Annotated in this window: 54 protein-coding genes and 1 pseudogene (2 of these 55 running past the window's edge); 21 read left to right on the top strand and 34 right to left on the bottom strand. The window is 64.2% G+C overall.

Annotated features, from left to right (window positions below; genetic code table 11):
• Positions 1-522, bottom strand: the 5' portion of a protein-coding gene (locus ACVCL3_RS06425; RefSeq protein ID WP_447099411.1) for a 3-oxoacid CoA-transferase subunit B. 840 nt of this gene lie to the left of the window's left edge; only the first 522 of its 1,362 coding nucleotides appear in the window; the start codon lies at positions 520-522; the stop codon falls past the left edge of the window.
• A 155-nt stretch (positions 523-677) separates the two neighbouring features.
• Here ACVCL3_RS06425 and ACVCL3_RS06420 point away from each other — a divergent pair, with 155 nt between their 5' ends.
• From ACVCL3_RS06420 to ACVCL3_RS06410, 3 genes are read left to right on the top strand one after another with little or no spacing between them, the layout of a single operon-like run.
• Complete coding sequence (locus ACVCL3_RS06420) at positions 678-1,049, top strand: BlaI/MecI/CopY family transcriptional regulator (protein ID WP_447099410.1); 372 nt, start codon at positions 678-680, stop codon at positions 1,047-1,049.
• Positions 1,036-2,622: a M56 family metallopeptidase gene (locus tag ACVCL3_RS06415; protein WP_447100750.1), complete on the top strand. Its 1,587-nt coding sequence runs from the start codon at positions 1,036-1,038 to the stop codon at positions 2,620-2,622. Before ACVCL3_RS06420 ends, ACVCL3_RS06415 begins: the two co-directional genes overlap by 14 nt.
• Before the next feature lie 47 nt (positions 2,623-2,669).
• The gene (locus tag ACVCL3_RS06410; protein ID WP_447100749.1) at positions 2,670-3,722 is read left to right on the top strand and encodes an isoaspartyl peptidase/L-asparaginase family protein; all 1,053 of its coding nucleotides are present in this window, start codon (positions 2,670-2,672) and stop codon (positions 3,720-3,722) included.
• 90 nt (positions 3,723-3,812) lie between these two features.
• Here ACVCL3_RS06410 and ACVCL3_RS06405 read toward each other — a convergent pair whose 3' ends face one another.
• From ACVCL3_RS06405 to ACVCL3_RS06375, 7 genes are all read right to left on the bottom strand, one after another.
• Entirely contained in the window at positions 3,813-4,214 is a 402-nt protein-coding gene (locus ACVCL3_RS06405) for a hypothetical protein (RefSeq protein WP_447107248.1), read from the bottom strand.
• A gap of 62 nt (positions 4,215-4,276) precedes the next feature.
• Positions 4,277-5,479 (bottom strand): sialidase family protein, encoded by a 1,203-nt coding sequence (locus ACVCL3_RS06400; protein WP_447100747.1) that lies wholly within the window; start codon positions 5,477-5,479, stop codon positions 4,277-4,279.
• Between the two features lie 16 nt (positions 5,480-5,495).
• Entirely contained in the window at positions 5,496-7,673 is a 2,178-nt protein-coding gene (locus tag ACVCL3_RS06395) for a TonB-dependent receptor family protein (protein ID WP_447100746.1), read from the bottom strand.
• 61 nt (positions 7,674-7,734) lie between these two features.
• On the bottom strand, positions 7,735-8,202 hold the full coding sequence (locus tag ACVCL3_RS06390; protein ID WP_447100745.1) for a DUF2946 family protein: 468 nt from the start codon (positions 8,200-8,202) through the stop codon (positions 7,735-7,737).
• A 210-nt stretch (positions 8,203-8,412) separates the two neighbouring features.
• Positions 8,413-8,997: a response regulator transcription factor gene (locus ACVCL3_RS06385; RefSeq protein WP_395117065.1), complete on the bottom strand. Its 585-nt coding sequence runs from the start codon at positions 8,995-8,997 to the stop codon at positions 8,413-8,415.
• A gap of 70 nt (positions 8,998-9,067) precedes the next feature.
• Positions 9,068-10,360 carry an ATP-binding protein gene (locus tag ACVCL3_RS06380; protein ID WP_395117067.1) on the bottom strand — a complete coding sequence of 431 codons (1,293 nt, stop codon included), beginning with the start codon at positions 10,358-10,360 and terminating at the stop codon, positions 9,068-9,070.
• Positions 10,361-10,426: 66 nt separating this feature from the next.
• Positions 10,427-11,962: a peptide MFS transporter gene (locus tag ACVCL3_RS06375; RefSeq protein WP_395117069.1), complete on the bottom strand. Its 1,536-nt coding sequence runs from the start codon at positions 11,960-11,962 to the stop codon at positions 10,427-10,429.
• Positions 11,963-12,294: 332 nt separating this feature from the next.
• Between ACVCL3_RS06375 and ACVCL3_RS06370 the strand changes: the two genes are divergently transcribed.
• The 4 genes from ACVCL3_RS06370 (at position 12,295) to ACVCL3_RS06355 (ending at position 14,727) form a co-directional block, all read left to right on the top strand.
• Entirely contained in the window at positions 12,295-12,666 is a 372-nt protein-coding gene (locus ACVCL3_RS06370; RefSeq protein WP_395117071.1) for a diacylglycerol kinase, read from the top strand.
• 73 nt (positions 12,667-12,739) lie between these two features.
• The gene (locus ACVCL3_RS06365) at positions 12,740-13,360 is read left to right on the top strand and encodes a LemA family protein (protein WP_447099404.1); all 621 of its coding nucleotides are present in this window, start codon (positions 12,740-12,742) and stop codon (positions 13,358-13,360) included.
• Between the two features lies 1 nt (position 13,361).
• Positions 13,362-14,222 (top strand): TPM domain-containing protein, encoded by an 861-nt coding sequence (locus ACVCL3_RS06360; RefSeq protein WP_447099403.1) that lies wholly within the window; start codon positions 13,362-13,364, stop codon positions 14,220-14,222.
• A 1-nt stretch (position 14,223) separates the two neighbouring features.
• A complete protein-coding gene (locus ACVCL3_RS06355; RefSeq protein WP_447100744.1) occupies positions 14,224-14,727 on the top strand; it encodes a TPM domain-containing protein in 504 nt (167 codons plus the stop codon).
• 59 nt (positions 14,728-14,786) lie between these two features.
• On the opposite strand, the gene ACVCL3_RS06350 is transcribed toward ACVCL3_RS06355, so the two are convergent.
• Positions 14,787-15,767, bottom strand: coding sequence for an IS110 family transposase (locus ACVCL3_RS06350; RefSeq protein WP_447100164.1), 981 nt, complete (start codon positions 15,765-15,767; stop codon positions 14,787-14,789).
• Between the two features lie 392 nt (positions 15,768-16,159).
• Between ACVCL3_RS06350 and lgt the strand changes: the two genes are divergently transcribed.
• The gene (gene lgt, locus ACVCL3_RS06345; protein WP_447100743.1) at positions 16,160-17,044 is read left to right on the top strand and encodes a prolipoprotein diacylglyceryl transferase; all 885 of its coding nucleotides are present in this window, start codon (positions 16,160-16,162) and stop codon (positions 17,042-17,044) included.
• A gap of 144 nt (positions 17,045-17,188) precedes the next feature.
• Here lgt and ACVCL3_RS06340 read toward each other — a convergent pair whose 3' ends face one another.
• Positions 17,189-18,199, bottom strand: coding sequence for a TIGR00266 family protein (locus ACVCL3_RS06340; RefSeq protein WP_395117079.1), 1,011 nt, complete (start codon positions 18,197-18,199; stop codon positions 17,189-17,191).
• 129 nt (positions 18,200-18,328) lie between these two features.
• Between ACVCL3_RS06340 and ACVCL3_RS06335 the strand changes: the two genes are divergently transcribed.
• The 3 genes from ACVCL3_RS06335 (at position 18,329) to ACVCL3_RS06325 (ending at position 20,113) form a co-directional block, all read left to right on the top strand.
• A complete protein-coding gene (locus ACVCL3_RS06335; protein WP_447100742.1) occupies positions 18,329-19,144 on the top strand; it encodes a thymidylate synthase in 816 nt (271 codons plus the stop codon).
• A gap of 91 nt (positions 19,145-19,235) precedes the next feature.
• On the top strand, positions 19,236-19,724 hold the full coding sequence (locus tag ACVCL3_RS06330) for a dihydrofolate reductase (protein WP_447099399.1): 489 nt from the start codon (positions 19,236-19,238) through the stop codon (positions 19,722-19,724).
• Positions 19,724-20,113, top strand: a complete 390-nt coding sequence (locus ACVCL3_RS06325) for an NUDIX domain-containing protein (protein ID WP_447099398.1) — start codon at positions 19,724-19,726, stop codon at positions 20,111-20,113. Before ACVCL3_RS06330 ends, ACVCL3_RS06325 begins: the two co-directional genes overlap by 1 nt.
• 53 nt (positions 20,114-20,166) lie before the next feature.
• Here ACVCL3_RS06325 and ACVCL3_RS06320 read toward each other — a convergent pair whose 3' ends face one another.
• The 6 genes from ACVCL3_RS06320 to ACVCL3_RS06295 all read right to left on the bottom strand — a co-directional run bounded on the left by ACVCL3_RS06320 (position 20,167) and on the right by ACVCL3_RS06295 (position 27,222).
• Positions 20,167-20,700, bottom strand: coding sequence for an REP-associated tyrosine transposase (locus tag ACVCL3_RS06320; RefSeq protein WP_447099397.1), 534 nt, complete (start codon positions 20,698-20,700; stop codon positions 20,167-20,169).
• 163 nt (positions 20,701-20,863) lie between these two features.
• Positions 20,864-21,478: a dephospho-CoA kinase gene (gene coaE / locus ACVCL3_RS06315; RefSeq protein WP_447099396.1), complete on the bottom strand. Its 615-nt coding sequence runs from the start codon at positions 21,476-21,478 to the stop codon at positions 20,864-20,866.
• The gene (locus ACVCL3_RS06310; protein ID WP_447100741.1) at positions 21,475-22,332 is read right to left on the bottom strand and encodes a prepilin peptidase; all 858 of its coding nucleotides are present in this window, start codon (positions 22,330-22,332) and stop codon (positions 21,475-21,477) included. The genes coaE and ACVCL3_RS06310 overlap by 4 nt, the downstream gene beginning before the upstream one ends.
• A 156-nt stretch (positions 22,333-22,488) precedes the next feature.
• Positions 22,489-23,769 (bottom strand): type II secretion system F family protein, encoded by a 1,281-nt coding sequence (locus ACVCL3_RS06305; RefSeq protein WP_395117093.1) that lies wholly within the window; start codon positions 23,767-23,769, stop codon positions 22,489-22,491.
• A gap of 140 nt (positions 23,770-23,909) precedes the next feature.
• Entirely contained in the window at positions 23,910-25,631 is a 1,722-nt protein-coding gene (gene pilB, locus ACVCL3_RS06300; protein WP_395117095.1) for a type IV-A pilus assembly ATPase PilB, read from the bottom strand.
• A gap of 202 nt (positions 25,632-25,833) precedes the next feature.
• Positions 25,834-27,222, bottom strand: coding sequence for a Fic family protein (locus tag ACVCL3_RS06295; RefSeq protein ID WP_447100740.1), 1,389 nt, complete (start codon positions 27,220-27,222; stop codon positions 25,834-25,836).
• A gap of 483 nt (positions 27,223-27,705) precedes the next feature.
• Between ACVCL3_RS06295 and ACVCL3_RS06290 the strand changes: the two genes are divergently transcribed.
• From ACVCL3_RS06290 to ACVCL3_RS06280, 3 genes are all read left to right on the top strand, one after another.
• The gene (locus ACVCL3_RS06290) at positions 27,706-28,560 is read left to right on the top strand and encodes a glycosyltransferase family 2 protein (protein ID WP_447100739.1); all 855 of its coding nucleotides are present in this window, start codon (positions 27,706-27,708) and stop codon (positions 28,558-28,560) included.
• Between the two features lie 246 nt (positions 28,561-28,806).
• Positions 28,807-29,811, top strand: coding sequence for a UDP-N-acetylglucosamine 2-epimerase (locus ACVCL3_RS06285; protein ID WP_447100738.1), 1,005 nt, complete (start codon positions 28,807-28,809; stop codon positions 29,809-29,811).
• A 12-nt stretch (positions 29,812-29,823) separates the two neighbouring features.
• On the top strand, positions 29,824-30,906 hold the full coding sequence (locus tag ACVCL3_RS06280) for a glycosyltransferase (RefSeq protein WP_447100737.1): 1,083 nt from the start codon (positions 29,824-29,826) through the stop codon (positions 30,904-30,906).
• Positions 30,907-31,132: 226 nt separating this feature from the next.
• Here ACVCL3_RS06280 and ACVCL3_RS06275 read toward each other — a convergent pair whose 3' ends face one another.
• From ACVCL3_RS06275 to ACVCL3_RS06220, 12 genes and pseudogenes are all read right to left on the bottom strand, one after another.
• A complete protein-coding gene (locus ACVCL3_RS06275) occupies positions 31,133-31,903 on the bottom strand; it encodes a glycosyltransferase family 2 protein (RefSeq protein WP_447100736.1) in 771 nt (256 codons plus the stop codon).
• Positions 31,904-31,925: 22 nt separating this feature from the next.
• Positions 31,926-32,663 (bottom strand): FkbM family methyltransferase, encoded by a 738-nt coding sequence (locus ACVCL3_RS06270; RefSeq protein ID WP_447100735.1) that lies wholly within the window; start codon positions 32,661-32,663, stop codon positions 31,926-31,928.
• 150 nt (positions 32,664-32,813) lie between these two features.
• On the bottom strand, positions 32,814-34,133 hold the full coding sequence (locus ACVCL3_RS06265) for a lipopolysaccharide biosynthesis protein (RefSeq protein WP_447100734.1): 1,320 nt from the start codon (positions 34,131-34,133) through the stop codon (positions 32,814-32,816).
• Positions 34,126-35,067 carry a GDP-L-fucose synthase gene (gene fcl / locus ACVCL3_RS06260; RefSeq protein WP_447100733.1) on the bottom strand — a complete coding sequence of 314 codons (942 nt, stop codon included), beginning with the start codon at positions 35,065-35,067 and terminating at the stop codon, positions 34,126-34,128. Before fcl ends, ACVCL3_RS06265 begins: the two co-directional genes overlap by 8 nt.
• Positions 35,068-35,072: 5 nt before the next feature.
• Complete coding sequence (gene gmd, locus ACVCL3_RS06255) at positions 35,073-36,182, bottom strand: GDP-mannose 4,6-dehydratase (protein ID WP_447100732.1); 1,110 nt, start codon at positions 36,180-36,182, stop codon at positions 35,073-35,075.
• 77 nt (positions 36,183-36,259) lie between these two features.
• The gene (locus ACVCL3_RS06250) at positions 36,260-38,233 is read right to left on the bottom strand and encodes a hypothetical protein (RefSeq protein ID WP_447100731.1); all 1,974 of its coding nucleotides are present in this window, start codon (positions 38,231-38,233) and stop codon (positions 36,260-36,262) included.
• Positions 38,230-40,269, bottom strand: a complete 2,040-nt coding sequence (locus ACVCL3_RS06245; protein ID WP_447100730.1) for a tetratricopeptide repeat protein — start codon at positions 40,267-40,269, stop codon at positions 38,230-38,232. Before ACVCL3_RS06245 ends, ACVCL3_RS06250 begins: the two co-directional genes overlap by 4 nt.
• 94 nt (positions 40,270-40,363) lie before the next feature.
• Positions 40,364-40,807 (bottom strand): pilin, encoded by a 444-nt coding sequence (locus ACVCL3_RS06240; RefSeq protein ID WP_447100729.1) that lies wholly within the window; start codon positions 40,805-40,807, stop codon positions 40,364-40,366.
• A gap of 342 nt (positions 40,808-41,149) precedes the next feature.
• Positions 41,150-41,593, bottom strand: coding sequence for a pilin (locus ACVCL3_RS06235; protein ID WP_447100728.1), 444 nt, complete (start codon positions 41,591-41,593; stop codon positions 41,150-41,152).
• Positions 41,594-41,878: 285 nt separating this feature from the next.
• A pseudogene (locus tag ACVCL3_RS06230) lies at positions 41,879-42,007 on the bottom strand (toxin-antitoxin system HicB family antitoxin); the annotation flags it as partial.
• Between the two features lie 246 nt (positions 42,008-42,253).
• On the bottom strand, positions 42,254-42,550 hold the full coding sequence (locus ACVCL3_RS06225; protein ID WP_447100727.1) for an addiction module antidote protein: 297 nt from the start codon (positions 42,548-42,550) through the stop codon (positions 42,254-42,256).
• On the bottom strand, positions 42,547-42,834 hold the full coding sequence (locus tag ACVCL3_RS06220) for a type II toxin-antitoxin system RelE/ParE family toxin (protein ID WP_447100726.1): 288 nt from the start codon (positions 42,832-42,834) through the stop codon (positions 42,547-42,549). The genes ACVCL3_RS06225 and ACVCL3_RS06220 overlap by 4 nt, the downstream gene beginning before the upstream one ends.
• Positions 42,835-43,218: 384 nt before the next feature.
• Between ACVCL3_RS06220 and ACVCL3_RS06215 the strand changes: the two genes are divergently transcribed.
• Positions 43,219-45,339, top strand: coding sequence for a prolyl oligopeptidase family serine peptidase (locus ACVCL3_RS06215; protein WP_447100725.1), 2,121 nt, complete (start codon positions 43,219-43,221; stop codon positions 45,337-45,339).
• A 311-nt stretch (positions 45,340-45,650) separates the two neighbouring features.
• Here ACVCL3_RS06215 and mutY read toward each other — a convergent pair whose 3' ends face one another.
• The 3 genes from mutY to ftsY are packed head-to-tail and all read right to left on the bottom strand — an operon-like array spanning position 45,651 to position 48,962.
• Entirely contained in the window at positions 45,651-46,730 is a 1,080-nt protein-coding gene (gene mutY, locus ACVCL3_RS06210; protein ID WP_447100724.1) for an A/G-specific adenine glycosylase, read from the bottom strand.
• 10 nt (positions 46,731-46,740) lie between these two features.
• Positions 46,741-47,796, bottom strand: a complete 1,056-nt coding sequence (locus ACVCL3_RS06205; RefSeq protein ID WP_447099367.1) for an AsmA family protein — start codon at positions 47,794-47,796, stop codon at positions 46,741-46,743.
• A 23-nt stretch (positions 47,797-47,819) separates the two neighbouring features.
• Positions 47,820-48,962, bottom strand: coding sequence for a signal recognition particle-docking protein FtsY (gene ftsY / locus ACVCL3_RS06200; protein WP_447100723.1), 1,143 nt, complete (start codon positions 48,960-48,962; stop codon positions 47,820-47,822).
• Positions 48,963-49,036: 74 nt separating this feature from the next.
• Here ftsY and rsmD point away from each other — a divergent pair, with 74 nt between their 5' ends.
• The 6 genes from rsmD (at position 49,037) to ACVCL3_RS06170 (ending at position 54,172) form a co-directional block, all read left to right on the top strand.
• Positions 49,037-49,624 carry a 16S rRNA (guanine(966)-N(2))-methyltransferase RsmD gene (rsmD, locus tag ACVCL3_RS06195; protein WP_447100722.1) on the top strand — a complete coding sequence of 196 codons (588 nt, stop codon included), beginning with the start codon at positions 49,037-49,039 and terminating at the stop codon, positions 49,622-49,624.
• 309 nt (positions 49,625-49,933) lie between these two features.
• The gene (coaD, locus tag ACVCL3_RS06190) at positions 49,934-50,494 is read left to right on the top strand and encodes a pantetheine-phosphate adenylyltransferase (protein ID WP_395117152.1); all 561 of its coding nucleotides are present in this window, start codon (positions 49,934-49,936) and stop codon (positions 50,492-50,494) included.
• Positions 50,487-50,987 (top strand): hypothetical protein, encoded by a 501-nt coding sequence (locus tag ACVCL3_RS06185; protein ID WP_395117154.1) that lies wholly within the window; start codon positions 50,487-50,489, stop codon positions 50,985-50,987. The genes coaD and ACVCL3_RS06185 overlap by 8 nt, the downstream gene beginning before the upstream one ends.
• 104 nt (positions 50,988-51,091) lie before the next feature.
• A complete protein-coding gene (locus ACVCL3_RS06180; protein ID WP_395117156.1) occupies positions 51,092-51,352 on the top strand; it encodes a YfhL family 4Fe-4S dicluster ferredoxin in 261 nt (86 codons plus the stop codon).
• Positions 51,349-53,067 carry a gamma-glutamyltransferase gene (gene ggt / locus ACVCL3_RS06175; protein WP_447100721.1) on the top strand — a complete coding sequence of 573 codons (1,719 nt, stop codon included), beginning with the start codon at positions 51,349-51,351 and terminating at the stop codon, positions 53,065-53,067. The genes ACVCL3_RS06180 and ggt overlap by 4 nt, the downstream gene beginning before the upstream one ends.
• A gap of 64 nt (positions 53,068-53,131) precedes the next feature.
• Entirely contained in the window at positions 53,132-54,172 is a 1,041-nt protein-coding gene (locus tag ACVCL3_RS06170) for a TMEM43 family protein (protein ID WP_447100720.1), read from the top strand.
• Positions 54,173-54,327: 155 nt separating this feature from the next.
• On the opposite strand, the gene ACVCL3_RS06165 is transcribed toward ACVCL3_RS06170, so the two are convergent.
• From ACVCL3_RS06165 to ACVCL3_RS06155, 3 genes are all read right to left on the bottom strand, one after another.
• A complete protein-coding gene (locus ACVCL3_RS06165; protein WP_447100719.1) occupies positions 54,328-54,924 on the bottom strand; it encodes an NUDIX hydrolase in 597 nt (198 codons plus the stop codon).
• A 68-nt stretch (positions 54,925-54,992) separates the two neighbouring features.
• Complete coding sequence (locus tag ACVCL3_RS06160; protein ID WP_447099361.1) at positions 54,993-55,922, bottom strand: 5'-3' exonuclease; 930 nt, start codon at positions 55,920-55,922, stop codon at positions 54,993-54,995.
• On the bottom strand, positions 55,910-56,251 hold the 3' portion of the coding sequence (locus ACVCL3_RS06155) for a nitroreductase family protein (RefSeq protein WP_447099360.1). It continues 228 nt past the right edge of the window; 342 of the gene's 570 nt are visible here — the last part of the coding sequence; its start codon lies beyond the right edge, outside the window; the stop codon is at positions 55,910-55,912. Before ACVCL3_RS06155 ends, ACVCL3_RS06160 begins: the two co-directional genes overlap by 13 nt.

Below are 56,251 nucleotides of genomic sequence, written 5' to 3'. Positions count from 1 at the left end.
GTTGCGCGCCGTCTCGCGGAACACCAGGTTGCCCATCGCGTCGCCCTTCCACGCCTTGACGATGGACAGGTCGGCGGTGATGGATTCCTCCAGCACGTACTCCTTGCCGTTGAATACCTTGGTCTCCTTGCCCTCGGCCAGCTTGGTGCCGAACGCGGTGCGCGTGTAGAAGCCGGGGATGCCGGCGCCGCCGGCGCGCAGCTTCTCGGCCAGCGTGCCCTGCGGCGTCAGGTGCAGCTCCAGTTCGCCGGCCAGCGTCTGCCGCTCGAACTCCTTGTTCTCGCCCACGTACGAGGCGTACACGCGCTTGACCTGGTGGGTCTTGAGCAGCGGGCCCATGCCGAAATCGTCCACGCCGGCGTTGTTGCCCACGATGGTCAGGTCCCTGGTGCCCGCCTGCAGCAGGCCGCCGATCAGGTTCTCGGGGATGCCGCACAGGCCGAAACCGCCGGCGGCGATCGTCATGCCGTCGAACAACACGCCCTCAAGGGCTTTCGTCGCGCTCGGGTAAACCTTGTCCATTGCCGTGCCTTCCTCATGGAGAGTCAGCTGCCAAGGATACGACGGAATCGCGCCGGCCGGCCTTGTACCAAGGTCGCAGACAGGCAGACACATGGCTTGACGCGAACAATTACGCATGTAAACATGGATTCACTTACACGCGTAAACGGTGACTCATGGCGATCAGCGAAGCCGAAGCGGTGGTGATGGACGTGCTCTGGCGCGAGGCCCCGCGCACGGCCGAGGAGATCCTGGCCGAGGTCGGGCCCGCGCAGGGCTGGCAGGAGGGCACGGTGAAGTCCCTGCTCAACCGCCTGCTGAAGAAAAAGGCCGTGCAGGCCGAACGCGACGGCCGCCGCTACCTCTACACGCCGCTGCTGGCGCGCGAGCAATACGTGCAGCAGGAGAGCAAGGGCCTGCTCGATCGCCTGTTCGGCGGCCGCGTGGCACCCTTGGTGGCGCACTTCTCCGAGCAGCGCAAGCTGTCGAAGAAGGACATCGCCGAACTGCGCAAACTGCTGAAGGAGCTCGACGATGAGCAGCATTGATGCGCTGGTGACCGCATGGACCGCCCGCGGCTGGCTGGCACTGCTGGCATTCACCGCTGCCGTGCTGGTCGTCGCCGCCGTGCGCAGGCCCTGCCGCCGTCTGTTCGGCACCGGACTCGCGTTCCAGCTGTGGCTGTTGCCGCCGCTGGCGGTGCTGGCTAGCCAACTGCCGCATGCGGCAGTTGCTCCGGTCGTGGTGTGGTCGCCGGTGATATCCGCAATCACCTCGGCCGCCGCGTTGCCGGTACAAGCCGCCGGGTCGGCTGTCATCGACTGGCGCACATGGGTCGTGCTGGCATGGCTGCTTGGTAGCGTGCTAAGTCTGCTGCTGGCGGCGCTCGCGCAATCGCGTTACCGCGCGCGGTTGCGTGGTGCCACCCGTATCGTTGACGAGCACTCGCACTGGCCGATGCTGCGCGCGCCCGGCTCGGATATCGGCCCCGCCCTGGTCGGTGCCTGGCGCAGTCGCATCGTGCTTCCGGCCGATTTCGAATGCCGTTACGACGCCACCGAACAGATGCTGATCCTTGCCCACGAAATCACCCACGCGCGCCGCCGTGATGGCTGGTGGTGCCTGCTGGCGCAGTTTGTGGTTGCAATGTTCTGGTTCCACCCATTGGCTTGGTGGGCGATCGCGGCATTGCGCCATGACCAGGAACTGGCTTGCGACGCCGCGGTGCTGCGTGAACACGGCACGCGGCGACACAGCTATGCGAATGCGATGTTGAAGACCCAGTCGGCCGTGTTCGCATTGCCAGTGGGTTGCCCTTGGTCACCACGTCATCCCATCACGGAGCGTATCGCCATGTTGAAAATGCAACAGCCTGATCTTTTCCGCCGGCGTGCCGGTGGCGTTCTCCTCGCCGTTCTCGCCATCGGCGTGGCCGGTGCCGTCTACGCCTCGACACCTTCGCCACAGGCAAATGTCGGCGGCGGCATCAGTGATCGCTACACGCTGAAGATCGACGTCGCCATGGCAGGCCATTCCGACTCGATGCATTTCATCCGCTGCCTGAAGCCGGGCGAATACGCCGAGCTGAGCGGAACCGACGCCAGCAAGCTGTCGTGGCAGGGCCGTTTCGCGGTGTCGCCGGAGGCCAGCGGTCAACTGGAAATCAGTGCGGAGGTCGATACCCGTTTTGATCGCGGTGGCGGCAATGTGCGAACGCAGTCGGCCAAGCCGATCGTGCGGACCATGCCTGGCCAGCAGGCGAGCATCGTGTTCGGCCAGGTCGTTGACGGTGGCCCCCAGCAAAGTGGGAAGCTCGAAGACAACACCATCAACATCGCGCTCACGCCAAGCATGGGCTGCGATGGTGAATCGCTGTCTTCTGCCGCGGCCCAGCCAGGCACGATCAGTCTGAAGCTCAAGAATGTTTCCGCGCGGGCTGCCGCTGAATATGTCGCGGCCAAAGTAGGGTTTGTACTGGTCGATCCGGAGGTGCTGGATGAGCGCCAGATGACTTTTGATTACGCCGAGATATCGGCTGAGGCAGCCCTCCATATGATCGGAATGATCGAAGGCAAGCAGGCAGTGATTGAGGGCAAGCAGGTGCGTTTCGTGGATAAGTGACCGAGCAAGCTGGCTATACTCATCCGATCACTATTTCGGAGAGCGTCGTGAAGCCGCGTCATCTGCTTGTTGCCCTTGCCACCCTCGGAATCACCGCCATGAGCCATGCCGCCGTTTCGCCCGTGCTGGTCATCCATGGCGGCGCTGGCGTGGTCGTGCGTGACATGACGCCGGCGAAGGAGCACGCCGTGCGTGCGGCGATGACCCAGGCGCTGCAGCAGGGTCATGCCCGGCTCAAGGCCGGCGACAGCGCGCTGGACGCGGTGACTGCGGCGATCACCGTGCTGGAGGACGATCCGAACTTCAACGCGGGCAAGGGCGCGGTGTTCACCCATGACGGGAGAAACGAGCTCGACGCGGCGATCATGGATGGCGACACCTTGCGTGCCGGCGCGGTGGCCGGAGTCGAGCACGTGAAGAATCCGATCCTGCTGGCGCGCGCGGTGATGGAGCATTCGCCGCACGTGATGCTGTCCGGCGCCGGTGCCGAAGAGTTCGCGAAGGAGCAGGGCATCACCCTGGTCGATGCCGCGTATTTCCGCACCGATGCGCGCTGGCAGCAATTGCAGCGGGCGCTGAAGGAGGATGCAGCAAAGCAGCCGCATGCGGACGTCGAGACGGCCAAACACTTCGGCACGGTGGGTGCGGTGGCGCTGGACGCGCGCGGCCACCTGGCCGCCGGCACCTCCACCGGCGGCATGACCGACAAGCGCTGGGGCCGCATCGGCGATTCGCCGATCATCGGCGCCGGCACCTACGCCAACGAGAGCTGCGCGGTCTCCGGCACGGGCTGGGGCGAGTTCTACATCCGTGCCGTCGCGGCACATTCGATCTGCATGAAAGTGACCCAGATGCGCGTGCCGCTGAAACGCGCCGCCGCCGAGGTGATCAACCAGCAGATCCCGTCGATGGGCGGCAACGGCGGCGCCATCGCGCTGGACGCGGAGGGCCACATCGCGATCCCGTTCAACACCGACGGCATGTATCGTGGCTGGATCGGCGCCGACGGCGTGCCGCACGTGGCGATCTACGGCGACGAAGACGACGGCACCACGGAAATCCCGGAGCCGGCCCCGGCCGACAGCGACGAACAACCCTGACGTCCCGCGAAACCTTCACGCGTAGTAGGGCGGGCACTGCCCGCCGTTCCTGGCCACGGTGCACGGAAGAGCCGGCGGGCAGTGCCCGCCCTACCGGATCCTGCGCAATTGCGCGGGAGTGAGCTCGCCGCTGATGCCGAGGCGGCTGCCATCGGCGCGGATCAGTTCGGTGCGCGGCGTCTCGCCACCCCACTGCGGATTGAGCAGGAAATTGAGATGCTCGGGCGAGGCTTCGGCGTATGCGCGGGCCGGATAGGCGTTCATATGCATCGTCGTCAGCCGCGCGGTGATCTGCGCGTGCAGCGCGTAGCGGTCGGTGGCCACGGTCACGAGCTGGTAGCGATCAGGCTGCGCCTCCACCACTTTGGCCAGGGTCTGCATGTTGGCTTCACAGTAGGCGCAATCGAGCGCCCAGATCGCAATGATGCGGGTGCCGTGCGCCGGCGGCTTGAGCAGCGCCGGGATATCGCTGGCAGCCAGCGGTTGCAGCATGGGCGTTTGCGCCAGTGCGGGTATGGCGAGAGTGAGCAGGGCGAGAAAAATCCAGCGGCGCATCAGTGTGCCTCCGTGTCGATGAGCCTGAAGCCGTCCGCGGTGTTCCACGCCGCATAGGCATGGGCGCCGCGCAACAGGAGTTGCGGCGAGCCGGCGGCACGGGTCGAGGTGGCGATGTTGCGCGGCGCGGCAAAATGCACTCCGCCGTCGTCGGAGCGGCGCAGCATCAGCGCGTAGCCCTGTGCATCCACCTGGTTCCACGCCAGCCACACGGTATTGCCGTGCACGGCAACATCGGCATGGCTCGCGCCAGGCCCGCCGATTCTCAGCAGGTGTTTCGGCGCGTGGCCAGGATCGAGCTGGCCGTACCAGATGGTTGGCCCGCCCTTGGCCTCGTACCACACGGCGTGGCGCACGCCATGCGCGTCGATCGCCAGGCCCGGTCCGTGGTCGGGGCAGGCGGCAACCTGCCATTGGTTGAAGGTGGCGCGCTGCGTGTGTGCCGGGTGGCTTCCGGCCGGAAGCACGGCATACGCGTGGTCACGGATGTTTTCACCGTAGATGCCGCGGAAAAACGTGGCTATGCCGCCATCCGGCAGTTGCGCCAACGTGGTGCGGCAGCACTCGCAACTGTGATCCATCAGTTTGCGTTCGGGTGCAAAGCTGCGGCCGCCGTCGGTCGATCGCGTGTAGTAAAGCGCGAAGCCTGCATACGGCTTGCCGGCAGCTTTTGCCGCGACGCTGTCGCGGCCGTCGATCCACGCCGACACGACATCGCCGTTGCCGGCCACCGCGAGCGAGTCGAAGCCGCGGGTAGCCAGCGCGGTGTCGTGGTTCACCGTGATCGGCGCAGCAAACGTCTTGCCACCATCACTGGAACGTGCGAAGCGCACGTCGCCGACCCAGCCCGCCGCGGGTTTTTCCGTCCACTGCACGTACACCTCGCCGGCCGGCCCAAAGACGATCTTCGGCCGGTTTTCGCCGGTGGCGTAGACCGCTTCCGGCTTGGCATTCACCACCACTGGTGTGCCGAGCGGCGTGCCGGGATCGGCCGCATGCTGCAGCACCACGTGCTCACCGCGGGCGCTGACCAGCCACAGTCTGCCGTGAGCATCGAACGCGGCGCTGGCGCCGAGCGCGGACCCACTGCCCATGTCCATCTTCATGTCATGGGCACTGGCGGCAAGCGGCGGGAGGCCACTGCACCCCAGCAAGAACGCCCAGCTCAGGGCGTGTGCGCGATGTAATCCCGACATGGTCATCTCCGATTGGCCTCGCTCAATAGTGGTAGCGTGCGCCGACATACAGTGAGCGTGGCGCGCCGGGGTTCAACACGGCGTCGTCGGCGGTGACGCGGTTGAACACGCTGAGGCTGGTGGCGTAGCGGCGATTGGCGAGGTTGTCGGCTTCGGCATAAAGCCCCCATGAATCGTGCCGCCAGCCGCCACGCAGCCCGAACAGGGCGTAGCTGCCGACGCGGTAGCTGTTGGCGAAATCGGCGTAACGCGTGCCGATGGCGTCGAACGTGGGGCCGAGGTAATAACCGCCCGGGGTGTGCCAGATCAGCTCCGCATGCAGCGTGTAGCGCGGGGCCGAAGGCAGGCGATGGTTGCCGTAGTGCGGGTCGTGGCGAAACGCGAAGTCGTTCCAGCTTGCGCTGACCAGCGGGTCGAGATGATTGCCGTTGGCGAACGGCAGGCTGGCGCCGGCCTGGGCTTCGATGCCGGCGTGCACGGTGTGCGGAATGTTGGTGGTGAGGTTGATGCCGGGCGCGTTCGGGTTGTCCACCGAGAACACCTCGTTGCGCAGGTGCTCGACGTAGCCGGAGAGGTTCCAGTGCCAGCGCGTGGTGGCGGCCTTGGCGCTAGCGCCGCGTACGCCGAGCTCGTAACTCTCGCCACGGGTTGCCTTGAGGCTCGCGGTCGGGCCGATATCCATGCGCGCGTTGTCGAGATCGAAGGTGTTGGGCGATTGGTACAACTGGCTTACGCTGGCGTAGATCTCGGTCTGCGGCGTGAGCTGGCGGATCAATCCGATGCGCGGATTGAGTGCGCGAAAGCGGTTCGACTGGTCGCGCGGAGTGCGGTTGCCGGCATCGAAGTTGTCGATCTGGCGATCGACCAGGCGCGTGGAGGTACCCTGCACGCCGTACACCAAAGTCCATGCCGGGGCAAACTGCCAGCGGTCGAGGGCAAACAGATTGGCGCCGGTGGTGTGCTTGTTCACCAGTGCCTGCAGCTTGCCGCGGGTACCGACGAGGTTGGCGTAGTTGCCGCCACGGTTCGTGGTTTCCACCAGGTTTGTGCCGAACACGAAATCGTGGTTGCCGGCGTTCAGGTGGTAACGCAGCATGCCGCCGGTGGTGCGCTGGGTGGTGTTGATGAGCAGGCTGAAGACATCGATCAGTGGCGCATCCGGTGCCGGGCCGCTCGGCACGTAGATGTCGACGATGGGGTGATACAGCCGTTGCGCTTCGTTCGATACGCCGAATTCGAGCGAACTGTTGTCAGTGAGGTTCCAGATGCCCTTGAGCGCGAGGCGCGCGGTGGTGACGTTCACCTGGTGGTTGCCCATGGCGTACGCCGGGTTGGCTTGCCACGGGTCGGCATGGAACTGCTCGCGGGTGAGCGCCCCCGCCAGCTGTTGGCGATTGTTGATGTACGTGGCATACGCGCGCAGTTCGAGGTTCTCCGTGGCTTGCCAGCCGCCGTTGGCGTACACGCTGTCGCGGTTCTGCTGGCTCTGGCGGCGATAGCCGTCGTAGTGCTTGGCGTCCACGGTGAACATGCCGTCGTAATCGCCAGCGACGCCGCCCGCGGTCAGCGTGGCTTCGCCATTGCCGTGGCTGCCGCCGGTGAGCGACACCACGCGCGGGTCGCTGTTGAGCGCGGTGCGGGAAATGACGTCGATCGCACCGCCCAGCGTGCTGGCACCATACGTCAGTGCGTTCGCGCCGCTGGCGACCACGATGCTGCTGGCCACGTTCGGGTCGAGCATGCGGTTGTGATTGTTGCCGTCGGCGGCGGAGACCGGCAAGCCGTCCTGAAACAGCGCTACGCCGGCGTTGTCGTAAGCCAGCGAGTTGAGGTTGGAGCCGCGAACAGACAGTGTGAGGTTGTCGCCGCCAGCGTTGCTGTCGGCCATCACGCCCGGCACGTAACGCAACGCATCGCCAAGATTGTTGACCGTGCGACCGTGCAGGCTGGCGCCGCTGGTGGTGTAGATGCTGCCGGGCGTCTTGCGGATGCCGGCGTGCGGGTCGTCGCCGCTGGTGCCGATCACATACACCGCACCCAGGGTCACTGCCGAGTGCGCATGGGCGTGGTCGGTGGCAGCTTGCGGCGCCGGGCTGTCGGCAGGGGTGGTTTCGGCACTGGCAACGGGCAGCAGCGCGGCGAGCGCAATGGCGATGGCAAGTCGCGACGCACGCGGCGTCGCGCGAAAAAACTTCGACATGGGAAACTCCGAAAAAGTTGGCGCGCGCAACCGGAGTTGCACGCAGTCATAGCCGTGCTTTTCAGAGCGGAACGGGCGGCCCGCGTGCACCCAGACCGTGGAGTGGCCCCGCGGTGTACGCGGAGCGCCGTGCTGCGCACATCGGGCGCTGCGCCGGCATGGCCGCCAGCAGCGCCACGTACAGTGCCAGCGCCACAAGCATGCTGCCCAGCAGCGGGCAGTACGAGCAGGTGCCGTTGTCGGGGTGTTGGCCGTTGCCGTCCGGCAGCGCCGGATGACCGGAGTGGTGCGTGGCAGCTTCGTGGGTGATCGCCGCCGGGCGTTCCGGCATGGTTGTCGCCGCGTGGCCGGACATCGCCATGGCGTGCGGCATGCCGTAGCTGCCAGCGGTGAGCACGCCGAGCAGTCGGCCGGTGGTCGGCATCACCAGCAACAACAGCATCGCCACAAAAGCCAGCACTGCCGGCACGCGCTGCGGTTGCGCGTGCCGGCGGCGATCGCCGAGGGGCGTCAGCGCGAACCGATGCATGAGCCACCAGCGCTGCGCGCCAGCCCGACACCGCCGCCGCCCGCACTCATGGCGAACCGCGCCGCGATGGGAAAACGTGCGTGCATGCTTGCTCCGGGAAGGACAGCGGAAAGCTTAACAGCGTCGCCGTGAAGGAACACGTGGTGCGATGTCGCGGCGGAACCCGCCCATGGGATGCCTGAAGGTGGCAAAAGGTGCCTGCGCCGAACCTCACTCCTCGCCGGGGCGCTCGCGCACCGGGTGCTTGCCGAGCTTGCGCTGCAGCGTGCGGCGGTGCATGCCGAGCCGGCGCGCGGTCTCGGAAATGTTGCCGTCGCATTCGGTGAGCACGCGCTGGATGTGCTCCCACTCGAGCCGGCGCAGGGCCAGCGGTTGTTCGGGGGCGTCCGGCGGCTCGTTGTCTTCGGGCGCGGCGGCATCGCCGTCGAGCAGGGCGCGCACCACCGCGTCGGCGTCCACCGGCTTGGCGAGGTAATCGTGCGCACCTCGCTTGATCGCCTCCACCGCGGTGGCGATCGAGGCATAGCCGGTCAGCAGCAGCACGCGCAGGTCCGGCACCAGGGTATGCAGCTCGGGGATCAGTCGCAGGCCGTTCTCCTCGCCGAGTTTCAGGTCCAGCACGCAGTAGCGCGGGCGATGGCGGCGGGTCAGCGCGCGTGCCTCGTCGAAATTGCTGGCGGTGATGACCTCGAAGCCGCGCGAGCCGAGCGCGCGGGCCAGCACGCGCAGGAACGTGGCGTCGTCGTCGACCAGCAGCAAGGGGCGCACCGGATCGGCAAGGGGCGACTCGGTCATGGTTCGGTTTCCTTCACTCGGGCAGGCGTCCATTCTTGCCGGAAGCGGCGCCGGTTGCACGCCTGGCGCGTCAGCGCCCGGTATCGACCGGTTCGGCGATCACCGCCAGCGGCAGCCGCAGGCACATCTCGGCGCCCTGTTCGACGTTGCGCGCCACCAGTTCGCCGCTCAGGCGCTCGGCCGTGGCCTCGGCCAGCGCCAGGCCGATGCCGAGCCCGCTCTGCTTGCGCGAATAGCCGAGCCGGGTCAGTTCGTCGGCGGTGTCGAAACCCGGGCCGCGGTCGGACACGCTCAGCTCCAGCCAGCGGTCGTCGCGGGTGATGCGCAGCGACACGGCATTGGAGCCGTTGGCCGCCGAGGCGTCGGCGGCATTGTTGAGCAGGTTGATCAGCGCATGGCGCAGCCCGGCCGGCGTGCGCAGCACCAGCGCCGCCAGCGTCTCGTCGAGGCTCAGGGCAAGCTCCGCTTCGGGCCGCAACAGCTGGAAGCGCTCCAGGCAACCGTGGATGAACTTGTCCACGCGGATGCGCTCGGGGTCCTGCGACAGCTGCGCCTTGCCGAAGGCGATCATCTCGCGCAGGATCGTGCGGCAGCGATCCACCTGGTCCTCCAGCAGCGCCAGATCCTCGTCCAGCAGCGGGTTGCCGGCGTGTTCGCGGCGCAGCTCCGGCAGCAGCGTGCGCATGGTCGACAGCGGCGTGTTCAGCTCATGCGCGGCCCCGGCCGCCTGGGTGGCGATGGCCAGGATGCCCTCGCCGCGCAACGCGCGTTCGCGCACGCGCTGCACCTCTTTCTGCTGCTCGCGCAGCACCCGCGCCAGGCGGCTGATGAAGAAGCTGAGCAGCAGCGCCATGATGACGAAGTTCACGCCCATCCCCGCCACGTGCAGCGAGAACCGCCCGGGCGCGCTGCCATGCGGGGGCAACGGCAACGGAACATGCGCGTAGAGCAGGATCACGTAGGCCACGCCGGCCAGCGCCGACACCGCCAGCACCGAGCGCCCGGGCAACGCCGCCGCGGTGAGCGCGATCGGCACCAGCAGCAGGGTGATGAACGGGTTGCTGGCGCCGCCGGTGAAATACAGCAGGTAACCCAGCACCAGCGTGTCGAACGCGATGTGACAGACCGCTTCCCACTCGCGCAGCGGCCACGGTTGCGCCAGCCGCCAGGCGGCAAACACGGCGAACACCGCCAGCACGCCGATGCCCAGCAGCAGCGGCAGCAGCGGGATCTGCAGATCCATCCACCATGCGCACACCAGCACCGCGGTGCTCTGGCCGGCGATCGCGCACAGCCGCAGCCACGCCAGCGCGCGGGTCAGTGCGTGGGGTCCTACCTGTCGGATGACGATCTGCTGTGGCATGGCAGGCAATGTGTTGCGCGGTGTCGCGACCCGCCGGGTCGGCGGGTCGCCTGATCGCCGCCGGGCTTACTGCTCCGAACCGATCGTCGGCAGCGGCGCCGGGTTGTTGTGCGCGTGATGCTGTGCCGACAGCTTGCGCATCAGCGGCAGCACGGCCAGCGCGATCACGGTGCAGGCGATGCCGGCCCAGCCCAGCTTGCTGAACAGGCTGGTGTAGATCGGCATGGTCTGCAGCGGGTCGGTGATGTTCTCCGGAATGCTGGCGAAGTTGGCCACGATGCCGCCCAGGTACTGCGACACGCCCGAGGCGACGAAGTACGCGCCCATCATGAAGCCGCCCATGCGCTCGGGCACGTAGCGCGCGATCATCGCCAGGCCCAGGCCGCTGACCAGCAACTCGCCCAGCGACGAGGCGCCGTAGCCCCACACCATCACCCACGAGCTGGTCTTGCCATCCACCGCGAAGTGCGCGGCCCAACTGTAGATGAAGAAGCCCAGCGCCACCGCGGCGAAGCCGAGCGCGAACTTGGTGGCGATGGAGATGTCCTTGCCGCTGCGCCCGGCCGCGTTGTAGAGCAGCGCCAGGATCGGGCTCAGGATGAAGATCCAGATCGGGTTGAACGACTGGAACTGCGCCGGCGCCCAGTTCCACAGGTGGACGCCGAACACGTCGAAGCTCGGGTTCACGTTGCGCAGCGCGAACAGGTTCAGCGAGGTCGACATCTGCTGGTAGAAGATGAAGAAGAACACCGTCTGCACGGTGAGCACCAGCGCGGCGATCAGGCCGGCGCGCTCGGAGCGCTCGCTGGTGCCGATCAGCCAGGCGAAGATGCCCAGCACCACCGCGGCGGCCACATAGACGAAGATGCGCGCCACTTCTTCATGGGCCAGCACGTAGGCCGAGGCGAACACGGTCAGCACGCCGACGCCCAGCACGGCCAGCAGCTTGCCCACGTGCATCGGCTGTTCGTCCGGCGCCGAACCGACGTGGTTCAGCGTGTGGCGCATCACCAGGTAGTTGGCCAGGCCCACCAGCAGGCCGAACGAGCACACCGCGAACGCGGCATGCCAGCCCAGCTCGTTGCCGTAGTGCAGGTTCACGTAATCCTTGATCCACGGCGTGAGCAGCATCGAGAACGTCGAGCCGATGTTCACCGCCATGTAGTAGATGGTGAACGCGCTGTCGATCTTGGAGTCGTCGCCCTCGTAGATCTTGCGCACCAGGTTGCCGGCGTTCGGCTTGAACAGGCCGTTGCCGACCACGATCACGCCCAGCGAGCAATACAGGAACCAGACGCTTTCGGTCGGTACGGCCATCAGCCCGTAGCCGACCGCCAGGATGGTGGCGCCCAGCAGCATGGTGCGCCGCGTGCCGAGGATCTTGTCGCCCACCCAGCCGCCGATCGCCGGTGCCACGTAGATCAGCGCCGCCGCGGCGCTCCACACCAGGTTGGCCTGCTCATCGGGGAAGCCCAGGCGCTGGACCATGTAGTAGACGATGAGCGCCTGCATACCGTAGTAGCCGAAGCGCTCCCACATTTCGATCAGGAAGACGGTGCTGAAGGACTTCGTCTGCGAGACGGCTGGGTTCTGGGTGGCCATGTTTTCCCCGGGCATTGGTTCAAATCCTGGTGGCGTGCGCGCACGCACCGGTGCCGCTGGACCCTGAACGGATCACAACCGGGCAAGGGTAGCGCATCCCCCCAAAGGTCATAGCTGCACCGCCGCATGACAATTCGTGCGCTGCGTGCTTGCGCTGTGTGCGCCCGCTGGGGCGGAGGAACGGCTGTGGCATCATGGCGTGCCCGCGTTCCGCGGCGCGACAGGAGCCCGTTCGCCATGCCCCAGGCAAGCTTTCCCCGGACCGCGCGCGTCCGCGTTTCCTCCCGCACCGGCGCCGCGTCGCCGGTGTCGGCCTGAAGCGGAGGCGCAGCATGCCGGCCGAGGGTTTTCGGGGTCCGCGCCAGGTCTGGAACGCGTTTCGCTGGTCGATGAAGGGGCTGCGCGCCGCCTGGCGCCACGAGGCCTCGTTTCGGCTGGAGGCGATGCTGGCGGTGGTGCTGATTCCGCTCGGCCTGTGGCTGGGCGAGGGTGGCGTGGAAAAGCTCCTGCTTGTCCTCGCGCCGCTGCTGGTGCTGTCGGCGGAGCTGCTCAATTCGGCGATCGAGGCAGTGGTGGACAAGGTCAGCCCCGATTTCAACGAGCTGGCCGGCCGCGCCAAGGACATGGGTTCGGCGGCCGTGTTCGTGCTGCTGGTGCTGGTGGCGTTGAGCTGGGGCCTGATCCTGCTGCCGCGCTGGTTTTAGCTCCCGGTCGTGCTCATTGCGCCGGGACAGGCCGGATGCTGCAATGCAGATCCGTCCGCTCAGGAGCGATGCCATGAAAATCTTGCGTACCTTGATGATTCTGCTGCTGGTCGGCTTGATGTCCGGTTGCGGCTACAACGCCATGCAGCGTCAGGACGAGGCGGTCAAGGCAGCCTGGTCCGAAGTGCTGAACCAGTACCAGCGCCGCGCCGACCTGGTGCCGAACCTGGTCAACACGGTCAAGGGCTATGCCCAGCACGAGGAGAAGGTCTTCGTGGAGGTGACCAACGCGCGCGCCAAGGTGGGCAGCCTGCAGGTCAACGCCGACACCATCAACGATCCGCAGAAGCTGCAGCAGTTCCAGGCCGCACAAGGCGAGCTGGGCAGCGCGTTGTCGCGGCTGATGGTGGTCAGCGAAAACTATCCGCAGCTGAAGGCCGACGGCCTGTTCCAGAACCTGCAGGCGCAGCTGGAAGGCACCGAGAACCGCGTCACCGTGGCGCGCAACCGCTACGTGCAGGCGGTGCAGCAGTACAACGCGATGATCCGCACCTTCCCCAACAACATGACCGCCAAGATGTTCGGCTACAAGGTCAAGCCGAACTTCAGCGTGGACAACGAGAAGGCCATCTCCACCGCGCCCAGGGTGGATTTCGGCACCAGTGCGCCAGCGCCCGCGACTTCGGCGCACTGAAGTGATCCGCCGCCTGCTGCCGCTGCTGGCGTTGCTGCTGTGCCTGCCGGCGGCGCTGCAGGCGGCGGTGCCGCAACTGGCGCGGCACGTCACCGATCTCACCGGCACGCTCAACGCGGCCCAGGTCGACCAGCTCGACGCGCAACTGGTGGCGCTGGAAAAGGCCAAGGGTGCGCAACTGGTGGTGCTGATGGTGGGCAGCACCGGCGAGCAGCCGATCGAGGAGTACTCGCTGGCGGTCGCCGAAGCCAACAAGATCGGCCGCAAGGGCACCGATGACGGCGTCCTGCTGCTCGTCGCCAAGAACGACCGGCGCGTGCGCATCGAGGTCGGTTATGGCCTGGAGGGCGCGATCCCCGACGCCGCCAACGCGCGCATCATCCGCGAGTACATCGCGCCGAAGTTCCGCACGGGCGACTATTTCGGCGGCATCCACGACGCCGTCGGCGCGCTGACCCAGCTGATCGACGGCGAGCCATTGCCGCCACCGGTGGAAGGGGCGCCGCGCGAGGATCGCGGCCTCGGGCTGCAAGGCATGTTGATGATCGCGTTGTTCGCCGCGATCTTCCTGCGCGGCGTGCTGGGCCGGGCGCATGCGCTGGTACGGGTGCCGCTGGGCGGCGCGCTGATTGGCGGCCTGTTGTGGCTGCTGGTTTCCGTCGGCGCCGGTGTGCTCGGCGCGGTGGTGGGCGGCATCGTGATGCTGCTGCCTTCCGGCGGCGGGCGCTCGATCGGCGGTGGCGGCTGGGGCGGTTTCGGTGGTTTCGGCGGCGGCGGATTTGGCGGCGGGGGTTTCGGCGGCGGCGGTTTCAGCGGAGGCGGCGGCAGCTTCGGCGGCGGCGGTGCCTCGGGGAGCTGGTGACATGACGCGCATGCAACGAGTGCTGGCAAACACGTTCGAGGGCTGGTTCCAGCTGCGGCGGCGTTTTCCCGCCAGCTTGCTGGACGAGATCACGGCTGCCATCGCCGCCGGCGAACGCGGTCACCACGGCGAAGTGCGCGTGGCCATCGAATCGCGACTCCACCCGCTGGCCGTACTGGGCGGACTTGACGCAGCCATCCGCGCGCGCCAGCTGTTCAGCCAGCTGCGCGTGTGGGACACCGAGCACAACAGCGGCGTGCTGCTGTACGTGCTGCTGGCCGAGCATCGCATCGAGATCGTTGTCGACCGCGGCATTGCCGCACGCGTGTCGCCGGCGGCATGGGCCGGCATCTGCACCACCATGCGCAGCCACTACGCAAACGGCGAATGGCGCGAAGGCAGCCTGGGCGGCATTGCCGCCACCCACGCCCTGCTGCTGCAGCACTTTCCCGCCCACGACAAGGCCAATCCCGACGAGCTGCCGGATCGGCCGGTGTTGCTGTGAACGCGCGCGGGCGTGTCCCGTGGCCAGACCGGCACTCGTAGATACCGTCTTGCCGTCCGTCAGGCAAGCGCGATGCTGGGGTCGAAATTCTTACCTGAGCGGATAACCCCCCAAGCGAGGTGGAGCAGCTTGCGCATGGCGGCACCCAGCGCCAGTTTGCGTGGCTTGCCGCGAGCGACCAGTCGATCGAACAAGGCGCGCACGGCGACGTTGTGGCGGATCGCCGTCATCGCCGGCATGTAGAGCTTGGCGCGCAACAAGGCGTGACCGAGCTTGGACAGGCGGCTTTGACCGATCCACTTGCCCGACTCGCGGATGGCGGGATTCATGCCGGCGAAGGCATCGAGCTTGCGCGGGTCGTCGAACCGGCGCAGGTCGCCCGCACAGCCCAACATGAAGGCCGCCGTCAGCTCGCCAATCCCCGGAATGGAGGTCAGCAGGCCGGCATCGCGGCGTAAGTCCGGATCCGAGTCGATGTGGTTGTCGATTTCCTTCTTCAGCTCTGCGATCTGGGCGTCCAATGTCTCCATCACGTCGGCGATGGAGCCGCGCACCGCCTGATCGCTGACGTCCAGTCGGTTGCGTTCCATCTGGCGCATGCCCTCCAGATCGTTCAGCCGGTGGATCAGGGCGCGCAGTTTGCGCTGGGCGGGCGTGGGCGGCACCCACGGCCGCAAGGTGGTGCCCACCTGCAACTGCGCCATCGCAAAGCGGGCGATCAGCTTGGCATCGGCATGATCGGTCTTGGTCCTCGACAACTCGCTCTTGGCATAGGCGGCGACCTGGGCCGGGTTGGCCACGTAAACGGTCACGCCGCGCTCGACCAGGAAAGTGGCCAATGCTTCGTGATACACGCCCGTCGCTTCCATGCACACCGCCGCTCCCGGCACGTGGCGATCCAGCCAGTCGCTCAGCAAGGTGAAGCCGGCGGGCGTGTTCGGCAACTTCGCTTTGGTGCGGTACTTGCCCTTCGGTTCCAGCGGCGCGGCCACGTCAAAGGTTGCCTTGGCCACGTCGATGCCAACCATGGATTCTGTCATCAGCCAATCCTCGTTCGGTTCAGGTGTCCGACCATCGAAGATCCGCCAAGCCGATCCTTACACGTGCAGGCTCACGCCAGGGGCGGGCCTAAGATACCGTTGCAGCTTGCGGCAGATAAAACGGAACGGGGGCGCGAATCTACGGCGCAGGCGCGAAGCCAGAGGAGCCCGACGGCGTCTCCCCGTTCCCACCGATGATCAGTCGGCGATTCTCCCCCAACCTCCGAGGAGAATCGACACATAAGGAGCCCGCTCGCGGGCGACGTTTTTGCAGATCCCTGGTCCGAGACAAGAGCATCGCCCGCGAGCGGGCTGCGTGCCTGCGCCCGCGGCATCTTTCCGAATCCTTGCGTGACGCTACACTTGGCCTTTGCCCGATCGGCCCCTTCCGCATGTCGCAGCCTTTTGTCGCCCAATTCGATCCGGTCGCCTTCCATGTCGGCCCGGTGCAGGTGCACTGGTACGGCCTGATGTATCTGCTGGGCTTCCTCTTCGTCGCCGTGCTGGGCGAATACCGGCGCCGCCGCGGACGCCTGCCGGTGAGCCGCGACGCGCTGGGCGACTTGCTGTTCTACGGCATGCTGGGCGTCATCGTGGGCGGGCGCATCTGGTACATGCTGTTCTATTACGAGGGCGGTATCGGCTGGATCTGGCGCGAGCCGCTGGTGCTTTTCAAGGTGTGGGATGGCGGCATGAGCTTCCACGGCGGTCTGCTCGGCGTGCTCGCCGCAGGCTGGTGGTGGTCGCGGCGCAACGCGCTGCACTTCTTCGACACGGTCGATTTCGTGGCTCCGCTGGTGCCGCTCGGACTGGGCCTGGGACGGCTCGGCAACTTCATCAACGGCGAACTGTGGGGCAAACCCGCGCACCATGCATGGGCGATGATTTTCCCCGGCGCACAGGCCGAGGACATCGCCTGGGCCACGGCGCACCCGGCCTGGCTGCCGCAGCTGCAGCAGTTCGGCGGGCTGACCCGACATCCCTCGCAGCTCTACGAACTGTGCCTGGAAGGCGTGGTGATGTTCGTGGTGCTGTGGCTGGTGTCGCTGAAACCGCGTCCGCGTTATCTGGTGTCGGGTTTGTTCGCGCTGCTGTATGGCGTGTTCCGCTTCGCGGTGGAGTTCGTGCGCGTGCCCGACGCGCAACTGGGCTATCTGTTCGGCACCGACTGGGTGACGATGGGACAGATGCAGTCGCTGCCGCTGATCGCGGTCGGGCTGATGCTGATCGCCATGTCCCGCCGCGCACCCACCTTGGCACTGGCGAATCCGGCGTAGGGCGGGCACTGCCCGCCAAGTTCCTGACGTACGTGCGGCGGGCATTGCCCGCCCTACAAACTGGCCGGCCCCTCGTAGGGCAGGCACCGCCCGCCGGCCGTTCCCGGCACGGCAATGGTGGCATCGCCCGAACTGCGGGCGACGTCAGAAGTTGCGGTCGCCGCCCAGGATGTCGCCCAGGCCGCCGAGGATCGAGCCCTCGCCGCGACGTTGCCCGCCGCCCTGCGGCGCGGCTGCCAGCATGCGACCGGCCAGTCGCGAGAACGGCAGTGATTGCAGCCACACCGTGCCCGGGCCGGTCAGCGTGGCCAGGAAAACGCCCTCGCCGCCGAACAGCATGCTCTTGATGCCGCCGACCGCTTTCACGTCCATGTCCACGGTGTCGTGGAAAGCCACCACGCAGCCGGTGTCCACGTCCAGCCGTTCGCCGGCGGCCAGCTCGCGTTTGATCATGGTGCCGCCGGCATGCACGAATACCCAGCCGTCGCCTTCGAGCTTCTGCATGATGAAGCCTTCGCCGCCGAACAGGCCGGTGAGGATCTTGCGCTGGAAGAAGATGCCCAGTTGCACGCCGCGCGCGCCGGCCAGGAACGCGTCCTTCTGGCAGATCAGCCGGCCGCCGTGGTCGGAGAGTTTCATCGCCAGCACGGTGCCGGGGTAGGGCGCGGCGAAGGCGACCCTGGCCTTGCCCTGGCCGCGGTGGGTGAACACCGTGGTGAACAGGCTCTCGCCGGTGATCACGCGCTTGCCGGCGGAGAGCAGCTTGTCCATCAGGCCGCCGCCGCTCTGGCCGCCGCTGGAGCCGTCGCCGAACACGGTATCCATCTGCACGCCGGCCTCCTTGTACATCAGCGCGCCGGCCTCGGCGATCGCGCTTTCGCCCGGATCGAGTTCGATCTCGACGAACTGCATGTCCGTGCCCACGATCGTGTAGTCGATCTCGTCGGCGCGTCCGCTGCCCAGCGTCGCCGGCACCGGCGGCGGACCCATCGCCGCGCCCAGTTCGGCCACGCTGCGGATCGCCTTCCACTCGGTGAAACCTTCGCGCCAGCAATAGCCGTCCGGCTGGCGCCGGGCCTGCGCCATCGCGGCGGCGTCATCCAGCGGGCCGACGCGTTCGGTATTCTTGCCGTAGCTGAAAAACCACGCTGCCATGACCGTCTCCGTGCGGAAAAGCCAGAGTCTAGCCGTGGCCCCTGCAGGAGTGCACCTTGTGCGCGATGCTCTTGTGCCGTGCCTCGAAGAGCATCGCGCACAGGGTGCGCTCCTGCCTATACTTGGCCGATGCATCCATACCTCGATCTGCTCCGCCACGTCCTCGACCACGGTACCCCCAAGGCCGACCGCACCGGCACCGGCACGCGCAGCGTGTTCGGCTGGCAGATGCGGTTCGACCTTGCGCAGGGTTTTCCGCTGGTCACCACCAAGAAGCTGCACATCAAGTCGATCGTGCACGAGCTGATCTGGTTCCTGCGCGGCGACACCAACATCGCCTACCTCAAGGAACACGGTGTGCGCATCTGGGACGAGTGGGCCGACGCCAACGGCGATCTCGGCCCGGTCTATGGTCAGCAGTGGCGCGCGTGGCCGACGATCGACGGCGGCACGATCGACCAGATTTCCTGGGTGGTGGACGAAATCAGGCGCAACCCCGATTCGCGGCGGTTGATCGTCAGTGCCTGGAACGTCGGCGAGTTGCCGAAGATGGCGTTGATGCCGTGCCACACGCTGTTCCAGTTCTACGTGGCCCCTTCGCCGGGCCCGGGACAGGCTGCCAGGCTCAGCTGCCAGCTCTACCAGCGTTCGGGCGACATCTTTCTCGGCGTGCCGTTCAACATCGCGAGTTACGCGTTGCTCACGCACATGATTGCGCAGGTCTGCGGCCTGGCCGTGGGCGATTTCGTGCATACCCTGGGTGACGCCCATTTGTACGACAACCATGTCGAGCAGGCACGCTTGCAGCTGAGTCGCGAGCCGCTGCCGCTGCCGCGGCTGGTGCTCAATCCCGAGGTGCGCTCGGTGTTCGATTTCCGTTGCGAGGACATCGCGATCGAAGGCTACCAATCGCACCCGGCGATCAAGGCCGCGGTGGCAGTCTGATTCCGTGCGCGGCGCGGCCTGCTAAGATTCCAGACATCCCGCGGCGCCCGAGTGGCCGCCTTTTCGATGATCACGATTGCAAGGATTTCCCATGGCCATCTCGCTCATTGCCGCACTCGATGAAAACTTCGCGATCGGCCGCAAGGGCCAACTGCCATGGCACCTGCCGGACGATCTGCGCTGGTTCAAGCAGCTGACCGTCGGCAAGAATGTGCTGATGGGCTACAACACCGCCGTCTCGATCGGCCGCGCGCTGCCGGACCGGGTCAACATGGTGCTCACCCGCCGCCATGAGGCGCCGTTTCCCGGCCAGATCACCGTGCGCTCGATCGAGGAGGCGCAGGCGCGTTGCAGCAACACCGGCCTGTTCGTGATCGGTGGCGGCATGGTGTTTGCCGAGGCGCTGCCCAACGCGCGGCGGATGTACCTGACCTGGGTCAGCGCAGCCATCGACGGCGCCGACACGTTCTTCCCCGGCGTGCACTTCAGCGATTGGACTGAAGTCTCGCGCGTGCATCACAAGGCCGATGCCGAGCACGCCTACGACTTCGACATGGTCGAGTACCTGCGCAACGCGTGATGCCCGCAACGGTCATGCACGTGATGGCTGGCGTCCTGCTGGACGACAATGGTTGCGTGCTGCTGGCGCAGCGCCCGGCAGGCAAGCATCTGGCGGGATTCTGGGAGTTCCCCGGCGGCAAGCTCGAAGCCGGCGAGACACCGCTGGCGGCACTGGCGCGTGAACTGCTGGAAGAGCTGGGCATCCACGTGCGCGACGCCGAGCCCTTGGTCTGCTTGCCGTGGCGATACGAGGATCGGGAGCTGCTGCTCGATGCCTGGCGCGTCTCGTCGTGGCGCGGGGAACCCCGTTCGCTCGAAGCACAGCCGTTGCAGTGGATGCTGCCCGCAAGCGTCGACCCGATGATCCTCGCTCCCGCGGACCGGGTGATTCTGGCTGCGCTCGGGTAGGGCGGGCACCGCCCGCCGCTTTTCTGCACAGCAGCCAGCGGGCGGTGTCCGCCCTACTCGCCGAAGTTGCGCCCTCCCGAGTGGCGCGGTTCGACGCAACCCCAGTCTGGGGGATAGATACCTTCTCGAACCGCGCGGTGAAAACTGGAGTATGGCCAATCTTTCACCTGCGCCACGAGCCCATGTTTGGCCGGGTTGTAGTGTGTGTAATCCATATGGGCGTGGTAATCGCGGATATTGCGAATCCTGTGCTCCCAGAACCGGGGTTGCCACAAGCCGCTGTCGCGACGTGGACCGGTTGCGTGCGGCAGATCCGAGTGTCTGGAGAAGCTCGCCTTGATGAGGCCCCAGCGAGTGGAAAAATCCTGGTCGCCAGCCGGTAACGTCCAGATGGCATGCATATGGTCGGGCAGGATCACCCAGGCATCGATGTGGAACGGCATCCGTCGAAGTACCGCGGCTACGCTTTGGCGCAAGATGGACGCCGAGTGTTCATTCGCCAGAAAACGGCGTCGCTGCGCAGTGACCACGGTGAAGAACCAGGTGGCGCCGTTGACCCGGGCTCGTCGATAGTTCGGCATGTACATGAGGCTAACCGGCCGGCGTGTGGGGGCAACGTCGGCGCGCGACCATGGATGTTGTCGGGGGTTGCGGCCAAGGTTGGCGGGCGGTGCCCGCCCTACACGGCGATCCTGTAGGGCGGGCACCGCCCGCCGCTCCTTCGCACGAGGTCGGTGGGCGTTGCCCGCCCTACGCGGTGGCCAGTGCCAGGTACCGCTGGTGCAGTTCGGCCACGGGCTGATCCAGCGCGCTTTCGTCGCCGCTGTTGTCGATCACGTCGTCCGCGAGGGCGAGGCGCTCGGCGCGAGTGGCTTGCTGCTCGATCATGCGCCGGGCCAGGGCCTCGTCGACGCCGTCGCGGGCGATCAGGCGAGCCAGTTGCACCGACTCGGGGACGTCGACCACCAGTACGCGGTCGACCCAGCGGTACTGCGCGATGTTCTCCGCCAGCAGCGGGATCGCCAGCAGGCAATACGGCGCGCTCCCGCTCTGCGCGCGTTCGCGCAACCAGGCACGCACGCGCGGGTGGATGATGGCTTCCAGCCTGCGCCGCGCGGCGGGATCGGCGAAGACGCGCCGGCGCATCGAGGGACGATCCAGCTCGCCGCGGTCGTCCAGCACGTCTGCCCCGAATGTGGCAACCACCTCGGCAAGGCCTTCGCTGCCGGGTGCGATCACCTCGCGGGCAGCCACGTCGGCGTCATGCACCGGCACGCCGAGCGCCTCGAAGCGCCGCGTCACCGCGCTCTTGCCGGCGGCCACGCCGCCGGTCAACGCCACCACGAGGCGCGGCCCGCCGCTCATCGCAGGCCGGTGAAGTGCATGTAGCCCTGCAGCAACTGGGGACCGGCCATGAACCACACCCAGCCGGCGGCGGCCAGGAACGGTCCGAACGGCATCGGGATCTCGCGCCCGTGCCTGCGCAACGCGATCAGGCTGCCGCCCACCAGGGCGCCGATCAGCGACGACAGCAGGATCACCGGCAGCAGGGCCACCGGCCCCATCCACGCGCCCAGCGCCGCCAGCAACTTGAAGTCGCCGTGGCCCATGCCCTCCTTGCTGGTGAGCAGCTTGAACGCCCAGTAGACGCTCCACAGGCTCAGGTAGCCGATCGCCGCACCGATGATCGCCGAAGGCGCGCTGGCGAACAGCGGGATCAGCGACAGCACCATGCCCAGCCACAGCAGCGGCAGGGTCAACTGGTCCGGCAGCAACTGCGTGCGGAAGTCGATGCCGGCCGCGGCGATCAACACCCAGGTGAACACCAATCCTGCCAGCGCGGTCCAGGACGGTCCGAATTTCCAGACCACCAGCGCGCTCAGCACGCCGCTGAACAGTTCCACCAGCGGATACTGGATCGAGATCTTCGCCTTGCAATAGCGGCAGCGTCCGCGCAGCAGCAGCCAGCCGAACAGCGGAATGTTGTCGGCCGCCGACAACGGATGCTTGCAATGCGGGCAGTGCGAAGGCTCGCGCACGATACCCGGCGGCAGCGGCGCGTCATCCGCCGGCAACTCCAGCACCTCGCGCGCCTCCCGGCGCCAGCTTGCGGTCATGCGCTCGGGCAGGCGCAGGATCACCACGTTGAGGAAACTGCCCACCAGCAGGCCGAGCACGGCGGCGAGGGCGATCCAGACGGCGAGGGGTAGTTCGGGCATGCGTCGGCCTTGTGCGTTCATGGTCCCCGGGCGGGGCAGGGTTCAAGGGTACGGTGCCGGGGCGCCGCCCACAAACGAAAGCGGCGGGCAGTGCCCGCCCTACGAGATATCACGCCGTAGGGCGGGCACTGCCCGCCGCTTTTTGTTTCGAGCGCTCTAGAACGTGCCGGCCAGCTTGAAGATCGGCAGGTACAGCGCGATCACGATGCCGCCGACCAGGGTGCCCAGCACCACCATGATGAGGGGTTCGAGCAGGGTGGAGAGGGTGTCCACCGCGTTGCTGACCTCTTCCTCGTAGAACTCGGCGACCTTGAACAGCATGCTGTCCAGCGAGCCGGACTCCTCGCCGATGCCGGTCATCTGTACCACCATGTTGGGGAACAGGCCGGTCTGTTTCATGGCCAGCTGCAACTGGTGGCCGACCGAGATGTCGTCGCGCATCTGTCGCACGGCGTCGCCGTAGACGATGCTGCCGGTGGCACCGGCCACGGCATCCAGGGCTTCCACCAGCGGCACGCCGGCGCGGAAGGTGACGCCCAGCGTGCGGGCGAAGCGGGCGATCGCGGAGTTGCGCACGATGTCGCCCATCACGGGCATTTTCAGCGCAAGGCGATCCAGGAAGTGGGCGAACTTCGGCGAGCGCTTCTTGCCGATGACGATGGCGGCGATGCTGCCGACGATGATGCCCACCACGATGTACCAGTAGCCCTGCATGAACTCCGAGGCGTCGACCAGGAACTGGGTCGGCGCGGGCAACTGCGCACCCGCGTCCTGGAAGGTCTTGGCGAACACCGGCACCACGAACAGCAGCATGATCAGGATGACGATGAACACCACCGCCAGCACCATCATCGGGTAGAACAGCGCCTTCTTGATCTTCTTCTTGATCGCCTCGGTGCGTTCCTTGTAGGTGGCCACCGTGTCCAGCACGGTGTCCAGCACGCCCGAGGTTTCGCCGGCATGCACCAGGTTGCAGTACAGCTCGTCGAACTGCACCGGGTAGCGGCCCAGCGCCTCGTGCAGCGAGGCGCCGCCCTCGATGTTCTGCTTGACGTCGAGCAGCACGTTCTTGAAGCGGACGTTCTTCTGACCGTCGGCGATGATGTCGAAGGACTGCACCATCGGCACGCCGGAAGCCATCATGGTGGCGATCTGACGGCTGAAGATCGCCACGTCGCCCGGCTTGATCGTGCTGCCGGAGGCGCCGAACAGCGGCTTGGCCCGTTCGCGCACGGTTTGCGGGTTCATGCCCTGGCGGCGCAACTCGGCCTTGACCAGCGAGGCGTTCTTGGCGGGCATGTCGCCCTTCATGCGCTTGCCGCGCTTGTCCAGCGCCACCCATTCGTAAGTGGTCAGTTGACTGACCTCGGCCCGCTGGGCGCCGAGCGCACGCGTCTTGTCTGCCCTTGCTTTTGCGGTTGCGGTAGCCGTGGCCATGCGCATCTTCCCCCGATGGTTCGATCTCGAAGCCGGCGCGCGGGCCGGCTGGCAAGTCACTACTACAGCTTAGGTCATTTTCGGCGCTGCAAACCGTGGCGCCTTGCGCAAGTTCCGCAGCGCTGCAGCCCCGCCGGGCGTCATTCCTTGGTCACCCGGTCGATCTCGGTGAGACTGGTCAGCCCCTGCTTCACCTTGAGCAGGGCCGAGGCGCGCAGGTCGTTGACTCCGGCGGCCTTGGCCACTTCGGCGATCTGCATCGCATTGCCGCCCTGCAGGATGATCTTCTGGATATCCTCCAGCATCGGCATCACCTGGTAGATGCCCACGCGGCCCTTGTAGCCCTCGTTGCAGCCCTCGCAACCCACGGCCTGGTAGATGGTCAGGCCGGCGTCGATGTCGGCCTGGCTGAAGCCGGCATCCAGCAGCACCTTCGGCGGCAGCTCGATCGGCTTCTTGCATTCGTGCAGGCGCCGGGCCAGGCGCTGGGCGATGATCAGGGTCACCGACGAGGTGATGTTGTAGGGCGCGATGCCCATGTTCATCAGGCGCGCGATCGTCTGCGCCGCGTCGTTGGTGTGCAGGGTGGACAGCACCATGTGGCCGGTCTGCGCGGCCTTGATCGCGATCTCGGCGGTTTCCAGGTCACGGATTTCGCCGACCATGATCACGTCCGGGTCCTGGCGAAGGAACGAACGCAATGCGCTGGCGAAGGTCATGCCGCGCTTGGCGTTCTGCTGCACCTGGTTGATGCCCTCGACGCGGATTTCGACCGGGTCCTCCACCGTGGAGATGTTGCGCTCGGCGGTGTTGAGCATGTTCAGGCCGGTGTACAGCGACACCGTCTTGCCCGAGCCGGTGGGGCCGGTGACCAGCACCATGCCGTAAGGCTTGTGGATCGCATCGACGTAGAGCTTCTGCTGCTCCGGCTCGTAGCCCAGTTTCTCGATGCCGATCCTGGCCGCCGAACCGTCGAGGATACGCAGCACGATCTTCTCGCCGAACAGCGTCGGCAGCGAGCTGACGCGAAAGTCGATCGCGCGGGTCTTGGAGAGGTTGAGCTTGATGCGGCCGTCCTGCGGCACGCGCTTCTCGGCGATGTCCAGCTGCGCCATCACCTTCAGGCGCGAGGAGATCCGGTTGGCCATCTTCATCGGCGGGCTGGCCACGGCCTTCAACATGCCGTCCATGCGCAGGCGCACCCGGTACTGGGTTTCGAACGGTTCGAAATGGATGTCCGAGGCGCCGCGGCGAATCGCGTCGACCAGGATCTTGTTGACGAACTTCACCACCGGGGCGTCGTCCGTGGCATTGGCGTCGATGCCGGTGGATTCGGCCTCGTCGCTGCCCACCTCCAGATCCAGCTCGTCGAACTCGCCGGTATCCATGTCCGGCATGTTGTCGCGCATGGAGTTCAGCAGGTTCTCGATCGTCCGCTGCAGCGAACTGCGCTCGACCAGGATCGGCTCGACCAGGCAATTGGAATGGAACTTGATCTCGTCCAGCGCGTGCGACTGGGTCGGGTCGGCGATGCCCACGAACAGGCGCTTGCCGCGCCGGAACAGCGGCAGCGCCTGATGCTTGGTCATCAGCGCCTCGCTGATCAGGTCCAGCGGCATCGTGGTCGGGTTGAGCGAGGTCACGTCCATCATCGGCATGCCGAACTCGAGCGAAAGCACCCGCGTCAGCTGCGCGTTCTCGACCAGGTTGTGATCCAGCAGCCACGCGCCCAGCGACACCTTGCGTTGCGTGCTGTCGACCATCGCCTTGCGAACGTCATCCTCGGGCAGCAGCCCTTCGGACACCAAGCGGCGCGCCATGCCGGTCAGGCCTGCGAGCGACGGTTGCGGTTGCGATGACATAACTTACGTGACCCTTTCCCCGTATGTGGTTGAATCTACCGCAGTCTGGCGCTCAGGTCATCCTTTGCCTGCGCTTCGATCCGATAGGGTGATGCAGCGCACAAGCCGGCAGCCGCGCCAGGCTTGGCGCAGGCGTCGGACGGCTTGCCGAATGGACAAGCAAGAATCGAACCGCATCGGCACGCCGTGTGATCGAATCGCATCATGGGTGTCCCCCGGCTTTCCAGGCAGCGAACTCCGAAGGGCGCAATTGATACCGCGCAATATTGCCTTCGTGCAATTGCAGCAACTCATTGAGGGCCATGGCAACGAAAGCTTCCCTGTCCTCGGCGGCCACGTTATCGCCAGCCAGGGGCTGGATCACCTCGGCTGTGGCGGCGAGGCCGTCACGAACCACTCGGCCGACGACTCGCAACAGCTCGTCGCGATAGCGCAGGCGCAGTGGATCGGGTTCGGGCAGCGCCTGCTTGATCAGGGTGTAGCGGCGGCACGAGCGTTCGTAGGCCCAGGCAAAAACATCGCGCAACAATTCGACGCGGTTGAGTTCATACACGGCCAACGTGCCATCGACATACGCGGCCTTGGGGACATCCACGAACGACAGCGGCGCCAGGTTTTGCTTGATCAAGGGGATGTTCGCCGCGAGCCGGGACACGCGTTTGTTGACGTCAACGAAAGGTTGCAGATAAGGCAGTTGCACCATCACGAAAAACGCTTGTTCAAAAGCATCCTCGATGGCGGTTGCCTTGGCCAGCAAGGTATCGAAGCCGTCGACGATCTGCTGAGGAATGGCGACAGGGTGGTAAACCGTACCCGTGATGCCGATGTCGATCCCGCGCAAGCGTCCACCGGCCCCAGTGTCCGTCAGCAGGTTCTCCGCCAGCAGGGCGTGCAGGTTCTGCAGGGTGTAACGGTTGAACCCGATCAGATCCGCTTGGCCCACCAGCATCTCGATGGCAGCCTTGTGGTTCAGGATCATCTGGGCTTCCAGGCGATCCTTTCCCGCGGCATAGCGGCCGAACTCGACCAGGTTCTGCGTGTCCAGCCGTGAATAGGTGTTGCCTTCCAGGCGGCTCGATGACCACGAAAGATCGACCAGCAGGCGATCCATGACTTGGCGTGCGTACGTTCCGGCCGGTTGCAGATCAGCTTGCGAACGGCCGAGTTCATGCAGATGTGCACGCAGCTCACGCGCCAGGTAGAAGCTGTGGTTGGGCTGGTAATCGTCGAGAAATTTTCGCTGGTAGCCGACCGGCGTGCGCTGGAACAGGGGTCGGCGCATCAGGGTGCGCAGCTCGCTCCCTTCAGGGGAAAGGGGAATGTCGTCGTCGATGCCCGATTGATTCGTGCCGCTGCTGTCGCGAATATCCAGTGCCGAGGATGGCAGGGGTGGGTGGTAACGCCGGGCCGGTCCCTTGCCCTCCGCCCGTAGCCGCCCGTCCTGCACCAGTCGAGCCAGCCTGCGTTGCAGGGTTCGCCGGGGCAGGTTCGGAAAGCGCCGACCCAACATGTCTATGGATGCGCCGTGACCGCCGTCTTCGATGGCGGCGACCAAGGCGTCCAGTTCTGCCGCGGGCAAGGTTTTTGGCATGACCGGTGTCTCTCGCAAGAAGTGGCGCAATCGGCATCATGGCCACAATTGCGCCATATAAAGTGGCGCGATGCAAGCGGAAAGGGCCATCGCGCCATATAAAGTGGCGCGATACAAGCGGAAGGAGCTATTGCGCCACATCAAAGTGGCGCGATAGGCACAAGGTCGTGCGCGGCAACACAGCCGGCGCGAGCTGATAGCTCGGGGCGGGCGGCGCGTCACATCTGCTCGAAGGGGAATCAGCGGGAGTTGTCGTCAGCAACTTTTTCGCCGCCGCCAACGCGGCCCCAACCAACTGATCCAGGTTGTAGTAGCCGCTCCACGAAAGTCACGTGCGGTTTGTCCTTCGCCAACTCCGCGTACTGTTTGAACAAGGCCCCGTTCTCCGCACGTGGTACGGGGCAGTACCTGTTTCGAAATGCGCCGCCGCCGACCACCAATTGGCCTTCACGCTATGATCCCCCTTTCCCGGGGAGCCCGATCTTGAACCAGCTCAGCATCATCCTGCCTGCCAAGAACGAGGCGCCTGCGCTTGCGGCATTGCTGCCGCAACTGCGCGCGGCGCATCCGGCGGCCGAGATCATCGTGGTCGACGACGGCTCCACCGACGACACCCGCAACATCTGCGAAAACAACGGCGTGCAGTGCCTGTCTTCGCCGTACTCGATGGGCAATGGCGCGGCGATCAAGCGTGGCACCCGCGCCGCCACCGGCGACATCCTGGTGTTCATGGACGGCGACGGTCAGCATGATCCGGCCGACGTCGCGCGTTTGCTCGACCAGCTCGACCGCGGCTACGACATGGTGGTGGGCGCCCGCGACTGGAGCAGCCAGGCCGGTGTCGGTCGCGGCATCGCCAACACCGTGTACAACTGGCTCGCCACCAAGATGACCGGCCACGCCGTGCTCGACCTCACCTCCGGCTTCCGCGCCGTGCGCGCCGACAAGTTCCGCGAATTCCTGCACCTGCTGCCCAACGGCTTCAGCTATCCCACCACCAGCACCATGGCGTTCTTCCGCAGCGCCTACGCGGTCGCCTACGTCCCGATTAAGGCCGCCCAACGCGTCGGCAAGAGCCACATCCGGCCGCTCAAGGATGGCATCCGCTTCCTGCTGATCATCTTCAAGATCGCCACGCTGTATTCGCCGCTCAAGCTGTTCGTGCCGGCGAGTGCAGTGTTTTTCCTGCTGGGGTGTGCGAACTACGCGTGGACTTTTACGCACTATGGCCGACTGACCAACGGCAGCATGTTGATGTGGAGTGCCGCAGTGATCGTGTTCCTAATAGGACTTGTCTCCGAGCAAATCACCGGGCTGGTGTACCGACGCGATGTGTGACGCGAAAATCCGTGAAGTCAAAGACCAGTACGACATTGGAGGTGATCGGATGGTTATCTCGGTCCCCTAGTGAATAAACCAATAGTCGCGGTGATTTTCAAAACGGCCATCTCCGCTTCCGCTGTTTACTCCAACTTTTGACCGATCATGGCTAGCACAGGTTCGAAAACACTCGTTTTCATAATCGGCACAAGAGCCCAACTCATCAAGGTGGCTCCAGTGATTGTCGCGTGCGAAAAAATGCACATGTCTTCTTATCTCGTAATGACAGGGCAGCACCAGGAGACGATGCAGGACCTTTTGGATGAGTTTGGTATCACATCACCGCAGGTCCCGGCCCTTGAAGCGTCGGAGCATTCCACCGTCGGATCATTGCTGCGCTGGCTACCTGCAGCCTATAAGGGCGTTGGTTCGAGGCTCCGTCTGCTTGGAAGACCGAAATCCGATATCGATGTGCTGGTTCACGGTGACACACTCTCTACACTTGTGGGTGCGGCGGCGGGGCGACGCTTCGGTGCGCGGATCATTCATCTTGAAAGTGGGTTGACCTCCGGGAAATTGTTTGACCCTTTTCCGGAAGAAATTTGTCGTCGTTTGGTATTTTGGATGACGGACGTAGCGATGTGCCCGAATTCGCAGGCCACACTAAAGATGCGGCATTACAGTCGGAAAACGGTGATGGATACGGGCGGCAATACTATTCTCGACGCTGTCACCTTGACCGGCGCGTCGCCCTCAAATCGCGATGTATCGCATCCATATCTTGTCGCTTCGCTGCATAGGTTCCAGAACATCTACGATCGTATGCGGCTAACGCAGCTGGTGACACTTGTGGAAGAAATCAGTACACGTTTTCCGGTCAACTTCGTATTACATCCGGCCACTCAATCAAGATTAAAAAAAGATAAACTCTTTGAGAGGCTTGCAGCCAACCCGCAGGTCGCGTTGCTTCCCAGAATGGGTTATGGAGATTTTCTACGCCTCGCGGCGCACGCTGCGTGCGTGTTGACCGATGGGGGATCAAACCAAGAAGAATTGGCCGCGCTGGGTGTCCCCACAATCATCATGCGTTCACGCACTGAACGGCCAGACGGCCTCGGAACCAATTCGATCATGGAGAGGGATGTAGACGGCGGTGTGGCAAAATTTATCTTGCACGACCGTTTCGAACAATTGCGCCGCGCGCCAGCGCAAATCGCGACTGAAGGACCGTCCCATAGAATTGCGCAGTTTCTCGCGAATGACGCCTGATTAATGCATTTTATGCACATCCTATTCGTTGGAAAGCGCTTTTATACCAATCGAGATGCGTTGGAAGAAAAATTTGGCCGGATTTACCAGCTGCCCGCACACTGGTCCGAGGCCGGATGCGAGACTAAATTATGGCTCATCGATTATCATACCCGAGCCGTGGTGCACCGGCTCGACAAAACGATGGAAGTGTTATCCACGCCGGTGCTGAGTTTGGCTTGCATAGTCCGTTTCTTTCGCGAAGTCATGCGAAAACGCACGCCAGCTCGGGGCCGCACTGTAGTCGTCGCAAGTGGAGATTGCTATATCGCGTTGTTGGGCTGGGTCGTGGCTCGGTGCACGCGCGCCACGTTTGTCTTCGACATATACGACAAATACGACGAATTTCGGGGTTACCGGCGTTTCGCCGGTTTTGATTTATTTGGTTTCCTGTTGAAGCGCTCGGAAAAGCGCTTTTTTGCCAGCCAGGCACTCATGCGCCAACTCGGACATGACCCTGTCCGCGACAGCGTGGCCGCAAACGGCATCGACTCGAGGAGATTCCGCCCGCTCCCGATGGGTGAGAGCAGGAGGATTCTCGGATTGCCTGACGACGCCGATATCGTCGGCTATTTCGGCAGTATGGAAGCGGATCGCGGGATTGACGACCTGATCGAAGCTTTAGCCATGCTTCACGATGAAGGATTGGAGGTTATGCTGGTGCTCGCGGGCAAATCCCGCAATGACCTCAACTTGCGCCGTCCGGGGATCCGGTATTTGGGGAATCTTCCGTTTGGGCAGATGCCACGTGCGCTTGCAAGCTGCGATGTGCTCGCCCTGCCGTATCGCGAATCGATGATTCTCGATATGTCTTCTTCTTGCAAGATTGCAGAGTACCTGTCGATGTTGCGTCCGCTGGCAGCGACGTGCACGCCGAATCTAGTCTCCAATTTCCCTGTTCAGGCTTCTCAACTCGGGAACCTTCTGGCGCGTCCACATGACCGTGTCGACCTGGCTCGGGTGATCAAGATCCAATTATCCGAGAAGCATTTGGTTGATCCGCCCACGGGGTTCGACTGGCGCGTGATCTCCGAAAACGCCTTGAGCGCGCTTTGATCTTGGCGTCGAATGGAAAGTCGTCTCTTGGACGGAAATCAACGTTCATTCAGCGAGACACATTTGGTAGGTGAAGCATCTGTCTGCGAGCGCTCCGTGACCTAGCGAGACACTGCCGTTTAGGCGCTGACTCTTCTTTATAATTTGTAACGCAGCCGAGGTCAGCGCCATCGTTTTGCGAATACCCTGAGACGGTTGTATGCCTGTCGTGAGAGCCAAGAACGAGCTAGTGCGAGATTCCAAATATGCGCGCGATAGGAAACCGCCACAGCTTGTCGAGCCAGATCAGATAAGCGCGCGCCGGACCATAGCGCTCGCATCGCGACAGTACTTCACGCTGTTCACGCAAACGGGCGAGTACATTTTTGCGGCTGGTACCCCCTCCCTCAATGAGCACACTAATGCTATCCACGTGCACCGTGCGCAACTCACGCGGGAGACGAAGAAGAAAATCAAGATCTCCAGCGATCCGATATTGCGGATCGAATACGCCATAGCGCTCAAATAAAGAACGGCGATGTAGCATTCCTGGGTGACACACTATTGTGCGACGGCCGATGCGCCGATAATTCCACTCAGAGCCAAAGCATATCTCTTTGCGCGATATCGGATCGAAGACAATCCCTTGCGACGTAACTAGGTCATACTGTGTGTCCTCGATTGCAGCCATCAGCCTCGACAACGCGCTGGAATCTGCCCATGCGTCGTCTGCACCGAGAAAACACACATACTCTCCTCGTGCGTGATCAAGTGCCTGATTCCAAGCGTCGTAGATGCCATTGTCTATCTTGCTCTGCCACCAAGCAATATGCGATTTGAATTCATTAATAAGATTCGAGGTGCCGTCGATGGACGCACCGTCGGCGATGAGTAGCTCCCAGTTCACAAAGTCTTGATCCAAGATTGAACGCACGCAACGTCGAAAGGTCTTTGCTGCATTATGTGTAGCGACGATGATTGAAATTTTCGGCGTAGCAATTCCGTCGTGGGGATTCACTGAAAAACATCCTCAATATTCATCACGATCGCTCGCGAAAAAATGTAACGTCAACTTGCAGCATGCGGCCCGTTCGTGGTTCGAAGAAGCCAGGAAAAATCGACCAAATCGAGAATCCGAGACTACGAAGACGCTCCACGAGATCACTAAAAAGCTTTTGCCCTTCGTATAACGGAACAAACGAGAGTTCCAGTTGCATCCCGGTCACTCGCGGAAGTAGCGTGGTTGCGCCGTCGAGCACGCGATCCTCATAACCCTGGGTATCGATCTTGATAAAGGCCGTATTTCCCGATTCCATGTATTGTTCAGCCACGGTATCGAGGCGTGACTGCTGTACACGCTCGATCCCTATGTAGCTCGATTCGGGTGCGGCTGCGGCGTGGCTGTCGAGCATATTGAGCGCCGAACTGCTGACGGAATTGCCGGAGACGTGTATATTAATTTCGGCATCTTGGTCTCCGATAGCCCCTCTAGGGGCGATTATCCACTCGGTGTCATGGCGGCTCGCGTGCGATAATTGCGCATGTGCGTCGGTCAGCGGCTCGAACGAAACCAGTCGGCCCTGGTATCCCATTGCTCTCAACGTCTTGGCGAACTGGCCAGTATTGGCTCCAACGTCGAACACGAGGTCTACTTTTTGATCGGCGAGCATCAGAGCCAGGCGCCCGAGATCGGTGTTTTTCGGCCGGTAGCGGCGAATGTCAATACCGACATATCTTGCAACGTTTCTAACAGCTAGTTCGAAACCTTCAATCTTCATATATGTAGGCCGATTCGATTCAAAAATATACCGCAGACCGCGAGAATGTGATGTTTTTATTATTATTGTGAGGTCGAACTTTATCCCGGCGCCGAGACCGAAGTGTTAATGATTGCATTGCATTCCCGGATTGCCAGATCGTTGGTTTTATTATGGCAACCTGCGTAGGCGTTGCTGCCCGGCAAAATACCTCACTAAGGGGAAGAATAATGTAAGTGACAGCAGGGCGTAGGTTCCCCTGCCGACGGGCGCGCCGATCAGCCCCTTGTGAGTGATTGCGAAGTACATGGCTGCTACGGAGATGATCCCGCAGCACAGTGCGGTCGTACCGACTAGACGCATCTGACCCATACCTAAAAGGATGTAATGCGGAACGATATTTAGCGCCAGAACCCAGTAAGCCATGACGAGCCAAGGGAGTAGCGCTGCGGTTGGAGTAGCCGAGGCAGCACCAATCCAGCTTCGTAAAATTGCGGGACCTAACGAGAGTAACCCGAAAGCGAGGGCGCTGCTCAATAGGAAGTTCGCCATCAACGTCAACTTAGTCACGCGCCATAGTGAAAAGTGCCTAGGCCCTTCCATCTTGCGACTTACCTTGGGGAAAATCACGCTAAGCCCCGCGGCGGAAATGGCATGGACTTGCATTGCTAGTTGGGAAGCAATCGAGTAGTAGCTAAGACTCGAGGCGCCGAGCAATGACCCGACTAACATGCGATCCGCGACGCCGAACAGCATACCTCCTAGGCCCTGTACCCATCCCCACTTCGCGAGATGCAGAATAGTGGCTGCACTGCTAAATGTTGGGCGCAAATTTGTTAAGCCGAGCAGGCGCTTGGCTATAGTGCACTTCGCAATCAACCGAAATAGCCCGATTATTATTAGCGTGACGTAGAGCGCCGACAACATGGGCCAGCGCGACAGAACGAAGGCCGCGGCTACGATTTGTGTAGCCTTGCTGGCAACCTCTATTCGGGCGGCCTGGCCAAATGCCTCCGCACCTTTTATCGTTGAACTGAACACATTGTCCAATTGTTCTAGCCAGATCAGAAAAGCTGCGGCTACTCCTGTCTGGAAGATCAATGCTGGGTCGCCCATCCGGGCTAATATCGTAGGTCCAGTTATTGAGAACAGTAAAAAGACCAACACTGCTAGAACGCCGCCGCCCAGCAGTGCGACTGCCAGCGATACTCGCACTGTGTGTTGGATTTCTTCTGGATTGCTCCGTCCGATCCCGGCAGAAATTGCCTTGATCGTGGCTGCTCCCGTTCCGGTGTTGAGAACGCCACCCAAACCCACGGTTGCCGTGAGCAACATCCAGTGGCCATAGCGATCCGGGCCTAGCTGATGCAGGAACCAAGGGGTTGCAATGAACAGGAGCAGCGGATACGACCCGTACTCAAGCAGTGCCCATGCTGAGCCCGAGAGTTGCTTAAGGTTTGTAGCGCGATCGCGGACCAGCCGTTTAAGCATTTGAAGGTTCTTGTTGTTGCGTGTACCAGCGGTAAGTATCCGTCAGGCCTGCATCTAGCTGGATTTGTGCATGCCACCCAAGATCACCTATTTGGGTAGTATCTAATAATTTACGTGGCGTACCATCGGGTTTGTTGGGGTCGAACACAAGCTCGCCCGAGTATCCAATAATCTTGGATATGAGTGTAGCAAGGTCTGCAATGCTAACCTCCAGGCCGGTGCCGATATTGAGATGCCCTCTGCCTGAATAGCCATTCATTAGAAACAGCAACGCGTTGGCCAAGTCGTCGACGTGAAGGAATTCCCGGAGCGGTTTGCCAGTTCCCCAGATGGTAACTCGGGGAGCAACGTTCAGTTTTGCTTGGTGAATACGACGAATCAGTGCGGGTATTACGTGCGAATTCTCTGGATCGTAGTTGTCTTCGGGACCGTATAGATTGGTTGGCATTGCACAAATGGCATCAAATCCGTACTGTTTCCGGTATGCTTGACACATCTTGAGACCAGCTATTTTGGCGATGGCGTACCATTCGTTGGTAGATTCCAGCGGTCCGGTCAGCAAATATTCCTCCTTGATTGGCTGCGGGCAATCGCGAGGATAGATACACGATGAGCCGAGGAATAGCAGTTTCTTTGCACCATTCTTCCAAGCGCTGTGGATTACGTTGGTCTGGATGGTCAAGTTTTCCCGGATGAATTCGGCAGGATAGGTGCTGTTCGCGTGGATGCCCCCTACCTTGGCTGCTGCCAGAAAAACGTATTCGGGGCGTTCACTAGTAAAGAAGGATTCGACGGCAACTTGATTGGTCAGGTCGAGCTCGTGATGCGTGCGGAGGATCAGTTGGGTTGCGCCCTCGGCCCGCAGTCGCCGGACGATGGCGCTTCCAACCAAACCGCGATGGCCAGCAACGTAGATGCGAGCATCGAGATTCATAAAGATCATTCCTGCGGCGAGTGAGCGGTGAAGCCAGCGTCCAAAATTAGCGCATCGCGCTGCGCAACTGCTAAATCATTCTGTGTCATCTCGCGTGCCAGATCGGCAAAACTGGTACGCGGAACCCAACCGAGCTTTTCACGCGCCTTGCTCGGATCACCCAGGAGAGTATCTACCTCCGCCGGTCGGTAATAGCGCGAGTCAATACCTACTACGCGTTGTCCGGGCTTGGCAGAAGAGTGATCAGGCGCGGCCGCGATTCGGGCATATTCGCCTGCGCCAGAGCCTTCCCAGGTCAAGGTAATGCCGAGTTCCCGCGCACTGAGTTCGACGAACTCGCGAACTGAGTGCTGCACACCTGTGGCTATCACATAATCCTCGGCGCTGGGTTGTTGAAGCATTAACCACTGCATCTCGACGTAGTCGCGTGCATGGCCCCAATCACGCCGAGCATCAAGGTTGCCAAGATAGAGGCACTCCTGCAGTCCTAGGTGGATTCGCGTCAACGCCCGGGTGATCTTGCGCGTGACAAAGGTTTCACCGCGCATGGGTGACTCATGGTTGAACAAGATGCCGTTGCAAGCATACAGGCCGTAAGCCTCTCGGTAGTTGACCGTGATCCAGTATGCATACAGCTTTGCAACGCCATAGGGGGACCGAGGATGAAACGGTGTTCGTTCGGTTTGTGGGGTTTCTGCGACCTTACCGTACAGCTCCGACGTCGACGCCTGGTAGAACCGGGTCTTGCTTTCGAGACCGAGAATGCGGATGGCCTCCAGCAACCTCAGCGTGCCCATACCGTCAGCATTGGCAGTGTATTCGGGGGTCTCGAAAGACACTTGCACATGACTCTGGGCACCGAGGTTGTAGATCTCATCCGGTTGAACCTGCTGAATGATGCGGATCAGATTGGTGGCGTCGGTCAGATCGCCATAATGCAGGAAGAGCCGGCGCCCCGGGTCATGCGGATCTTGATACAGATGGTCGATACGCGCGGTGTTAAAAGATGAGGCCCGGCGCTTGATGCCGTGAACCTCGTAGCCTTTCGCCAAGAGAAACTCAGCTAAGTAGGCTCCGTCTTGCCCGGTGATTCCCGAAATCAGTGCACGCTTCACTTGGTCCTTATCCCCGTTAAATAGCATATGGGTTGGCAATCTAAGAGCTGTAAAAGGCCGATGCTCTGGCGTAAATCTCATTGCAATGCGGGTAAAGCTCTCAGTTCTTCGATATTCCTGTCCAGTCGACCACCGGTGTTGAGCGCTTGTAGACCTCGTAACGCAGCGAGTGCCTCATCCTTGCGCCCAAGTGCTGCCAGCATGCGTACTAAGGTAATACGGTATGCCGGCTCATTCGGAGCGGCTTTGACTGCGTCGTTGGTCATGATGTGGCCGAGATCGTGATCGCCTAAGACGTTCCACGCATAATCGCCGTACATCGCCAGAAGCCTGGCACTTGGACGCGGGTGGGACAGTGCGGCCAGATAAGCTTCAACCATGCGTTGCTCTGACAGTTGGCAGCGCCCTTCGCGAGCGCACTGCGTTAATGCACCTAGTGAGCTTTCGTCCTGGACGCCCGGTTGGCGGACTCGGAGTTTGGCGAAGAGGCTATCCCACCAAGCCTCCTTGATCGGCAAGTGCATCCGAGCGTTCATGAAGATCAGCGCCTGCTCGGGCAAGATTGAGGCGTCGGGTAGCGCGGCTGCCTTCTCCAGCGGTGCGTACGCAAGCTTGGTAAATAGAGATGTCGGGTCGTAGTTCGAATAAACGATATAGGTGCGGCCCAGTTCGTATTCGGCACGCGGGGAGTCAGGCGCGCGGCTTGCCAGGTCCTCCGCCAGGCGCAGCGGGTTTCCCCACGCATAGGCTGTCAGCGCGGTGAGGGCGGCGCTACAAGTCAGAAACGCGCCGAGAAGCACGTGGCGTGGCAGTGCGAACGCTTCGCTCCGCGGCGCTGCGAGCATCGGAACAACGGCCAGCAACAGGCCGAAGCTGGCAAAGTAATTGCGGTGTTCGTAGATGAGCTCCAGCGGCAGGATGGTTGCGGTGAGCAACTGACAGCCGAAAAACAATGCGATGCCGAGCGCCGCAAGAGGCTGCCGTTTGCGCAGCCACAACATCAGCATGAGCAATGCGCTTAGAAAAATGATGCTGGCCAGCGTGGTCCATGGCTGAAGCAGGCCTTGCGAAACGCGAAAATTGTCGTGGTAAAACGATAGCGCGTCGGGCGTGGGCAACAGTGTCCAACGGATGTACTCGACCACGATGCGCGCCTCGCTGAGCAGGCGGGTGCGCAGAGTGAAGTCGCGGGTCGACCAGTAGGCCGGGTTGAGCACCTGAGGCAGCAGCCATATCAACCCCACGATCATGGGCAGCAGTAGCACGATCGCGAACAAGCCGAGTATGCGGACATCGCGTCGGCCCGATGCCTTGTTGAATCCGAATATCGTCCACTCGATCAGCACGGCATACAGCGGCAGCATGACCGCCGTTTCCTTGGCCAGCAAGCCCATGCCCGTACATGCGAACAGGCTTGCGCCGCACAACAAAAGGCCGCGTATGCTCCACGAAACCCTAAGTGCGCTCGCGCGATCTGCGCTCGACTGGTGCGAGGGATCGAGCATGCGTTCCCGTCCGGCCACGTACCCCAACAAGCCGAGCAGAACGAAGAGGTTGGCCAGGCTTTCCATGCGCTGCACGACGTACAGCACGCCGGTGAGGTTGATCGGCAGCACCATCCAGCACGCGGCAATCAGTGCGGCGATCGATCCGATGCGGCTTGTTGCTTCGCGATATGTATTCCGCAACAACGCCCGAGTCAGGAGAAACACCAACAACCCGTTCAACAGATGGATGACCAGGTTGGTCAGCTTCATCCAGTAAGGATCGAGTCCCGTGGCGAGGTAGTTGGCGGCAAAACTCAGCGAGGCCAGCGGTCGCTTGAATTCGCTGGATGGTGAAGACAGCGCGGCACCCACCAATGATGAAAAGCTGGCGTTGGGTGGCTGCACGCTGTGGTTGTCGACGATATTGGGATAGTCGTCGAACAGGAAGCCACCGGATAAGCCGGGCCAGTAGATGGCAACCGTGAAGAGCAGCCCGGCGAGCAACAGCCACCAGCCACGACGATTGGCGCGTGTGGTGGGACGACTTGGGTGGAGGGTATTCATCGGGTGCGGGCTGTCTGCTTGGCGGCGTCCTCGCGCAGTGTAGCGCGCAGGTGCGCCAGTTCCTTTGCCCAATACTGCTGGCGTTGCAAGACCCACGCATGGACGCGAGGCATTCCGAACTCGGGCTTGTACGCTTGGGTGGGTTCGGCTGCCAGATGGTCGAGATGGGCCAGGCCTTGCTGTGGAAATCCATTGGCACCGAGCAATGCCGCCTGCTTCAGCGCCGCCGAGACGCGCACCTGTTCGTCCAGAGCATGGTTGAACTCGGCCAACGCCGCGTTTCCATCGCCTTGTTTCAGTGCGAGCCGCCCCAGCAGATAATGAATGTCTTGCTGGCGTCCGGGGTTGCTGGCGAAGTGGGGGTTGATCAGCGCCGCGTGCAGCAAACTGCCCAACGTGGCGTATGTCAGCTGGGGACAGGGAGGATTCGCTACCTGGTCCATAGTGCGCTCGAACCAGCTGACGAGCAGGCTTCCCGGGTCGCGTGTGGTACGCAATGCAAGCCGTGCTGCGTCGAGCGTGTCAGCATCGATGCGGCCCATTTGGCACTCGGCGCCAAACAGGTTGAGCGCCAGTTGCACCTGGTCGGGAGACTTGGCCAGGGGCGCGTGCAAGCGCGCCACCGCGAGGTCGGGGCGCCCGCTGGTCATTTCGACCTGGGCGGCATTGGCTTGGGCGCGCGGCGACTCGGGATTCAGGCGCGCCCAAAGCAGGGACTGGTCGTGGTTGTTGCCCCACAAGCTGGCCCGGGCATGCGTCATCGCGCCCAGACCTGTCAGGATCAGCGCAGCCAACACCAGCTTGCTTACGAAAACGGATCTGGCTGCAGGCGGGGCCGCAGGTTCCTTGGTTCTTTCGGCATGGCTTGTGCGTCGGCCAATATGCACACTGCACGTCCACAGGGCCAAGGGCCAGAACATCAACATGGCCGGCAGATAATTGCGATGCTCGAAATACAACTCCAGAGCGATAGTGCTGGATTCCAATGATTGGCCGACGAAGTAGAACAGCATGGCCAACGCGAGCGCCGGCAAGCGGCGACGTATCAGCCAGCCTCCCGCGATCAATCCGATGACGGCAAGTAGTGCGGGTAGCGTGCTGGCTGGCGACCACAGCGATGTCGATGCCTGGACATGATCGTTGAACAACCCCGGCGTGAATGGTCGCGGCAGCCACAGCAGGTCGAGGTAGTCGAGAAGGACGCGTGGTTCGGTCAGCAGGCGCTGGCCTAGCGTCCACGGGCGAGTCGACGAGATGCCACGGGTAAGACCGCTCCACCCTTGTTCCAACAGATAACCGCCGACGATTCCCGCAGGCAACCAGCCAAAAAGCCACATGCTCCTGCGATAGAGCTTTTCTCGCCGTTGCTTCTCGGGAGCGGTCAATGGCTCCGATGACGCAGATGACCGCAAAAGGACGTATTCCACCACTAATGCCAGCGCCGGGAGCAGGATACCGTTTGCTTTGCTCAGCACGCCGAGGGCCGTGCAGCCGCCCAAGCCCATCGCAATCCATGACAACCCCCGCCTTGTCTGTCCGCGCGCGATAGATGTTCGTCCATGCAACCATGCCAGCAGACCGAGAAGGGTGAACGTCGCTGGAAGCATCGCTTCACGTTGCACGATGTACAACGTGGTGGAGACGAACAGAGGATGCAGCAGCCAGAAGCCGGCACCTACTACGGCAGCCAGGTCGATGCGGTATTTATCCTCATGTTTGAACGCTTCATGACCCAATCGGCGCAACAGGAGCGCCAGTAGGGCGCCATTGAACAAGTGCAGGATCAGGTTGGTGCGTTTGAATGTAAATGGACCGGCGGGCCAGTCACGGGCATCAATTAGAAATGTCAGTAGAGTCAGTGGGCGCCCGATGGGATCTGCGGTGCCGGAGGTGACATAGCGCCAGAACGTGGGCCAGGTCTCGATCGGTCCCGTGGCGCCGAGTGCCGGTAAGTTCGCAAAATCGTCGAAAAGGAAGCTGCCATGCAGGCCCGGGGAATAGAGGAGGCATGCCATGGCCAAAAGGAAAGACAACATGAGTAGTCCAACAATACTGCGTGTCCGCATCATGGCATCCCCAAAAAGAGAAGGGCCGCATTCGCGGCCCTTCTTGATGCAACCTGAACTTGGCTTACTTACGGCAGTTCGACGGCAAATACTTGGCGTCGATGGTGGCGGATTTGCAGACCCAGTCCAGGCTGCCGGCATTGCTGACGGGCGACAGCAGCAGGGTCGCGGTGTTCGGGATCTTGGTGCTGGCTTTCGGGCCGCCATACGTCGCGGTGATCAGGCCAGTCGTGCTGACCTCCACTTGGCTCACATACTTGCCTTTGATACTGGCAGCAGTTGCCAGACCCATGGAGGCATTCTTCCCAGTATTTGCCAAGGTGCCCTTGTTCGAATAGAACTCTGCCACGGCGGTCTTTGCGCCATCGGCGAGCACGGCGCCTTCCGACACCTGTGTGCGAACCAGATAATCCTGGTAGGCCGGGATGGCGATGGCGGCGAGGATCGCGATGATCGCGACCACGATCATCAGTTCGATCAGGGTAAAGCCTTTCTGCATGCTCTTCATGGTGGTTCCTCTTTTGCGATTGGTTAGCTAACCGGTGATGCCCCCTGAGCCCCAGTCCTGGATCCCCCTAGGCAGGATCGGACCCCATCTCGTGGTCAGGAACGACCAGGAAGCTCGCGTGAGATGAAGCAGTTTGCATGCCACATCTGCCGCTGGTGTATTCCCGCATATTGTCGCCGTCGGGATTGTGCCTCTCGTCACGGATGGCCGCAAGCGTTGGTATGCCCGATGTGACGCGGTGTTGTTTGATCCCGAAGCGTTCTTCCGCTTGCTAGCGCGTCGCGTCAATTAGTGACGTGATTTGTCAGTTTGTGAGCAGTGTGGCCGGCGCATTGTGGCAGATCACTTCCGGCATGACGTGGGCAAATACTTGGGGCTGATGGTACTGCCCGTGCATGCCCATATGATGCTGCCCGCCTCCGTGACGGGTGACAGAATCACATACTGAGTTGTTGGTTGGATGGCTACATTGGCCTTGGGACCATTGAACAACACCTTGATCACACCTCCTGTCACATCGACGCTCGACACATAGGCTCCCTTGATCGAAGAACTCAAGGCGAGCCCCGCGGATTGATTGTTTGGTGGGAAGCGCCCCGTGTTGGAGACGAAATCCCAGTCCGCTGCTTTGGCGCCGCTGGCTAGCACAAAGCCTTCGGATACCTGTGCCCTGATCAGGTAGTCCTGATACGCCGGGATGGCGATGGCAGCAAGGATGGCGATGATCGCCACGACGATCATCAGTTCGATCAAGGTGAAACCGGCGGACAAGCGCTGGCGTGACATGATGGATTCCCCTTGGAAGTCGTCGGGGTACAAGCACGTTCTGTACCGGCGGGCGAGATCTGCTTGTGCGCCGCGTCACAGTCTCGATGGTGCTGGTTGGTCACAGCGGCTCGCGGGGGCAATTGCGAGTCGTTGCCCGAGCAGGCCTCGCGCTCGGTGTGTCAGTCGATCAGGCCGACGGCATGGCTGGTGGCAGCGACTGGCCCAGCACATCGGGTCGTTCGCTGGCGGCTTGCATGGAAGGATCAGGGCTCAACAACAAGCTCTGCTCGGCGATGCGTCCGTTCAAGCGCACAGCTTGTCCATGACATAACGATTGATGCTGACGCCTTGCTCCGTCGCCTGCATGGCGAGCGCCTTGTGGCGTTCCGGCGGGATGCGCACCTGAAACTTGCCCGAGTAGGACCTGGCGCTCGTCGGCTCCGGCGGTGCTTCGCCATGCGCCCCATGTCGCTGCCGGTCTCACCGACCACGCGTACGATGCCAGCCAGCGCCTTCGCCTGGCTTCGGTGCAGCCACGACAGAATCGGGAATTCGGCGCACAGGCCTGCGTATTCGGCGTCTTCCGGGGACCAGATGATGCAGTAGGTGTAATGGCGAACGTTCATGGCCATTCCGGCGGGCGGTGTCGTGGCAGACTCTGGCGCGGGTCGGGGAATCTTATGCCGCCGGCGCGGCGTGCAGCTGGACTCCCAGGGCGCGTGTGACGGCGAGAATCGTGGAGAAGTCGGGGTTCCGCTGGCCGGATAGGGCCTTGTACAGGCTCTCGCGGGAAAGGCCGGCATCTCGCGCGACTTCAGACATTCCCTTTGCTCGCGCAATGTCGCCAAGCGCCTTCGCGATGAACGCAGCATCACCATCGCTCTCGGCGATGCAGGCGTCCAGGTACAGTGCCATTTCCTTCGGGGTGCGCAGGTGTTCGGCAACGTCGTAGGGGGCGGTCACGATCTTGGTCATAGCTGTTTCACCATTGCCTGGGCTTTAAGGATATCGGCTTGCTGCGTTGCCTTGCTGCCGCCGGAGAGAAGGATGATCAGTACGTCGCCTCGCTGGGTGAAGTACACGCGGTAACCAGCACCTGCATCGATCTTCAACTCGGATACGCCGCCGGTGAGATTTCTGGAATGGCCGGGGTTGCCGTTTGCCAGCCGGGCGATGCGCGCCTGAATCTGGGCGCGGGCGTGCAGATCCTTCAGGCCATCGAGCCATTTTGCGAACTGGAGGGTGCGCTCGATCTTCACGGCAACATTGTAGCCTTGTGGCTACATGTGGTCAACGTGTGGGGTCAAGGGAAATCTTGCGGGTAGCCTGTCGGTGAGCCGTAGCCGGCGACAAGCCATGCCCGCCTCTCGTGCGGCGAACAACGGGGTAAAAGCCGGCGGGCAGTGCCAGCCCACATCCACATTGTCTTCTTCAGGAGCGTACCTCCGGATCGAGTCTGGGGCAGGCTTTGTGCGCGATGCTCTTGGCCAGCGTGATGGAAGGTTTCGAGCTTAGGGCGGGCACCGCCAGCCGGCGGTTCCGCGGCACGACTGTTCAAGTGGGTGACCACCCGGCGCAAGACTTGCCTGTTGCGAGGCAGCGTCTTACCGTGGCCGTTTCGCCGCACAACTCAAGGATCCTCCATGAAACCGTTGCATGCCGCGCTGTTGCTTGCGTTGGTGGCCTCGCCCGCGCTGGCGGGCGATGTCGTCGACACCACTTTTGCCAAGGCCCAGGGCTCGCACGCTTTCAACGTGCGCGACCTGGTGATGATGGAGCGGGTCAGCGATCCGCAGCTGTCGCCGGATGGGCGCCATGCGGCGTTCAGCGTGCGCAGCACGGATTACGCGGCGAACAAGGGTGTCAACGCGATCTACGTGCTGGACCTGGAGCGCAAGGGTGCGCAGCCGGTGAAGGTGGTGGAGAAGGGTTCGTCGGCGCGCTGGTCGGCTGATGGGAAGAGCTTGTACTTCGTGGCGCCGGCGAAGGATGTGGCGCAGCTGTGGCGCGTCGATCTGGGTGCGAACCCTTCCAGCCATGCGGCGCCGGTGCAGGTCAGCCATGCGCCGTTGGATGTCGTCGATTACAAGCTGTCGCCCGATGGGAAGCAGGTGTTGCTCTCTTATGAGGTGTTCACCGATTGCGCCACGTTGGCCTGCACCGAGCAGCGCATCGAGGCGCGCGCGAAGGACAAGGCCAGCGGCACCTTGTACAACAAACTGTTCGTGCGGCATTGGGATACCTGGGCCGACGGCCGGCGCAACCAGTTGTTCGTGGGAACGTTCGGCGCCGATGGCCAGCTGCCGGCCGAACCGACCCTGCTGAGCCGCGGCATCGATGGCGACGTGCCCAGCAAGCCGTTCGGCGACGCCAGCGAGTTCGCCTTCGCGCCGGACGGCAAGAGCGTGTATTTCGATGTGCGCATCGCCGGCACCACCGAGCCGTGGTCGACCAATTTCGATTTGTACCGCGTGCCGGTGGACGGCTCGACTGCGCCGGCCAACCTCACCGCCGACAACAAGGCCTGGGATGCGTACCCGGTGCCCTCGCCGGACGGCAAGACGCTTTATTACCTGGCGATGAATACTCCCGGTTTCGAGGCCGATCGCTTCGCCATCATGGCGATGGACCTGGCCACCGGCGCCAGGCACGAAGTCGATCCGCGCTGGGATCGGTCGCCCGGCGGCCTGGCGATTTCCGCCGACGGCAAGACCTTGTACGCGACCGCCGACGACGAAGGCCAGCACCCGTTGTTCGCGATTGACCCGGCCAACGGCGAGGTGCGCAGCCTGTCCGGTGCCGGTGACGTGAACGCGTTTTCGCTGGCCGCCGGCAAGGTCCTGTTTGCGCGCGACGACCTGAAGCGGCCGGCCGACTTGTACCTGGCCAAGGCCGATGGGCGTGGCCTGAAGCAGGTCACGCATTTCAATGCCGAGGATCTGAAGAACGCCAGGGTCGGCGACTTCGAATTCTTCCAGTTCCCGGGCTGGAACAACGAAACCGTGCAGGGCTACGTGGTCAAGCCGGTCGACTACCAGAAGGGCAAGACCTATCCGGTTGCCTTCATCATCCACGGCGGCCCGCAGGGTGCGATGAGCAATGGCTGGAGCTATCGCTGGAACCCGCAGACCTATGCCGGCCAGGGCTTCGCCGTGGTCACGATCAACTTCCACGGTTCCACCGGCTACGGCCAGAAGTTCACCGATTCGATTTCGGGCGACTGGGGCGGCAAGCCGCTGGAGGATCTGAAACTGGGCTGGAAGGCCGCGCTGGACAAGTACAAGTTCCTTGACGGCGAGCGCGCCTGCGCGCTGGGCGCCAGCTACGGTGGCTACATGGTGTACTGGATCGCCGGCGTGTGGAACCAGCCGTGGAAATGCCTGGTCGACCACGACGGCGTGTTCGATGCACGCATGATGTACTACGCCACCGAGGAGCTGTGGTTCGAGGAACGCGAGAACGGCGGCCCGCAGTACGAGGTGCCGCAGAACTACGAGAAGTTCAACCCGATCGACCACGTCAAGGACTGGCGCGTGCCGATGCTGGTGGTGCATTCGGGCAAGGATTTCCGCATCCCGATCACCCAGGGCCTGGGCGCCTTCACCGCGCTGCAGCGCCGCGGCATCCCCAGCGAACTTCTCACTTTCCCCGACGAGAATCATTGGGTGCTGAAGCCGCACAACAGCGTGCAGTGGCACGACACGGTGAATGCCTGGTTGAAGCAGTGGACGGCAAAGGACGCACCATCGGGCGCGTCGAAGTAGCGTCGTAGGGCGGGCACTGCCCGCCGACGGTTCCCCGGTACGCCGATGGGCGGGCACTGCCCGCCCCACGCTTCGCTTCGCTTTTGTAGTGCGCGATGCCTTCCATCACGTGACGAAGAGCATCGCGCACAGGGTGCGCTCCTACACAGGTTTGACAGGCTCGTTGGCACGGACGCACCGTCCGGCGCGGCGAAGTAAGCCCCGTAGGGCGGGCAATGCCCGCCGGTGATGTCGCGGCACGCCGATGGCGGGCAGTGCCCGCCCTACGATCGAGCCGCATTTTTTGTAGGGGCGCACCGTGTGCGCGATGGTTACACGGGATGGGCAGGTTCGTCGGTGACGAGGCGTTGGAGCAGCTTGCGCACGGGGGCGGGCAGGCCGAGGGTGTCGAGGTCGCTGGTGCTGCACCAGCGCAGTTGCGCATCGTCGGCAACACGCTGCCGCGCGGTTGCCTGGTCGAACAGCAGCGGCTCGATATTCAATCGGTAATGGCTGAACACGTGGGTGAATGGCGCGAGCGCCTGGGCGTCGTCGATGCGTGCGAGTTGCTGGGCGATGCGCCAGGCGCCATCGGCATCGGCGGCTTCGGGGAGGCTCCACATGCCTGACCACACACCTTGGGGACCACGCCGCTCCAGCAGGATGCGCTGCCGGGTGTCGCGCAGTACCAGCATCACGGTGGCGCGGGTCGGAATGGATTTGCCGGCCTTGCGCGCGGGCAGCTGCGCGGTGCGACCTTCGCGGAAGGCAACGCAGCCACCGGCCAGCGGACAGGCATCGCAACGCGGGTTGCTGCGCACGCAGACGGTGGCGCCGAGATCCATGATGGCCTGGGTGTAATCGGCCACGCGGCGCACGGGTGTATGCGCCTCGGCATGCAACCACAGTTGCCTCTCGACCGCGCCGGTGCCGGGGTCGCCGTGGACGCCGTGGTAGCGCGTCAGCACCCGCTTGACGTTGCCGTCGAGGATGGGAAAGCGCAGCCCGTGCGCCTGCGCCAGGATCGCACCGGCCGTGGAGCGGCCGATGCCGGGCAGGGCGGCGAGGGCGGCGAAGTCGCGCGGCAGTTCGCTGTCGTGTTGCGCCACGCAGATCTGCGCGGCGCGATGCAGGAAGCGCGCGCGACGGTAGTAGCCGAGGCCCGACCACAGCGCGAGCACGGTGTCCTCGTCGGCGTTGGCCAGGTCGCGCAAGGTCGGCAGGGCGGCCACGAAGCGCTCGAAGTAGGCAAGCACGGTGGCGACCTGGGTCTGTTGCAGCATCACTTCGGACAGCCACACGCGGTAGGCGTCGCGCTGGCCCGGCGAAGTCTCCGACTGCCACGGCAGATCCTTGCGGCCGTGCCGGTCGAACCAGTGCAGCAGGCGTGCGGCCACGTCGGTATTCGCCATGGACCCTGATCTACTTCGCGGTCGCGGCGGCAGGCGTCGCGCTGCTGGACACGGTCGCCGGCACGTTGTCGCCGGCCCGCAGGGTCAGCCCTTCCACGCGCACGCCACCGGCGTCGATGCTGTCGAACTCGGCGTGTCCGCTGCCGGGCGGCACACCGAGTTGCGGTGCCTGCGGATCGCCCAGGCGACCCCACCAGCGCGCCAGTGCCAGCGGCGGCAAGCGCAGGTCGGCGTGGTTGCCGGGGCCGTCGAGTTTCAGCGCCAGCAGCAGCGGGTTGTCCTGGTTGGCGGGCGTGAGCGTCAGTGACAGGTCGTACTGGCCCGCGCCGGTGCGGTCGAGCTTGCCGGCCAGGCTGGCCGCGGCATCGGCTGCGCCGTGCCAGTGCGCGCGGCCGTTCAGCGCCAGCGTCACCGCATCTTCCTGCGCCAGGTGCAGGCTGATGTTGTCCAGTTGCAGGGCGTTGCCCTGGATGCGCGGCGTCGCCGACAGGTGCAGCTGCCACGGCTTGCCGGCGACGAAGGCGTTGATGCTGAGCGGAAACGGCTGCCCGGAAACGAGGCTGCCGGCCCTGATCGAGACGTTGTCCAGCAAGACTTCATTGCCGCGCACCACGCTGCCGTGGGTGATTTCCACGCCGGTGTCGATGCGCGGGATGTTGAGCGGCGCCTGCTGTGTCTGCGCCGGCAGCGCGGCCATCCATGCCTGCAGGGCATCGAGGTCGACGCGCGGCGAGTCGATCTCCAGTTGCGAGATCACGGCGGGCCCGCCAAACAGGGTGTGCCACGGCAGCACCAGCCGGCCGCGCGCGGCGAGCAGGATCGGTGCGCTGGCGCCTTGGGCGTTGAGCGTGATGCCACGCAGGTCCAGCGCCGGCCGCGGGAACAGGCTGGGGCTGGCGGGGCTGGCCAGGTTCAACTCCAGCCCGGCGGCGCGCGCCTGGCTCTGCAGCATGGCGGTGAAGCGGTCGGGCTGCAGCAGCAGGTAGACGGCGGCCACCACGACGAGCGTGGCCGCCACGACCACACCGCCGAGCACCGTTGCGATCAGGCGCAGTCGGCGCGACACCGGATCAGCCCCGCCAGCCGGCGTCAGCCACGGTCTCGAACCTGGCCGAGGTTGGCGGGCAGCAGGCCGTCGACGAAGGCCTCGGCCTCGAACGCGCGCAGGTCGGTGGCGCTTTCGCCCAGGCCCACGAAACGGATCGGCAGGCCGAACTCGCGCGCCAGCGCAAACACCACGCCGCCCTTCGCGGTGCCGTCGAGCTTGGTCACCACCAGGCCGGTGACGCCCACGATCTGGCGGAACTGGCGCACCTGGTTGACCGCGTTCTGTCCGGTGGTGCCGTCGATCACCATCAGCACTTCATGCGGTGCGTCGGCGTCGAGTTTCTTCAGCACGCGGGCGATCTTGCCCAGTTCGTCCATCAGGCCACCCTGGGTGTGCAGCCGTCCGGCGGTGTCGGCGATCAGCACATCCATGTGGCGCGAACGCGCGGCCTGCAGGGCGTCGAAGATCACGCTGGCCGAATCGGCGTCCTGGCCCTGCGAGATCACCGGCACCGCGTTGCGCTCGCCCCAGGTCTTGAGCTGCTCGACCGCGGCGGCGCGGAAGGTGTCGCCGGCAGCCAGCATCACCGCATGCTTTTCGTCGCGCCACCTGCGGGCCAGCTTGCCGATGGTGGTGGTCTTGCCGGCGCCGTTGATGCCGACGACCAGCACCACGAAGGGTTGTCTGTCGCGTACGTCCAGCGGCTGCTCGACCGGCTTGAGCAGCTCGATCAGCGCCTGGCGCAAGGCCGCCAGCAAGGCCGCGGCGTCGGCGAACTCGCGTTTGTGCATGCGCTTGCGCAGGCCATCGACCAGCGCGCTGCTGGCTTCGACGCCGACGTCGGCGGTGATCAGCACGGTTTCCAGCTCGTCGAGCAGGTCGTCGTCGAGCTTCGGGTTGCGCACGAACAGCGAACCGAGGCTGCGCGAAAACACGCTGCCGGACAGGCGTTCGCGCCAACTGCGCTTCGGCGGCGCTTGGGCGGGTTCTTCCGCCGGCGCCACGAAGCGCTCGGTGTCGCGGCGGGTGTCCTCGGCCGAGGGCATTTCCGCCAGCGCCTCGCGCAGGCCCGATGCCACGGCTTCCGGCAGGCCCGCGTCGACCGCCGCATCCGGCGCGGCAGGCGGCACTTCCTTGCCGTGGGCATCCGTCTCGGCGGATTTTTTCTTCCAGAACTTGAGCATGGCCGGGGCGATTCAAAGACAATGGCCGGCATGCTAACACCCCGACCCGTACTCCCAGCTGAGGGCCCGCGCGCGTGAGTGGCGGGCGAAAACCGTCGCCTGGCCAGGTGCGCATCATCGGCGGCAACCTGCGCAATTCGCGCCTGCGGGTGCCGGAACTGCCCGGCTTGCGGCCGACCCCGGCGCGCGTGCGCGAGACCGTGTTCAATTGGCTGGCGCCGATGATCGCCGGTGCGCGCTGCCTGGACCTGTGCGCCGGCACCGGCGCGCTGGGCATCGAGGCGTATTCGCGCGGCGCAGCCAGCGTGCAGTTCGTCGAGCGCGACGCGCAGGCGGCGCAGGCGCTGCGCGCGAACCTGGCGCGGCTCAAGCTGATGTCCGCGGTGGTCACCACCGCGGAGGCGGCGACTTTCCTGCGCGGTCCGGCGCAGCCTTGCGATCTGGTCTTCCTCGACCCGCCGTTCGCGCTCGACCTGTGGGCGCCGTTGGCCGCGCAGTTGGAAGCGGGCGGCTGGCTGGCCGCGCAGGCACTGATCTACGTCGAATCGCCCCGCGCCGGCGTGGCAGGGCTGCCGGCGCACTGGTCGGTGCATCGCGAGGCGCAGGCCGGCGAGGTACGTTTTGCGCTCTATCGGCGTTCGCTTCCGTCAAGGCAACGCTGATCAAGTATCGCCGCCGTCATGATGACTGGAAGGTCCGCAGGTGGTGCTGCGTGGCGCCGGCAAGACTGGCTGTCTTGCCAAGCCGCGCGGCATCGCCTGCGGGCCTTCCAGTCATCACCTCATCATTTCAGATTCAACACGTTGAGGCCCACCCTCTCTGTTCGCACACCTTCGGTCCGCCGCCTCGACAGACGGCCAGTCTGCCTTCGTCGACGGCCCTGTGGTCTGCGAACAGAGAGGGTGGGTGACGGTGGTGATACTTGAGCAGCGTTGCCTTAAGCTAAGGGTCACACCGTCGTCGGCGACTGCATGCCTTCCGTGAGAAAAAATCTGGGGAATCCCCGCCTGGCCATCTATCCGGGCACTTTCGACCCGATCACCAACGGCCATGCCGATCTGGTGACGCGCGCCGCGTCGCTGTTCGACCGGGTGATCGTGGCAGTGGCGGACAGTTCCACCAAGGGGCCGCACTTCAGCATCGGCGAGCGCGTGGCGCTGGCGCGGCTGGCGCTGGCCGACCTGCCCAATGTGGAGGTGCGCGGCTTCGATTGCCTGCTGGCGACCTTCATCGGGCAGGTGGGTGCCGGGGTGATCATCCGCGGGCTGCGGGCGGTGTCGGATTTCGAGTACGAATTCCAGCTGGCCAGCATGAATCGGCATCTGATCCCCCAGGCGGAGACCTTGTTCCTGACGCCGGCCGAAGAATACAGTTTCATCTCCTCGTCACTGGTGCGCGAAATCGGCCGCCTCGGCGGGGACATCTCCGGCTTCGTGCATCCGGCCGTGCAACAGGCGATGCGCCAGCGCTGGCAGAAGTCGCTTCATCCATCCAACCAGCAACCCGAAGCAGAAGGTGATGACCATGCGTAAATTCGTTCTCATTGCGGTTGTCGCGCTGAGCGCTTGCCTGGGCCTGAGTGCCTGCAACAAGCAGGGCGACGACCAGCAGGCCCAGGAACAGGTGCAGAAGGCGCCCAAGCCCACCGACGTCAATGACGCCAAGGGCTGGAATGCCTATCTCGGCCAGTTGGTGCAGGCCAACCTGCAGGGCATGAAGGCGCCGCAGCCGTATGCCTACATGGTCACCCCCGGCCTGACCGAGGACCAGCAGGCGCAGAACGCGCGGCAGTTGCAAGGCGTGCAGGACACCGTCGCCCGCGGCGTGCTGCCGGGCAACCTGCTTGCCTTCGGCGGCCCCAGTTCCGCGGCGACCTCCGAGTTCGTGATCGACGCGTTCAAGAACGCCAACCCCGGCTCGTTCAAGGACGTGATCGTGGTGTTCATCGGCGACAAGGCCGACGAGCAGAAAGTGACCGACGCGCTGAAGCCCACCGGGGCGACATTCCGTTTCGTCGAAATGTGATGAGGCGGGAGTGAGAAACGAGGAGTGAGAAATGAGAGAGAGCATGGCGAGGTCCTGCCTTCTCTCGTTTGGCACTCCTCTTCACTCACTCCTGGCTTGCCCTCATGTCGCTCAAGATCCTCGACTCCTGCGTCAATTGCGACGTTTGCGTACCGGCGTGCCCCAATCAGGCAATTTCGCTGGGCGAGGAGTACTACGTGATCGACCCGGCGCTGTGCACCGAGTGCGTGGGCCATCACGACGAGCCGCAGTGCGTGGAGGTGTGCCCGGTGGAGTGCATCATCGGCGACCCCGACCATGTCGAATCTCCGGCCCAGCTTGAGTTGAAGTATCGACACCTGATGAGCAAGGAGTCCGTGGCATGAGCATCTCCTTCGATTGGCGCGCGCTGGCGCTGGGTCTGTTGCTGAGCGGTACCGCCGGCCTTGCGCCGGCGGCTTCGGCGAAGCAGGCGCCGCCGGCCGCGCCCGCCGCGCAGCGGCCGGGCCATGCGGCGATCGCCAGCGCGAATTTCCTGGCCACGCGCGCCGGCCTGGAGGTGTTGCGCAAGGGCGGCAACGCGTTCGATGCGGCGGTGGCGGTGGCTTCCACGTTGTCGGTGGTGGAACCGGAGAGCTCGGGCATCGGCGGCGGTTTCATGGCCGTGCTGCACCGCGCCAGCGATGGCCGCAACCTGTTCATCGACGCCCGCGAGACGGCGCCGGCGGCGGTCGATCCGAAGGATTACCTGAAACCCGACGGCAGCCCCAACCGCGATACCGCATTGACCGGCCCGCTGTCCGCCGGCATCCCCGGCGAGCCGGCCGGGCTGGCGCTGCTCGCGAAGGATTACGGGCGGTTGTCGCTGCAGCAGTCGCTGGCGCCGGCGATCCGCATCGCGCGCGACGGCTTCGTTCCCGATCCGCGCCTGCATGGCGCGATCGTCTCCGAGCAGAAATTGCTCGCGCGCTGGCCCGCCTCGGCCGCGAAGTACCTGGTGAACGGGCAGCCGCCGGCCGAGGGCGCCACCTGGCGCGATCCGGACCAGGCCCGCACGCTGGAGGCGCTCGCGCGCCATGGCCACGATGGTTTCTATCGCGGCGAGACCGCGCGCAAGCTGGTCGACGCGGTGCGTGCGGCCGGCGGCAACTGGACGCTGGCCGACCTGGCCGCGTACCAGGCGAAAGAGCGCACGCCGATCAGCGTCGACTACCGCGGCTACCAGGTCATCACTGCGCCGCCGCCGTCTTCCGGCGGCGTGGCGATCGCCGAGATCCTCAACATCCTGTCCGGCTACGACCTGACGAAGATGGATGCCGCCACGCGCGTGCATTACGTCGTCGAGGCGATGCGGCGGGCGTTCCGCGACCACAACGATTACCTGGGCGACCCGGATTTCGTGAAGATGCCGCTGGACATGCTGCTGTCGCCGTACTACGCCGACGGCCTGCGCCAGAGCATCCTGCCCGACCGCGCGACGCCTTCCTCGATGCTGCCGCGCGCCGAGCCGGCCGATGCGGGCATGCACACCACGCATTTCTCCATCATCGACGCCGACGGCAACATGGCCGCGGTGACGCTCACCGTCAACACCACGTTGGGCTCGAAGTTCGTCGCCGCCGGCACCGGCGTGCTGCTCAACAACGAGATGGACGACTTCGCGCTGGTGCCGAACAAGCCGAACGTCTACGGTCTGCTCGGGAGCAAGGCAAATGCGCCGGTGGGCGGCAAGCGCATGTTGTCGTCGATGTCGCCCAGCATCGTGATCGGGCCGGAGCGCACCATGGTGATCGGCTCGCCCGGCGGCTCCACCATCATCACCCAGGTGCTCGAAGGCATCCTGCATTTCATCGACGGGCAGGGCGCGCAGCAGATCGTGGCGCACAAGCGCTTCCACCATCAGTACCTGCCCGACGTGGTCATGACCGAGCCGCAGGCATTCGATGCGGGCACCGAGGCGGCCTTGACGAAAATGGGCTACGTCCTGAAACAGCGCGAGCCGTGGGGGTTCATGAACGTGGTCACCTGGGATCGCAAGACCAACCAGCTCGACGCTGCCAGCGACCCGCGCCGACCGTCGGGCCTGGGCCAAGTGCAGTAGGCGCCGGCATGGAGCATTCCGCCTTGCATCCCGCCTGCCCGTCGCCGCCGGTGCGGTGCGCCTGATGGAGTTGGGCAAGGGCATGTCCTGGCGCCTGCTGGCATTGAACGTCATCGGCGCCCTGCTGGTGATCGCCGGCATCGGCCTGGAGGCGCTCAACGCCAGCAGCCTGATCGATTTCCGCCAGGCGTCCGTCCGGCACGGCGGCGAGGCGATCGAACTGGGCGCGGATGCGCTGCCGCAACCCGGCCAGCACGGCTACATGGCACGCCTGGCCGGGACGCCACGCGTGGTCGAGGCGCCGCACGACCCGGAGTTCAACCAGACCGCCAATACACCCGTGCTGGTGCGGCATGTCGAGATGTTCCAGTGGCGGGAGATCAGCATCGGCGGCAGCGTCCACTACGAACTGGACTGGGTCGACCAGCCGGTGGATTCCAGTCGGTTCCGCGACGTTCGCGGGCACGTCAATCCCGGTCGTTTCCCGATCGAAAGCAAGCAGTTCGACGCCGGACTGGTGCAGATGGGCGGCTTCAGGCTCGGCCGCGTGCTGGTGCACGCCTTGCCCGGTTCGGAGCTGATCGAACCCGACCCGGCGGCGCTGCCGCAGAACCTTGCCGTCACCTTCAGCCGTTATCAGGATTACCTGGTGACCAGCGCCCATCCTGGCGATCCGCGCCTGGGCGACCTGCGGGTGAGCTGGAGCGCCGTGCCGCTGCAGCAGGTCACCATCGTGGCACGCCTGGATGGCGCCCGGCTGGAAGCGGCCGCCGATGCTCCCGATGGCAAGGGCTACCAGGTGCAGGTCGGTGACGTGCCCTTGCTGGCGCTGTTTCCCGACCTGCCGGTGCCGCCGCAACACGTGACGCTGTGGCGGGTTCTCTCCGTGCTGCTGGCGGCGCTGGGCGCACTGGCGCTGCTCGCGGCCCAGGGGCGCCGCCGTGACCCGCTGCTGGCGCTGGGCCTGGGTTCGATCGGCGTGGGCGCCGTCGCCAGCGTGTTGTGGCTGGGGGGCGAGAACGCCCACGTGCTGGGCGGCTGGGTGGTGGTGACCCTGGTCGGCGTGGCGCTGTCGGTCTGGTGTCTGCGCCGGCAAGATCACTGACTTGGACCCGTTCACCCTGGGCGCAGGCCGAAGGCCGCACGCGGAGAATGGCCATGGACAGCCACAGTCCTGAGGAGCGAGGAAGTCGAAAGGCACGCCGGCGACGGGCTTCCCGATAGGCGCCGCTTCGACTCCGCCCGCTGCGCGGGCTACGCTCAGCGCGAGCGGTCGGGCATCACGGACTGCCTTTCCGCACCGTCGTGCTCGATGAACCACAGCCCCGCGAACAGCTTCGGGTCGATCGAGTAGCCCTCGGCCGCGCGCGCGAACAGCCAGGCGCCGGCCTCGCGCCGCGGCACCTCGTGCACCACGATGTTCTCCGTCTCGTCGCCGCCACCAGGGCCGATCTTCTGCAGGTCGCGCGCGCGCACGAAGGCGATCATCTCGGTGCTCATGCCCGACGACGACGGGCCGCGGTGGATGAACTCCACGCTGGCGCAGCGGTAGCCGGTCTCCTCCTCCAGTTCGCGTTGCGCCGCCACCAGCGCGCTTTCGTCGGCCTGGTCGGCCAGGTCGCCGACCAGGCCGGCCGGCATCTCGATCGTGTTCTGCAGGATCGACACGCGGTACTGCTCGACGAACAGCACGCGGTCTTCCGGAGTCACCGCCACGATGATCACCGCGCCCGCCGGATTGTTGCGCTCGGCGTACTCCCAGCGGCCGCGTTTGCGCAGACTCAGCCAGCGACCCTCGTACAGGGTTTCCACCGGTGCGCCGGCGTCGGCGGGAATGGGGTGGGCGGTGTCGTTCATCGGTGCTCGCAGGTCCGGGCTGAAACATCCATGGTGGCCCGTCGGGCGTGCCGCGACAAGCGATCAGCTCAGATCGCCAGCGCGCGCAGGCGGCTGCGGGTCAGCGGGCCGAAGCGCAACTGCTCGCACAACGCATCGAGCTGATCGACCGGGCGAGGCCGGCGCTGCAGGAGGTCGACTTCGCCGGCGCCGGGAGCGTCCAGCGCGATCCGGGTCAGCCGGCGACACATCCGCGCCTGCTCGGCATGCTGGCGCAGCCGTGCCGCGCAACTGGCCGCGCCGCGAAGGCGCAGGAAGGCCACTTCGTCGATGCGTTCGAGCAGGGCATCCAGGCTGCCGAAGTGGGCGAGCAGGGCCGCGGCGGTCTTGGCGCCGATGCCGGGCACGCCGGGGATGTTGTCCACCGCGTCGCCGCACAGCGCGAGATAGTCGGCGACCTGGTGCGGATGCACGCCAAGCTTGTCGTGGACGCCGGCTGGCCCCCAGCGCAGGTTGCGGGCGTAATCCCACTGCTCGTCGTGCTCGCCCAGCAGTTGGCCGAAGTCCTTGTCCGCCGACACGATCACGCTGCGCCAGCCCAGCGCGCGCAGGTTCCACACCGTGCTGCCGATCAGGTCGTCGGCCTCGTATTCGTGGTCGATCATCAGGTGCACGCCGAGCGCTTCGGTGAGCGCCCGGCACTGCACGAACTGCCGTTCCAGGTCCGGCGGCGGCAGCTCGCGGTTGGCCTTGTAGGCCGGGTAGATCGTGTTGCGGAACGAGCTGGTCAGCGAGGCGTCGAACGCCACCGCGACATGCTCCGGTCGCGCCCGCTCCAGCAGCTCGCACAGGAAGCGCGCATAGCCGTGCACGGCGTTTACCGGATGACCGTCGACGTCGTGGAACTCGTCCGGCATCGAGTGCCAGGCGCGGAACACGTACAGGCTGCCGTCGACGAGATGGGCAGTGGGAAGATGGACGTCCGGACGTCCGTCTGGCGAGCTGGTCATGGCGTCCATGTGGTGAGCAGGTCGGCCAGCGCCGGTCGGTCGCGGTCGGGAACCTCGACCTGCGGCGTGCCCAGGTGGACGAAGCCGACCACGTGCTCGTCGGCGTCCAGGCCCAGCAGTGCGGCGACTTCTCGGTCGTAGGCGGCCCAGCCGGTCAGCCATTGCGCGCCGTAGCCAAGCGCGAAGGCACCGAGCAGGATGTTGTAGGCCACGTTGCCGGTGCACAGCTTCTGCTCGATTTCCGGCACCTTGCTGTCGGGGTCGATGCGTGCGACCACGGCCACCACCAGCGGCGCGAAGGTGTAGCGGTGGCGCTCCTTCTCCAGCTTGGCGCCGAT

It is taken from the genome of Rhodanobacter sp. UC4437_H4, assembly GCF_052978425.1.
The sequence above is the reverse complement of the archived record's forward strand: the minus strand, read 5'-3'. Positions and strand labels throughout refer to the sequence as shown.

Coding starts and splice junctions, on each gene's coding strand:
- ACVCL3_RS06185 (WP_395117154.1), top strand. CDS start 50,487: ATGCGTAAATTCGTTCTCATTGCGGTTGTCGCGCTGAGCGCTTGCCTG.
- fcl (WP_447100733.1), bottom strand. CDS start 35,067: ATGAATCTCGATGCTCGCATCTACGTTGCTGGCCATCGCGGTTTGGTT.
- coaE (WP_447099396.1), bottom strand. CDS start 21,478: ATGAGCGGCGGGCCGCGCCTCGTGGTGGCGTTGACCGGCGGCGTGGCC.
- ACVCL3_RS06305 (WP_395117093.1), bottom strand. CDS start 23,769: ATGGCCACGGCTACCGCAACCGCAAAAGCAAGGGCAGACAAGACGCGT.
- ACVCL3_RS06310 (WP_447100741.1), bottom strand. CDS start 22,332: ATGCCCGAACTACCCCTCGCCGTCTGGATCGCCCTCGCCGCCGTGCTC.
- ACVCL3_RS06245 (WP_447100730.1), bottom strand. CDS start 40,269: ATGTTGTCTTTCCTTTTGGCCATGGCATGCCTCCTCTATTCCCCGGGC.
- ftsY (WP_447100723.1), bottom strand. CDS start 48,962: ATGCTCAAGTTCTGGAAGAAAAAATCCGCCGAGACGGATGCCCACGGC.
- ACVCL3_RS06405 (WP_447107248.1), bottom strand. CDS start 4,214: ATGCTGCAACCGCTGGCTGCCAGCGATATCCCGGCGCTGCTCAAGCCG.
- mutY (WP_447100724.1), bottom strand. CDS start 46,730: ATGGCGAATACCGACGTGGCCGCACGCCTGCTGCACTGGTTCGACCGG.
- ACVCL3_RS06250 (WP_447100731.1), bottom strand. CDS start 38,233: ATGAATACCCTCCACCCAAGTCGTCCCACCACACGCGCCAATCGTCGT.
- ACVCL3_RS06390 (WP_447100745.1), bottom strand. CDS start 8,202: ATGCATCGGTTCGCGCTGACGCCCCTCGGCGATCGCCGCCGGCACGCG.
- ACVCL3_RS06395 (WP_447100746.1), bottom strand. CDS start 7,673: ATGTCGAAGTTTTTTCGCGCGACGCCGCGTGCGTCGCGACTTGCCATC.
- ACVCL3_RS06165 (WP_447100719.1), bottom strand. CDS start 54,924: ATGAACGACACCGCCCACCCCATTCCCGCCGACGCCGGCGCACCGGTG.
- ACVCL3_RS06270 (WP_447100735.1), bottom strand. CDS start 32,663: ATGAAGATTGAAGGTTTCGAACTAGCTGTTAGAAACGTTGCAAGATAT.
- ACVCL3_RS06340 (WP_395117079.1), bottom strand. CDS start 18,199: ATGGCAGCGTGGTTTTTCAGCTACGGCAAGAATACCGAACGCGTCGGC.
- ACVCL3_RS06400 (WP_447100747.1), bottom strand. CDS start 5,479: ATGACCATGTCGGGATTACATCGCGCACACGCCCTGAGCTGGGCGTTC.
- ACVCL3_RS06225 (WP_447100727.1), bottom strand. CDS start 42,550: ATGACCAAGATCGTGACCGCCCCCTACGACGTTGCCGAACACCTGCGC.
- ACVCL3_RS06170 (WP_447100720.1), top strand. CDS start 53,132: ATGGAGTTGGGCAAGGGCATGTCCTGGCGCCTGCTGGCATTGAACGTC.
- ACVCL3_RS06160 (WP_447099361.1), bottom strand. CDS start 55,922: ATGGACGCCATGACCAGCTCGCCAGACGGACGTCCGGACGTCCATCTT.
- ACVCL3_RS06350 (WP_447100164.1), bottom strand. CDS start 15,767: ATGACAGAATCCATGGTTGGCATCGACGTGGCCAAGGCAACCTTTGAC.
- ACVCL3_RS06330 (WP_447099399.1), top strand. CDS start 19,236: ATGGCCATCTCGCTCATTGCCGCACTCGATGAAAACTTCGCGATCGGC.
- coaD (WP_395117152.1), top strand. CDS start 49,934: ATGCCTTCCGTGAGAAAAAATCTGGGGAATCCCCGCCTGGCCATCTAT.
- ACVCL3_RS06265 (WP_447100734.1), bottom strand. CDS start 34,133: ATGCTTAAACGGCTGGTCCGCGATCGCGCTACAAACCTTAAGCAACTC.
- ACVCL3_RS06180 (WP_395117156.1), top strand. CDS start 51,092: ATGTCGCTCAAGATCCTCGACTCCTGCGTCAATTGCGACGTTTGCGTA.
- ACVCL3_RS06320 (WP_447099397.1), bottom strand. CDS start 20,700: ATGTACATGCCGAACTATCGACGAGCCCGGGTCAACGGCGCCACCTGG.
- ACVCL3_RS06375 (WP_395117069.1), bottom strand. CDS start 11,962: ATGGCCACCCAGAACCCAGCCGTCTCGCAGACGAAGTCCTTCAGCACC.
- ACVCL3_RS06370 (WP_395117071.1), top strand. CDS start 12,295: ATGCCGGCCGAGGGTTTTCGGGGTCCGCGCCAGGTCTGGAACGCGTTT.
- ACVCL3_RS06280 (WP_447100737.1), top strand. CDS start 29,824: ATGCACATCCTATTCGTTGGAAAGCGCTTTTATACCAATCGAGATGCG.
- ACVCL3_RS06420 (WP_447099410.1), top strand. CDS start 678: ATGGCGATCAGCGAAGCCGAAGCGGTGGTGATGGACGTGCTCTGGCGC.
- ACVCL3_RS06240 (WP_447100729.1), bottom strand. CDS start 40,807: ATGAAGAGCATGCAGAAAGGCTTTACCCTGATCGAACTGATGATCGTG.
- ACVCL3_RS06325 (WP_447099398.1), top strand. CDS start 19,724: ATGCCCGCAACGGTCATGCACGTGATGGCTGGCGTCCTGCTGGACGAC.
- lgt (WP_447100743.1), top strand. CDS start 16,160: ATGTCGCAGCCTTTTGTCGCCCAATTCGATCCGGTCGCCTTCCATGTC.
- ACVCL3_RS06415 (WP_447100750.1), top strand. CDS start 1,036: ATGAGCAGCATTGATGCGCTGGTGACCGCATGGACCGCCCGCGGCTGG.
- ACVCL3_RS06215 (WP_447100725.1), top strand. CDS start 43,219: ATGAAACCGTTGCATGCCGCGCTGTTGCTTGCGTTGGTGGCCTCGCCC.
- pilB (WP_395117095.1), bottom strand. CDS start 25,631: ATGTCATCGCAACCGCAACCGTCGCTCGCAGGCCTGACCGGCATGGCG.
- ACVCL3_RS06235 (WP_447100728.1), bottom strand. CDS start 41,593: ATGTCACGCCAGCGCTTGTCCGCCGGTTTCACCTTGATCGAACTGATG.
- ACVCL3_RS06295 (WP_447100740.1), bottom strand. CDS start 27,222: ATGCCAAAAACCTTGCCCGCGGCAGAACTGGACGCCTTGGTCGCCGCC.
- ACVCL3_RS06335 (WP_447100742.1), top strand. CDS start 18,329: ATGCATCCATACCTCGATCTGCTCCGCCACGTCCTCGACCACGGTACC.
- ACVCL3_RS06355 (WP_447100744.1), top strand. CDS start 14,224: ATGACGCGCATGCAACGAGTGCTGGCAAACACGTTCGAGGGCTGGTTC.
- ACVCL3_RS06385 (WP_395117065.1), bottom strand. CDS start 8,997: ATGACCGAGTCGCCCCTTGCCGATCCGGTGCGCCCCTTGCTGCTGGTC.
- ACVCL3_RS06365 (WP_447099404.1), top strand. CDS start 12,740: ATGAAAATCTTGCGTACCTTGATGATTCTGCTGCTGGTCGGCTTGATG.
- ggt (WP_447100721.1), top strand. CDS start 51,349: ATGAGCATCTCCTTCGATTGGCGCGCGCTGGCGCTGGGTCTGTTGCTG.
- ACVCL3_RS06285 (WP_447100738.1), top strand. CDS start 28,807: ATGTCTTCTTATCTCGTAATGACAGGGCAGCACCAGGAGACGATGCAG.
- ACVCL3_RS06380 (WP_395117067.1), bottom strand. CDS start 10,360: ATGCCACAGCAGATCGTCATCCGACAGGTAGGACCCCACGCACTGACC.